Source organism: Paenibacillus sp. JJ-100, assembly GCF_948329825.1.
Taxonomy (GTDB): Bacteria; Bacillota; Bacilli; order Paenibacillales; family Paenibacillaceae; genus Paenibacillus.
Genome location: NZ_CAOJCM010000002.1, coordinates 1167120 through 1224790, shown reverse-complemented (window position 1 = coordinate 1224790; position 57671 = coordinate 1167120). Strand labels below are relative to the sequence as shown.

General features: G+C 45.5%; 52 protein-coding genes (1 of these 52 only partly in view). 42 read left to right on the top strand and 10 right to left on the bottom strand.

Going from position 1 to position 57671, the window contains the following annotated elements; all coding sequences use genetic code 11:
• The 10 genes from PQG66_RS12250 to PQG66_RS12205 all read left to right on the top strand — a co-directional run.
• Nucleotides 1-530, top strand: the 3' portion of a protein-coding gene (locus PQG66_RS12250) for a metallophosphoesterase family protein (protein WP_272037942.1). 343 nt of this gene lie to the left of the window's left edge; the window shows 530 of its 873 coding nt (coding positions 344-873); its start codon lies beyond the left edge, outside the window; it ends in the stop codon at nucleotides 528-530.
• An 85-nt stretch (nucleotides 531-615) separates the two neighbouring features.
• Nucleotides 616-1644, top strand: a complete 1029-nt coding sequence (locus PQG66_RS12245; RefSeq protein WP_272037941.1) for a LacI family DNA-binding transcriptional regulator — start codon at nucleotides 616-618, stop codon at nucleotides 1642-1644.
• A 188-nt stretch (nucleotides 1645-1832) separates the two neighbouring features.
• Nucleotides 1833-4772: a beta-galactosidase gene (locus PQG66_RS12240; RefSeq protein ID WP_272037940.1), complete on the top strand. Its 2940-nt coding sequence runs from the start codon at nucleotides 1833-1835 to the stop codon at nucleotides 4770-4772.
• Nucleotides 4773-5239: 467 nt separating this feature from the next.
• Entirely contained in the window at nucleotides 5240-6577 is a 1338-nt protein-coding gene (locus PQG66_RS12235) for a glycoside hydrolase family 43 protein (protein ID WP_272037939.1), read from the top strand.
• A 49-nt stretch (nucleotides 6578-6626) separates the two neighbouring features.
• On the top strand, nucleotides 6627-8471 hold the full coding sequence (locus PQG66_RS12230) for an RICIN domain-containing protein (protein WP_272037938.1): 1845 nt from the start codon (nucleotides 6627-6629) through the stop codon (nucleotides 8469-8471).
• Nucleotides 8472-8686: 215 nt separating this feature from the next.
• On the top strand, nucleotides 8687-9244 hold the full coding sequence (locus tag PQG66_RS12225; protein WP_272037937.1) for a GNAT family N-acetyltransferase: 558 nt from the start codon (nucleotides 8687-8689) through the stop codon (nucleotides 9242-9244).
• 117 nt (nucleotides 9245-9361) lie between these two features.
• Nucleotides 9362-10117, top strand: coding sequence for an exodeoxyribonuclease III (locus tag PQG66_RS12220; RefSeq protein ID WP_272037936.1), 756 nt, complete (start codon nucleotides 9362-9364; stop codon nucleotides 10115-10117).
• Between the two features lie 263 nt (nucleotides 10118-10380).
• Nucleotides 10381-10530, top strand: coding sequence for a hypothetical protein (locus PQG66_RS12215; RefSeq protein ID WP_272037935.1), 150 nt, complete (start codon nucleotides 10381-10383; stop codon nucleotides 10528-10530).
• Nucleotides 10531-10631: 101 nt separating this feature from the next.
• Entirely contained in the window at nucleotides 10632-11207 is a 576-nt protein-coding gene (locus PQG66_RS12210) for a hypothetical protein (protein WP_272037934.1), read from the top strand.
• 165 nt (nucleotides 11208-11372) lie between these two features.
• The gene (locus PQG66_RS12205; protein WP_442955082.1) at nucleotides 11373-12350 is read left to right on the top strand and encodes a diaminopimelate dehydrogenase; all 978 of its coding nucleotides are present in this window, start codon (nucleotides 11373-11375) and stop codon (nucleotides 12348-12350) included.
• A 78-nt stretch (nucleotides 12351-12428) separates the two neighbouring features.
• Here PQG66_RS12205 and PQG66_RS12200 read toward each other — a convergent pair whose 3' ends face one another.
• Nucleotides 12429-13280 (bottom strand): pentapeptide repeat-containing protein, encoded by an 852-nt coding sequence (locus tag PQG66_RS12200; protein ID WP_272037933.1) that lies wholly within the window; start codon nucleotides 13278-13280, stop codon nucleotides 12429-12431.
• Between the two features lie 235 nt (nucleotides 13281-13515).
• Nucleotides 13516-14904, bottom strand: coding sequence for an NADP-specific glutamate dehydrogenase (gene gdhA, locus PQG66_RS12195; protein ID WP_272037932.1), 1389 nt, complete (start codon nucleotides 14902-14904; stop codon nucleotides 13516-13518).
• Between the two features lie 388 nt (nucleotides 14905-15292).
• Here gdhA and PQG66_RS12190 point away from each other — a divergent pair, with 388 nt between their 5' ends.
• The 5 genes from PQG66_RS12190 (at nucleotide 15293) to PQG66_RS12170 (ending at nucleotide 19478) form a co-directional block, all read left to right on the top strand.
• A complete protein-coding gene (locus PQG66_RS12190; RefSeq protein WP_272037931.1) occupies nucleotides 15293-15802 on the top strand; it encodes a GreA/GreB family elongation factor in 510 nt (169 codons plus the stop codon).
• Nucleotides 15792-16298 carry a cation:proton antiporter regulatory subunit gene (locus PQG66_RS12185; RefSeq protein WP_272037930.1) on the top strand — a complete coding sequence of 169 codons (507 nt, stop codon included), beginning with the start codon at nucleotides 15792-15794 and terminating at the stop codon, nucleotides 16296-16298. Before PQG66_RS12190 ends, PQG66_RS12185 begins: the two co-directional genes overlap by 11 nt.
• 3 nt (nucleotides 16299-16301) lie before the next feature.
• Nucleotides 16302-17507 carry a cation:proton antiporter gene (locus PQG66_RS12180; RefSeq protein ID WP_272037929.1) on the top strand — a complete coding sequence of 402 codons (1206 nt, stop codon included), beginning with the start codon at nucleotides 16302-16304 and terminating at the stop codon, nucleotides 17505-17507.
• Between the two features lie 267 nt (nucleotides 17508-17774).
• The gene (locus tag PQG66_RS12175) at nucleotides 17775-18491 is read left to right on the top strand and encodes an expansin EXLX1 family cellulose-binding protein (protein ID WP_272037928.1); all 717 of its coding nucleotides are present in this window, start codon (nucleotides 17775-17777) and stop codon (nucleotides 18489-18491) included.
• Nucleotides 18492-18740: 249 nt separating this feature from the next.
• Complete coding sequence (locus tag PQG66_RS12170) at nucleotides 18741-19478, top strand: cyclase family protein (protein WP_272037927.1); 738 nt, start codon at nucleotides 18741-18743, stop codon at nucleotides 19476-19478.
• A gap of 90 nt (nucleotides 19479-19568) precedes the next feature.
• Here the strand turns inward: PQG66_RS12170 and PQG66_RS12165 are convergent, their stop codons facing one another.
• Nucleotides 19569-19769 carry a hypothetical protein gene (locus PQG66_RS12165; RefSeq protein WP_272037926.1) on the bottom strand — a complete coding sequence of 67 codons (201 nt, stop codon included), beginning with the start codon at nucleotides 19767-19769 and terminating at the stop codon, nucleotides 19569-19571.
• 269 nt (nucleotides 19770-20038) lie between these two features.
• On the opposite strand from PQG66_RS12165, the gene PQG66_RS12160 reads away from it, so the two are divergent.
• Nucleotides 20039-20842: an HAD-IIB family hydrolase gene (locus PQG66_RS12160; RefSeq protein ID WP_272037925.1), complete on the top strand. Its 804-nt coding sequence runs from the start codon at nucleotides 20039-20041 to the stop codon at nucleotides 20840-20842.
• Nucleotides 20843-20865: 23 nt separating this feature from the next.
• Entirely contained in the window at nucleotides 20866-21504 is a 639-nt protein-coding gene (locus tag PQG66_RS12155) for a sugar O-acetyltransferase (RefSeq protein ID WP_272037924.1), read from the top strand.
• Between the two features lie 83 nt (nucleotides 21505-21587).
• Here the strand turns inward: PQG66_RS12155 and PQG66_RS12150 are convergent, their stop codons facing one another.
• The 3 genes from PQG66_RS12150 to PQG66_RS12140 all read right to left on the bottom strand — a co-directional run bounded on the left by PQG66_RS12150 (nucleotide 21588) and on the right by PQG66_RS12140 (nucleotide 24347).
• Nucleotides 21588-22388, bottom strand: a complete 801-nt coding sequence (locus tag PQG66_RS12150; protein WP_272037923.1) for a hypothetical protein — start codon at nucleotides 22386-22388, stop codon at nucleotides 21588-21590.
• Nucleotides 22389-22492: 104 nt separating this feature from the next.
• Nucleotides 22493-23254 carry a LuxR C-terminal-related transcriptional regulator gene (locus PQG66_RS12145; protein ID WP_272037922.1) on the bottom strand — a complete coding sequence of 254 codons (762 nt, stop codon included), beginning with the start codon at nucleotides 23252-23254 and terminating at the stop codon, nucleotides 22493-22495.
• 28 nt (nucleotides 23255-23282) lie between these two features.
• Complete coding sequence (locus PQG66_RS12140; RefSeq protein ID WP_272037921.1) at nucleotides 23283-24347, bottom strand: suppressor of fused domain protein; 1065 nt, start codon at nucleotides 24345-24347, stop codon at nucleotides 23283-23285.
• A gap of 147 nt (nucleotides 24348-24494) precedes the next feature.
• Between PQG66_RS12140 and PQG66_RS12135 the strand changes: the two genes are divergently transcribed.
• The 6 genes from PQG66_RS12135 (at nucleotide 24495) to PQG66_RS12110 (ending at nucleotide 33013) form a co-directional block, all read left to right on the top strand.
• Entirely contained in the window at nucleotides 24495-24788 is a 294-nt protein-coding gene (locus PQG66_RS12135; RefSeq protein WP_272037920.1) for an antitoxin Xre/MbcA/ParS toxin-binding domain-containing protein, read from the top strand.
• A 303-nt stretch (nucleotides 24789-25091) separates the two neighbouring features.
• Nucleotides 25092-26549, top strand: a complete 1458-nt coding sequence (locus tag PQG66_RS12130; protein ID WP_272038153.1) for a glycoside hydrolase family 1 protein — start codon at nucleotides 25092-25094, stop codon at nucleotides 26547-26549.
• A 233-nt stretch (nucleotides 26550-26782) separates the two neighbouring features.
• Nucleotides 26783-28417 (top strand): S-layer homology domain-containing protein, encoded by a 1635-nt coding sequence (locus tag PQG66_RS12125; RefSeq protein WP_272037919.1) that lies wholly within the window; start codon nucleotides 26783-26785, stop codon nucleotides 28415-28417.
• Between the two features lie 56 nt (nucleotides 28418-28473).
• Nucleotides 28474-29904, top strand: a complete 1431-nt coding sequence (locus PQG66_RS12120) for a glycoside hydrolase family 1 protein (RefSeq protein ID WP_442955081.1) — start codon at nucleotides 28474-28476, stop codon at nucleotides 29902-29904.
• 223 nt (nucleotides 29905-30127) lie between these two features.
• Complete coding sequence (gene licT, locus PQG66_RS12115) at nucleotides 30128-30976, top strand: BglG family transcription antiterminator LicT (RefSeq protein WP_272037918.1); 849 nt, start codon at nucleotides 30128-30130, stop codon at nucleotides 30974-30976.
• Between the two features lie 132 nt (nucleotides 30977-31108).
• Nucleotides 31109-33013, top strand: coding sequence for a beta-glucoside-specific PTS transporter subunit IIABC (locus PQG66_RS12110; RefSeq protein WP_272037917.1), 1905 nt, complete (start codon nucleotides 31109-31111; stop codon nucleotides 33011-33013).
• 194 nt (nucleotides 33014-33207) lie between these two features.
• On the opposite strand, the gene PQG66_RS12105 is transcribed toward PQG66_RS12110, so the two are convergent.
• On the bottom strand, nucleotides 33208-33534 hold the full coding sequence (locus PQG66_RS12105) for a PilZ domain-containing protein (RefSeq protein WP_272037916.1): 327 nt from the start codon (nucleotides 33532-33534) through the stop codon (nucleotides 33208-33210).
• A gap of 199 nt (nucleotides 33535-33733) precedes the next feature.
• On the opposite strand from PQG66_RS12105, the gene PQG66_RS12100 reads away from it, so the two are divergent.
• From PQG66_RS12100 to PQG66_RS12080, 5 genes are all read left to right on the top strand, one after another.
• Nucleotides 33734-34411: a hypothetical protein gene (locus tag PQG66_RS12100; protein WP_272037915.1), complete on the top strand. Its 678-nt coding sequence runs from the start codon at nucleotides 33734-33736 to the stop codon at nucleotides 34409-34411.
• 129 nt (nucleotides 34412-34540) lie between these two features.
• Entirely contained in the window at nucleotides 34541-35584 is a 1044-nt protein-coding gene (locus PQG66_RS12095) for a pectate lyase family protein (RefSeq protein ID WP_442955080.1), read from the top strand.
• Between the two features lie 303 nt (nucleotides 35585-35887).
• The gene (locus PQG66_RS12090) at nucleotides 35888-37312 is read left to right on the top strand and encodes a methyl-accepting chemotaxis protein (RefSeq protein WP_272037914.1); all 1425 of its coding nucleotides are present in this window, start codon (nucleotides 35888-35890) and stop codon (nucleotides 37310-37312) included.
• Nucleotides 37313-37450: 138 nt separating this feature from the next.
• A complete protein-coding gene (locus PQG66_RS12085; RefSeq protein WP_272037913.1) occupies nucleotides 37451-38140 on the top strand; it encodes a DUF4274 domain-containing protein in 690 nt (229 codons plus the stop codon).
• Nucleotides 38141-38190: 50 nt separating this feature from the next.
• Nucleotides 38191-39414: a GNAT family N-acetyltransferase gene (locus PQG66_RS12080; RefSeq protein ID WP_272037912.1), complete on the top strand. Its 1224-nt coding sequence runs from the start codon at nucleotides 38191-38193 to the stop codon at nucleotides 39412-39414.
• Nucleotides 39415-39539: 125 nt separating this feature from the next.
• Here PQG66_RS12080 and PQG66_RS12075 read toward each other — a convergent pair whose 3' ends face one another.
• Nucleotides 39540-39905 (bottom strand): VOC family protein, encoded by a 366-nt coding sequence (locus PQG66_RS12075; RefSeq protein WP_272037911.1) that lies wholly within the window; start codon nucleotides 39903-39905, stop codon nucleotides 39540-39542.
• Nucleotides 39906-40181: 276 nt separating this feature from the next.
• On the opposite strand from PQG66_RS12075, the gene PQG66_RS12070 reads away from it, so the two are divergent.
• Entirely contained in the window at nucleotides 40182-42878 is a 2697-nt protein-coding gene (locus tag PQG66_RS12070; protein ID WP_272037910.1) for an endo-1,4-beta-xylanase, read from the top strand.
• Between the two features lie 153 nt (nucleotides 42879-43031).
• Here PQG66_RS12070 and PQG66_RS12065 read toward each other — a convergent pair whose 3' ends face one another.
• Nucleotides 43032-44651: an alkaline phosphatase gene (locus PQG66_RS12065; RefSeq protein WP_334220776.1), complete on the bottom strand. Its 1620-nt coding sequence runs from the start codon at nucleotides 44649-44651 to the stop codon at nucleotides 43032-43034.
• A gap of 672 nt (nucleotides 44652-45323) precedes the next feature.
• On the opposite strand from PQG66_RS12065, the gene PQG66_RS12060 reads away from it, so the two are divergent.
• Nucleotides 45324-47567: a carboxylesterase/lipase family protein gene (locus PQG66_RS12060; protein ID WP_272037908.1), complete on the top strand. Its 2244-nt coding sequence runs from the start codon at nucleotides 45324-45326 to the stop codon at nucleotides 47565-47567.
• 296 nt (nucleotides 47568-47863) lie between these two features.
• Here the strand turns inward: PQG66_RS12060 and PQG66_RS12055 are convergent, their stop codons facing one another.
• A complete protein-coding gene (locus PQG66_RS12055) occupies nucleotides 47864-48331 on the bottom strand; it encodes a hypothetical protein (protein WP_272037907.1) in 468 nt (155 codons plus the stop codon).
• 362 nt (nucleotides 48332-48693) lie between these two features.
• Here PQG66_RS12055 and PQG66_RS12050 point away from each other — a divergent pair, with 362 nt between their 5' ends.
• The 12 genes from PQG66_RS12050 (at nucleotide 48694) to PQG66_RS11995 (ending at nucleotide 57642) form a co-directional block, all read left to right on the top strand.
• Nucleotides 48694-49725 (top strand): collagen-like protein, encoded by a 1032-nt coding sequence (locus tag PQG66_RS12050; protein WP_272037906.1) that lies wholly within the window; start codon nucleotides 48694-48696, stop codon nucleotides 49723-49725.
• Between the two features lie 916 nt (nucleotides 49726-50641).
• Nucleotides 50642-50833, top strand: coding sequence for a hypothetical protein (locus PQG66_RS12045; RefSeq protein WP_272037905.1), 192 nt, complete (start codon nucleotides 50642-50644; stop codon nucleotides 50831-50833).
• Nucleotides 50830-52125, top strand: a complete 1296-nt coding sequence (locus tag PQG66_RS12040; RefSeq protein WP_272037904.1) for an RNA polymerase sigma factor — start codon at nucleotides 50830-50832, stop codon at nucleotides 52123-52125. Before PQG66_RS12045 ends, PQG66_RS12040 begins: the two co-directional genes overlap by 4 nt.
• A 39-nt stretch (nucleotides 52126-52164) precedes the next feature.
• Nucleotides 52165-52506 (top strand): DUF1801 domain-containing protein, encoded by a 342-nt coding sequence (locus PQG66_RS12035; RefSeq protein WP_272037903.1) that lies wholly within the window; start codon nucleotides 52165-52167, stop codon nucleotides 52504-52506.
• Nucleotides 52507-52690: 184 nt separating this feature from the next.
• On the top strand, nucleotides 52691-53494 hold the full coding sequence (locus tag PQG66_RS12030; protein WP_272037902.1) for an alpha/beta fold hydrolase: 804 nt from the start codon (nucleotides 52691-52693) through the stop codon (nucleotides 53492-53494).
• Nucleotides 53495-53724: 230 nt separating this feature from the next.
• Nucleotides 53725-53919, top strand: a complete 195-nt coding sequence (locus tag PQG66_RS12025; RefSeq protein ID WP_272037901.1) for a hypothetical protein — start codon at nucleotides 53725-53727, stop codon at nucleotides 53917-53919.
• Nucleotides 53920-54064: 145 nt separating this feature from the next.
• Nucleotides 54065-54241, top strand: coding sequence for a hypothetical protein (locus PQG66_RS12020; RefSeq protein WP_272037900.1), 177 nt, complete (start codon nucleotides 54065-54067; stop codon nucleotides 54239-54241).
• A gap of 91 nt (nucleotides 54242-54332) precedes the next feature.
• On the top strand, nucleotides 54333-54785 hold the full coding sequence (locus PQG66_RS12015; protein ID WP_272037899.1) for a hypothetical protein: 453 nt from the start codon (nucleotides 54333-54335) through the stop codon (nucleotides 54783-54785).
• Complete coding sequence (locus tag PQG66_RS12010) at nucleotides 54760-55347, top strand: ABC transporter substrate-binding protein (protein ID WP_272037898.1); 588 nt, start codon at nucleotides 54760-54762, stop codon at nucleotides 55345-55347. The genes PQG66_RS12015 and PQG66_RS12010 overlap by 26 nt, the downstream gene beginning before the upstream one ends.
• Nucleotides 55344-55631, top strand: coding sequence for an FAD-dependent oxidoreductase (locus tag PQG66_RS12005; RefSeq protein ID WP_272037897.1), 288 nt, complete (start codon nucleotides 55344-55346; stop codon nucleotides 55629-55631). The genes PQG66_RS12010 and PQG66_RS12005 overlap by 4 nt, the downstream gene beginning before the upstream one ends.
• Before the next feature lie 445 nt (nucleotides 55632-56076).
• Entirely contained in the window at nucleotides 56077-56790 is a 714-nt protein-coding gene (locus PQG66_RS12000) for a collagen-like protein (RefSeq protein WP_272037896.1), read from the top strand.
• 309 nt (nucleotides 56791-57099) lie between these two features.
• Complete coding sequence (locus PQG66_RS11995) at nucleotides 57100-57642, top strand: CueP family metal-binding protein (protein ID WP_272037895.1); 543 nt, start codon at nucleotides 57100-57102, stop codon at nucleotides 57640-57642.
• Nucleotides 57643-57671 lie beyond the last annotated feature (29 nt).

Here is a 57671-nt window from a genome sequence, read left to right as displayed (position 1 = left end):
AAAGGGGAGCGAGTGGCAATCCGGTTCCCGTCTGGCTTGCCTTCAGGGCAGCCTTCGGCTGGGTTGCCGGCGTTCACGGCAACCATGATGTAACCGATGATGCAGACGCTCATCGGTTACACAACAGCGAGGGCATCCATTGCATGGATGGCCCAGCTGCCATCATTAGCGCTGGCCCCCCAACGGGTGGCCTTGCGCCCCATGCCGCCAAGGCGCGACAGCTGCGCATCGCGGGCCTTGGCGGCATCATCGGCAGGCCGGACAAGCCGAACCGGCTGCCGGCAGAGCCCTATCTGCAATCCGTACGTAAGCTGCTGAAGCAGCAGCCGGATTGCTTGCTTTTGCACCAAAGCCCGGGCATCGCCGAGCTTGGGCTTGTGGGTGAACCGCTCATCCGGCAGGCCTTGGAGGCCGGGCCGGAGAAGCTTGTGTTCAGCGGGCATACCCATTGGGATACGCCCTTGGTTCAACTGAGCAACGGCACACAAGTGGTGAATGCCGACAGCAAGTTGTTTATTTTCACGCGCTAAGCCGCTTGTAGAATGAAATGCATTTCATTCGAGATATCTTATCTGGTATGATAAGCAGGTAAATAGAGAAAAGGAAGGTCCTTCTATGACATCGATCACCATATATGATATTGCGAAAGAAGCAAACGTATCTGTGTCGACCGTCTCCCGGGTGTTGAACGACACGGCGCCTGTTCGTGCCAGCACACGAGAGAAGATTATGTCGATTATCGAGAAACATCAGTTCCAGCTGAATGCGCAGGCGCGCAGTCTGATCAAGAAAGAGACAGGCACCATTGCCATCATTTTACCCGACATCACCAATCCCTTCTTCCCGGAAGTGTTCTGGGGTGCAGAGAATGAAGCTCGCGGGCTTGGCTATACTTTTTTCCTCTGCAACACCGCGGGGGATAATAGCAGGGAATCGGAATATCTGTCCATTTTGCGAGAGAAGCGGGTGGATGGGATCATCTTTCTCGGCGGACGCATTAACTTGCAGGTCTGTCCAGATAACATGGCACAAGAATTGATCGATATGAGTAAGCATATGCCGATTGTGCTAGTCAATGGTAACATTGCAAAGAGTGGACTCCACCGGGTATACACCGATGAGGGAGTTGGAGCTGCTATGGCAGCAGAGCATCTGCTTGAGCTTGGGCATCGGGAGATTGCTTTTATAGGAGGCATGAAGGAATCTTCTACAACCACGGTTAAAGTTAAAGCGGTGCAGAAGAAACTTCGGGAGTATGGGATTGAAATACCGAAAGAACGTCAGTTGTTAGGCGGTTTCTCCATCGACGACGGCAAGCGGGAGATGTCTAAACTGCTGGAAGTGGCCAATCCGCCAACCGCAGTTATTTGTGTGAACGACAATAATGCAATCGGTGCGATCAAATCCACTATAGAGCGTGGATTATCGATCCCGAAAGACATTTCGATTATTGGATTCGATGATACACCCCTTGCAAGTGCCGTTATCCCTGAGTTGACAACGATATCCCAGAATACGTATCAATTGGGCAAACAGGCTGTCGATGTACTGCATGAGTTGATTAACCAAGGCAAACCGAAGAAGCAGAATATATTGCAACCGAGGTTGATTCTCCGCCAGAGTACAGGACCTGCTGTTCGGTAGAGTGGGTCTGTATTTCAAAATTAAAGCGTTGACATTCCCTTGTGGCGTGAAATATAATGAGGGCGTCAATGGGACCCTTTTCATCATCATGGAATGGGTTTTATATTTGTACATAATGAAACCGATTTCATGAAATGGGTTTCAAAAGAACGGTTTCCATCAATTCAAAAAGAAGGAGGGGGATTACGTTGATTGAACAGACGTCCCTTTCGATACATGATCAAGAAAATAATAGCAACAGCGGTGTGAGAAAAAGTCAGCCTGAACTGACGTATGATGCACGAAGCTTCTATTTGAATGGTGAACGTATCTTTTTGAACAGTGCGACTATTCATTATTTCCGTATGCCGAAAGAGGATTGGCGTGACGTTCTAATGAAAGCGAAGCTGGCAGGCATGAACTGCATTGATACCTATTTTGCATGGAACGTACACGAACCTGAGGAGGGACAATGGTCCTTCGAGGGGGATAATGATTGTGGCGCATTCCTTGATCTGTGTGCAGAGCTGGGCATGTGGGTCATTGCACGTCCGGGTCCATTTATTTGCGCAGAGTGGGATTTTGGCGGGTTTCCGTACTGGCTAGGTACGAAGGATGGCGTGAAATTTCGTGAAAATAACGAAACGTACCTCCATTATGTTCATCTATATTTTGACCAGATCATCCCGATTATTCGCAAGCGTCAGTTATCTGCTGGAGGAACAGTGATCTTGGTTCAGGTCGAGAATGAGTACGGATATCTGATGGATGATGAGGCGGCAAGCGCACATATGAACACACTGAGGGATGGGATATTGGAACGAGGGATAGACGTTCCGCTTATCACTTGTGTAGGTGGAGCAGAAGGCACCATCGAGGGAGCGAACTTCTGGTCGGGTGCCGATGAACATTACGCCAAATTGCGGGCGAAACAGCCGGACACACCAAAGATCGTTACTGAATTTTGGACCGGCTGGTTTGAACATTGGGGAGGGCCTTCCGCCATCCAGAAGACCGCATCGCTGCTAGATAGAAGAATTATGGAGATTCTGCGCGCGGGGTATACCGGGATCAGTTATTACATGTTCTATGGCGGAACTAATTTTGGAGGATATGGCGGGAGAACGCTGGGCAGTAGTGATATTTTTATGATTACATCTTACGATTACGATGCCCCGCTCAGTGAATATGGACGGGTTACGCCCAAATATGCAGTGACCAAAAACCTTTCTTATTTTGTGCGTGCATTTGCATCAGTACTGATGGAGTCCGAGAACATTGCTGATGAACAGATTCAGGTTCGGCATCCGATTGGCATCTCCGTGCGTGGAAGGCAGGCAGGGCAGGAGAAGGTCTGGTTCGTGGAGAGTCACAAGGATGAACGTGAGACGGTGAATATTACGCTTGAAGAAGGTCGTACATTACCAGTGTCCATTCATCCAGGTCAGATTGTGCCAGTGCTGGATCGTGTGCTCATTGCGGATCAGGTGTACCTGACTGCAGGAGCTCTAATCACCGGTAATGAAGAGATTAATGGAGAACTGACGTTGTTCGTCACAGCAGATCGAGGACAACGCTCCGTGATTGAACTGGAACTGGGAGCGAAACAGGCATCGGACGCAGGAGATTTAATTCTGAAAGATAGCACGGTGCAAGTTCTGGTTGAGCAGGATGCAACGAGGAATGCTTACCGCTTTGACCTGTTTCATTTTCAGGAACCGGGTATGATGCGTATTGAAGCCAACGGTACCTCCATTCGATTCGTCATTCTGGATCGGGACACGATGAATCGTACATGGCGTGTGGAATCGTCAGATCGCCAGAACTTGCGCTACGCCATCGGTTTTGATGATGTAGATGTCACCGCATCCGGGCAAGTGAAGGGCATGATCGCTGATCCAGATCGTACGATAATGTTGTTAGGCGATTGGCAAGATGGCGAACAGACACGGACAGGTCGTGAGTTTTGCATTCAAGAAGTGGAGACACAGCCTGAATCGATATCTGCTGCGGATAAAGACCGCCCGTCCGTCTTGGCGAATGCTGTTGCTCCGATGGTTCCGGTGGCACCGGTGCTGTCCGGTATTCCTGATTACTCACGTGTTACATTAACGGCACAGCAACGCTCTGCGAGCGGGCAACCGATGGATTTTTCGGAATACGGTCAAGACTTTGGCTATCTATTGTATGAATGTGATTTTGATAGTGCAGAGAATGGAACAACGAACCTCATTCTGCCGAATATCCAGGATACCGCCAGAATTATGGTGAACGGTACTCAGCAAGCGCTAGTGCGTCAGGTTGGTGCAGCAGCGGTTCCGATTCAGGTGTTTCAGGGGCAGAATACATTGCAGATTCTTGTGCAGCACATGGGTAGGCTGAACTTTTCTCCGTATCTTGGGGAACGCAAGGGTGTGGCAGGAGCCGTGTTCCTCGGTGGTCAAACACAAGATATTCGCCGTGATTGGCAGATGGAGACAGGAACTGTGCATCTGAATGAGGTGAACTCGTTACCGGTAGGAATGATGCTCCGTCGAAACTTTGTGCTGGGAGATATGGATGGGGCGGTACTTACAGGTGCTCTGAGCAAAGGCATACGTATTAACGGCACCGAAATTCCGATGCCTGCCTATCGGGACTGGTTTGCGTTTCAGACACTGGACTTGTCCAGCTATGTGAAGCCGGGAGTCGTGAATACATTAGAAATGCCATATAGTCAGTCACCGCTGAATCGACTGGAGCTGATTACTTATCAGAATGAGCATCAGCTTCAGGATTGGCGAATGGCAGGTACGGATGCATTGCTTCCTGTGTCATGGGAATCGTTTGATCCGGCGGAACGTTCCGCTTCATATGGTCAGCCCGTCTGGTACCGCTGGCGTTTTGCGCAGCCTGTCACAGACGAATGCCATAAAGTAAACCTCATGATTCGACTGACAGGCATGAGTAAGGGCACGATTCATGTGAACGGTCACCATCTGGGGCGGTATTGGCAGATTGGACCGCAGGAGGACTACAAAATTCCGGTTGCGTGGCTGAAGGAAGAGAATGAATTGCTTATTTTTGACGAAGAAGGAAGAACACCGGAACGGGTACGGCTGATGCTGGATGAGATGTCACGTTATCCGTGGGTCATGGTTGGGAAATAGAAATATTAAAAATATGATTCGATAATGAATGGCAGTAGTATGTAACGGATAACAAAGAGTATCGCAGAAATATCAGGAATATTACAATGAATATCCCTCATTCTTATATGTGCCACAATTACAGGAGAGCTGGATCTGCATGACGAATCTTGTACTTAAACGGTTCTATATGAGAATGAGGGAATTGTTTTTATGTTGAAAGGAAAGCGACACATGTGAGCTTATATCGTCTTATCAATAGCGGTAAGGAAAATTCCAAACGAAAAATGTAAACGCATACATATGGATGGATATTCATAAAGGAGGTGGTGTTTCATGTAAATGGGACAGATATCATCTGTAAGGTGCTGCTTGGCTAAAGACGAATGTTAGCATCAGTGTTCAATCGCAAATGTTTATCAGGAACGCTGTTCAATCAGTCAGAAGACAGTCCAATATGATCTTATGCAGGATAAGGAGCTGAGTTCATGTTAACGAAAAGGAAAGGTATGAAAGAGCAGTGGGGGAGATATAAAGCTGTACTCCTACTTACGATAGGACTGATGATGATATTCACTGTTGCGTTCCCTAATCCAGTCAGAGCAACAACCAGTGTGTATACGATGACAGCCTTTACGAACATAAGTGAGTCTAACATGTATATCTACGAGTCATATGACGCGACACACTATGGTCTGCTGAAAGGTCCGGCGTATACTCCACCTGCGTCTGATCTGATCCGCGATCCCAGCATCATGAAACACACCGATGGCTTGTATTATGTGGTATATACCACCAACTGGTCAGGGCATACGATTGGTATCGCATCCAGCCCAGACAAGATCAATTGGACGTTTGTCCGCAACATCACACTGTCTACCTCAACCCCCATCGCGCATACCTGGGCACCGGAATGGTTCAAAGACACGAATGGCAGTGTGAACATCATCGTTTCACTCTCCCCAGGCAATTATGAAAACTTCAAACCACATGTCATAACCGCATCAAATGGCAATTTGGCATCCACATCATGGTCAGCACCTGAGGTGCTTACAGGTCTTGCGGCCAATTACATCGATACCTTTGTAGTGAAGACAGGCTCAACCTATCATGCATTTACGAAGAACGAAACGACTAAATACATTGAATATGCCACCTCCAACTCTCTAAAAGGACCATATACATTCAAAGGCACAGGAAACTGGGCTGGCTGGGGTTCATGGGTAGAAGGGCCGGCGCTCATCCAACTGGATAACGGTTCTTGGAGGATGTATTTCGATGGGTATGCAGACCACAAATATTATTACAGCGATTCGTCGGATAACTTCCAGAGCTGGAGTGGTAAAAAGGAAATTACGGGTCTGTCCGGTATGGTTCGCCATATGACCGTACTGAAGGAGACAGGACAACCGGGGGATATTCGAAAGCTTGAATCTTTTAACTTCCCGGGCAGCTTCATTCGCCACTATAACTATCAGGCTCGTATCGATGCCAGCGTGAGTCCGGCAGAGGATGCTCAATTTCGAGTCGTTCCTGGCTTAGCCAATGGTATGGGCATCTCGTTTGAGGCGATGAATTATCCCGGTTATTTCCTGCGCAATAATAATGGCAATATGATGCTGGTGAAAAATGACGGTAGTGCAGCATTCCGCAATGATGCGACATTCAAACGAGTAAATGGACTGGCTAATGCAAGCTGGACTTCTTACTCTCTATTTAACAATCCGAACCTGTATTTGCGGCATTACGATCAAGTGCTGCGGCTAGAACCGGTGGTTACGGCTCTCGATCGATCCGATGCGACCTTTCGAGAGATTGCTCCGTAACATCCACATGCCTGGTGACTTATCTAAAATCAGATAAGGAGTGAAGTGTATGAAATGGTTACAACGAATGAGTGCGGTGCTGCTGAGCGGAACGCTACTGGCTGGAAGCTTGTTTTCAGGGTCCGAAGTGTCGGCTGCGGGAGTTTATACGGCAATCGCTGATCCGTCAAAACAGTATCAGACTGTTGAAGGCTGGGGCACATCGCTGGCTTGGTGGGGAAAGGTCGTTGGTGAATATTCAAATCGGGATGAGTATGTCGAGAAAATGTTTAATCGATCGACAGGAATTGGCATGAATATTCTGAGATATAACATCGGTGGCGGGGATGATCCGTCGTCCAACGTTCTTGAATATCGCAAAGCAGTTCCCGGGTTTCAACCTTCTCCAGGTGTATACGACTGGACTGCCGACGCGAACCAACGTTACATTTTACAAGCTGCCAAGGCGCAGGGAGTCAACATTATTGAAGCTTTTGCTAACTCGGCACCTTACTGGATGACGATCAGTGGCAGCGTCTCGGGTGCAGCGAATGGCGAGAATAACCTCAAACCGGACTACTACGATGATTTTGCCGATTATTTGACCGAGGTTGTGAAGCATTTCCGGGATCACTGGGGCATTACATTTGATACGGTGACACCACTGAATGAACCGATCTCGAATTGGTGGAAGCTAGGTAATGATCAGGAGGGAATGCACTTTGGCAGAGCGGAGCAGAATGCGATATTAAGTCAGGTTCAGGCATCTCTGAATGCCAAAGGGCTGACCACCAAGCTGAGTGCACCGGAAGAAAATAATCTGGATGATACCAACACCTCTTTTAAGAGTTACAGTACTACTGTGCAGGCAGCGATCAGCCAGATTAATACCCATACGTATAACGGCAATAACCGAACGGCATTACGTAATACGGCAGCTTCTGCTGGTAAACCCCTATGGGCATCTGAATACGGAGACGGGGATGCAAGTGGACTTACGATGTCACGAACAATCCTAAAGGACATGCGCAATATGGGGGCTACGGCTTGGGTATACTGGCAGGCTGTAGATAGCGCGGAAGGCTGGGGATTTTTCAAGAACGTACTGAACAATACCAAAACGAGCAGTTACACTGTAAATCAGAAATATTATGTGATGGGCAATTACAGTAAATTTATCCGCCCAGGCTATAAGATCATTGGTATGAGTGATGCAAATACCCTTGCAGCATATGATGCAGCATCTGGTAAAGTTGTACTGGTCACGACAAACTCGGAATCTACGGATACAACCGTAACCTATGATTTGAGCCGCTTCTCGAGTGTAGGCTCTTCTGTTCAGGTCTATCGAACTTCCGGAGCGGAACAATTACAACAACTCACCAACCTACCAATTCAAAACAAAACATTCACAGCGACGGCTAAAGCAAACTCAGTAACCACGTATGTCATCTCTGGCGCGTCCTATCGTGGCAGTACAGGGTATGAAGCAGGGACGATTTACAAGCTTGTGAATCGCAATAGCGGGCTTGTATTGGATGTGAATGGGGCTTCGTCTGCTGGAGGAGCGACCATTATTCAGTGGAATGATAACGGAGCAGCTAATCAACAATGGAAGCTGGAGCCTGTTGGTAACGGATATTACAATATTCGAAATGTAGGCAGCGGACTGCTACTTGATGTCAACTCAGGCTCCACACAGGGCGGTGCAGCACTGATTCAGTGGCAGGCTAACGGAGGGTACAACCAGCAGTGGTTACCTATTGATGTGGGCGGATATGTGGTACTGGCGAATCGCAACAGCGGACTCACCGTCGATATCAATCAAGGATCGATGAGTGCAGGCGCTTCTACGATTCAGTGGGAGGATAACGGCGGAGCGAATCAGCAGTGGAGTCTGGTTAAGGTGAATTAAAATGAATGTTCTCTCCGTAGTTGCATGATATACGGAGAACAGCCTGCTCACAGCAGGCTGTTCTTCATTCAAAGGATATAAGCTAGATTAGCCCTGTATTGTTCCTTTGTGTGCTTGGTATTTAATGGGTGAGCGTAGTAAAATAACACGGGAACCTATTCCGCACTTGTAGATTCAACTTCTATACATATTGATAGAGATAAGGAGAACGACGGATGAGTACATCATTTCAGTTTGACACATTTCCTCAACTACATACGGATCGTTTCATTCTTCGCGCGGCAACAGACAGAGACAGCGGGGATCTGCTGGCCCTGTATTCGGATGCGACAGTTGTAGAATATATACCTTTCACTCCTTTTGAATCCGAACAGGATGCACTGGATGAGATGAGCTGGTATAAGAAGATTTTTAAGGAACAAACGGGTCTACGCTGGATGATCGAAGATAAGGAATCGCATCGAGTAATTGGAACGTGTGGATATCTGGGATATGAAGAACAACATCACCGGGCAGAGATCGGATATGATCTGCTCTCATCATACTGGGGGAAGGGTGTGATGACAGAGGTTGCCCGGGCGGTACTGGAGTTTGGATTCAACCAGATGCAATTGAACAAAATTGAAGCGAAAGTGGACCCGAGTAATGAGGCGTCCATTCGTTTACTACATAAGCTGGGCTTTCAGAAGGAAGGCTTGCTGCGACAGCATGAGTTTGAGAAGGGCAGATACATTGATCTGGCTGTCTTCTCCAAGCTGCAAAGTGATACCTGAGAGAGTTCTTCATTTTCAACCCCATGTTGATGGTACCTATCCCCGTCCCCACATCGCGATGTCTTGTCCCGTGAATTGGGCTCATGGTATATTGGATCGATGTGAGGAGATGAGAATATGAAGCTGGTGTCCTGGAATGTGAACGGACTTCGAGCGTGTGTGAATAAAGGATTTATGGATTACTATCGTCAAAGTGATGCCGATATTTTCTGTCTTCAGGAGACGAAGCTACAGGCGGGGCAGATTGAGATGGATTTGGGGGAAGAAGTCTACCAGTATTGGAATTATGCGATCAAAAAAGGATACTCTGGTACAGCTGTATTCAGCCGCATCCAACCGTTATCGGTTCGTTATGGTATGGAAGAGGACAGTGAACCGGAAGGTCGAATGATCACGCTGGAATATGACGCCTTTTATCTGATCAATGTATATACGCCCAATGCGAAACGAGACTTGACCCGTTTGCCATATCGTCTGGAGTGGGAAGATCGCTTTCGCTCTTATGTTCTACAGTTGGAGCAGATAAAACCTGTCATCATCTGTGGAGATTTGAATGTGGCACACCAGGAGATTGACTTGAAAAATCCTAAGCCGAATATGGGGAACTCCGGATTTACGGATGAGGAGCGGGGCAAGATGACTGACCTGCTCGCATCAGGGTATGTGGACAGCTTCCGTCACCTGCATCCAGATCAAACGGATGTGTACAGTTGGTGGTCGTATATGCCTAAGGTTAGAGAGCGGAACATAGGCTGGCGTATTGATTATTTTCTCGTGTCCAATCAGCTTGCACCACGTGTGACCGATGCCTATATTGACTGTCATGTATTGGGTAGTGATCATTGTCCCATCGGAGTCAAGTTGGATCTTTAAATGTAAGTAACAACGGGATCACCGTCTGTTTACCTCCAAAAGAGGGGAGCAGACGGTTTTTTTACGTATGGTTTGATGTCAGAGGCAAGGGAGGAAACTAGACTATAGTTGGGGAAGGGACTGGACTCTGGATTGTTTCAATCCCTCCCTTTCTTGGGTACCATTGAAACATACATATATCGTTGAATGGGATGAGTCTCTGAATCAGCTCGTATTCCATTCGTAAAGGTCGAACAACATGTACAACGAAGGAGGAGGGGCGAATGAAAAAAATCAGAGTCATTACCCGATTCCTATCCGTATTTGTTGTCAGCTGCCTGTTATCGTTGACCGTGTTATCGGTATCCGTTCTCTGGATTAAACATTCTGTAAGTGCTGTGCCCGTTATCCAACAGACCGTAGAACTCGACTAATCATAAGAGGGATGTTCATGCTTCATTCAGAAGCATAATTCTGATGTGAGAGTGTCGCTTGTGGATAAATCCAACATAAGATAACAATAAGGAGTGATTTGATGGTAAAAAAGCAAAAATATCTACTCGCCTGTGCTGCGCTGGCTATGATGGTAGCACTAAGTGCCTGCAGCAGTTCTGCCGAGCAGCCAAAAGGCGAGTCCGAGAAGGCAAATAGTGAGGCAGCATCCGGAACAGCGGAGCCAGCAGTTACAGAAGGCGAATCTAAACCAGCAACAGATACAGAGGCGGAGGTTGCCTCCACGTCAGCAGAATCAGAGCCTACTGCAAGCAAAGGCGAAACCGATTCGGTGGAAGGGCTACCTGAATTTTTACCAACAGACTTCCCGCTACCAGACGATGCTAAGATTACCACAGAGACTTCTGGAGAGCATGAAGGGAAGAAATCAGCCATGTTAATCTTCACCACCGAACAAGATATGGAGACCGTATCGAAGCTATACAAGGATTATTTCGCAGCGAAGAAACTGACCGACTCAGGACAAGTGATCGACGATAAAAATATCATCATTACGGGGGCTGAACCGGACACGGGGAATCAATGGTCGATTATGGGCGGGATAAAGTCAAGTGAAAAAGGTGTAATTGAACTGACAGTAGCGTGGGTAGAGTCTTAAGACGCTATATAATTTATCCATACCTTGCATTGGTACGGCTTTAACGCTGTACCAATGCAAGGTATTTTCGATTTGCATCTGGAAACCGGACAAGTTACATGTTATTTTTATCTTTGGTGAGACTTATAGACAAGACAAAAAGACTCGGACAGGAGAGGAATAAATATGATTAAAGTTGGCATCGTAGGTTACGGTAATTTGGGTAAGGGGGTAGAAAAAGCCATAGCTCAGAATGATGATATGGAGCTTGTAGCTATATTTACACGTCGTAATCCAGAGCAGATGGTAGCTGAAGGTACTGAAGTTCTGTTTGAGCACATCTCAGCGGCTGAACAGTATATAGGTAAAATTGATGTAATGATTCTGTGTGGGGGTTCTGCGACAGATCTACCAGAACAAACGCCTATGATTGCGAAATTATTTAATACTGTAGATAGCTTTGATACGCATGCGAAGATTCCTGAGTTTTACGAAGTGGTAAACGCAGCTGCGGAGCAAGGCGGACATGTAAGTGTGATTTCAACAGGTTGGGACCCAGGTTTGTTCTCTATGAATCGTCTGCTCTCACAATCGATCCTGCCGGAAGGAAAAGAGTATACATTCTGGGGCAAAGGGGTTAGTCAGGGGCATTCGGATGCGATTCGCCGTGTACCTGGTGTTAAAGCTGGGGTACAGTACACTGTACCAGTAGAAGAAGTTATTGAAAGCATTCGTGCAGGAGAAACACCGGAATTGTCTACACGTGAGAAACATCTTCGTCAATGCTATGTGGTTGCAGAAGAAGGTGCGAATCAGGAAGAGATCCGTGAAACCATTGTATCCATGCCGAACTATTTTGCAGATTATGATACAACAGTGACGTTTATTACGGAGGAAGAGCTCAAATCCCAACACGGTGGCATGCCACACGGTGGTTTCGTTATTCGAAGTGGAGTCACAGGGAATGGTCACAAACAAATTATTGAATTCGGTCTGAAACTGGAGAGTAATCCAGAATTCACTGCGAGTGTGCTTGTGGCCTATGCCCGGGCAGCGCAGCGTCTGAGCAACGAAGGACATAAAGGAGCGAAGACGGTATTTGATATCCCGCTGGGCCACTTGTCTCCAAGATCAGCTGCAGACCTTCGCCGTGACTTGCTGTAATTTTAGAATATAAATAGTCTACGTAAAATAGCTCGCCCTTCAACTGGAAGGACGAGCTATTTGCGCATGGTGCATATTTTAACGCCAATGAGAGGGGTGGTTCAAATGATCAGGCAGCAGGGTGCTAGCATCACCTATGGCAGCGTTCAGCTGGGCTTGCGTCAAGAAAATACCGCCTCGCAGATCCGCTCCACCGAGCTGTGTATCCCGTAAATCTGCACCAATCCAATCGGCGTGTCGTATATCGGCATTGCGCAGATTAGCTGCAATCAGAAGCGCTCCCCGGAAGCTTGTACCGCGTAGATCTGCTCCTTGAAGATTAGCCCCTAGAAAATCCATGCCACTGCGTTTCTTCCCTTTAGCCTTACCTTGTGCCTTTGTTTTCGCTGGAGCGCTGCTGCGTATCAACTCACTGGCTTGAAGCAGCAAGACGTTAACGTCCGCACGATGGCTTGTGAGATCCAGTTGCAGCATTTCAGCTGGCTCTAGTTCACTCAGGCGTGCGACATCAGGATAGAGCTTCTCCAGATCCGCATGCAGTGAAGACGTTTCAGACCTCATCATAGCCTCTCTCATGTAACTGATCAGCTCGTGAATTTGCCGTAGTACAGGTAAGCAATCAAACATGTCACGTGCAGATTCGGGATGAGTGCGCCAGTGTTTGCCTTCAAACGTACCTTGGGATAATTTCTGTCCTGCGCCAAAACAGTCATATACGGTGCAACCCTTGAAGCCTTGTTGCCGAAGTTGGGTATGTATACTGCAACGATCATCCTCACGCAAGTTAGGACAAGGGGTGCCACTAGACTTGTCAAAAGCAAAATCTGAGGATTGGCCATAAGGCAGGGCCACACAGCACAGTCCGAAACATTGCTCACAATCAGCACTAAGATGAGGGGGTAATTCGCTGATGAATAACGGGTTAGACAAAATAGACACTTCCTTAGCATCAATAAGAACACATGGATTCCAAATGTACAGATACAAGTACGTATAAATGATGTGATTATTTTACCAGCTTGAGGAAAAAACTTCAATTGTAAAGATGGAATCTATCTTTCCGTGTTTAGACTAAAAAGCCTTTCCTCAAAATGATAGCTTGAAAGAGCTGATCAGCGAAGGAAAGGCTTTTTGAATTACCTATTTTATAAGAACGTACAACAAATTACACGACACCTTGAGCAATCATAGAGTCAGCAACCTTGAGGAAACCAGCAATGTTTGCTCCAGCAAGCAGGTTGCCTTCGCAACCATATTTTTCAGCGGCATCTACACAGCTCTTATAAATATTTTTCATAATGTCATGCAATTTGGCATCAACTTCTTCAAATGTCCAGGACAACCGCATGCTGTTCTGTGACATTTCAAGAGCGGACACGGCCACACCGCCAGCGTTCGCAGCTTTTGCAGGGCCAAATAGCACATTCGCACCCAAGAACACATCAATGGCAGCGAGAGTAGACGGCATGTTGGCACCCTCACCAATCGCCTTGACACCACCTTGAACCAGAAGATTCGCAGCTTGCTCATCAATCTCGTTCTGTGTCGCACACGGAAGAGCGATATCACACGGAATCGACCAGATGCCTTCGCATCCTGGAGTATACGTGGCGTGCGGGTGTTCTTTGACGTATTCGCTAATCCGCAGACGCTCAACCTCTTTCAGACGTTTTACCGTATCGAGATTGATGCCTTGCGGATCGTGGATATATCCACCGGAGTCACTACATGCTACAACACGAGCACCAAACTCTTGTGCTTTCTCGATCGCATAGATGGATACATTACCGGAGCCAGAGACAACAACAGTGCTATCCTTGAAGCTGAGTCCTTTGGAAGCAAGCATTTCGTTGACAAAGTATACGCAGCCATAACCAGTTGCTTCTTTCCTTGCGAGACTTCCGCCGTATTGCAGACCTTTACCTGTTAATACGCCTGCTTCATGTCCCCCGCGAATACGTTTGTACTGACCGAACATGTAGCCTATTTCCCGTGCGCCTACACCAATATCACCCGCAGGTACGTCAGCGTCTGGACCGATGTATTTGTACAGTTCTGTCATGAAGCTTTGCGTGAAACGCATGACTTCCTGATCTGACTTCCCTTTTGGATCAAAGTCAGAACCGCCCTTACCGCCGCCAATTGGCAGACCAGTCAGTGCATTTTTAAAGATTTGCTCAAATCCCAAAAATTTGATGATGCCAGAATACACCGAAGGGTGGAAACGAAGCCCACCTTTGTAAGGGCCGAGGGCGCTGTTAAACTGTACGCGGAATCCGCGGTTCACTTGAACTTTGCCCTGATCATCAACCCATGGTACACGGAAAGTGATGACCCGTTCTGGCTCAACCAGCTGTTCTAACAGACTGTGGTTTCTGTATTTAGGGTGTGCTTCAATGACAGGGATAAGTGAATCCAAAATTTCTTTGACAGCCTGATGAAATTCGTTTTCGTTCGGGTTTCTAGCGATAACCGATTCATAGACGGAATGGACATAGTCTGCGGCAGTAGTAGCTTGAGATGACGTTGAACCTTTTTTTGTAATGATGGACACTTTTCCAATGCACTCCTTTATCGTGTTAAAGTCTGTAAATACCTATTTTACGATTGCTTAAAAGTTTGTAGTTAAATATACAGGAAAGAAAATAAAAATACGAGATGAAAATCCATAAAATATTTTAATGAGGGTATTAAAATGTTCTATGGAATTATATTTGAACAAAATGAATACTGCGAGTTGAACCATATTATATGCAGAAAATTAGAATTAAACTCCAACTGGGCGGAATAGATTGGATTAATAATTTCTATTTGGTAAGATGATAAGAAGGGCTCACCAGTGGGGCTCTTTTATTATAAAAAGGAGGACAACAGGATGATGAAAATGAACAACAAGTACATCAACGTGGAGAACAAGGCATACATAGGAGGTGAAATCTACTATGAACCGTAGAACTCCACTTAACAATAACAGAGAAATGCTGGTAAGTCAGCTATTGACTTTGAGCGAAGAGAAAAGAACTTTTCTTGACGCTTATTTTGACGTACGTAATCCCGATCGTGTTGAGTTGGAAAAACAATTGAAGGATTACACGGAACGAGTAGAACAATTGCTTGCCGGACCGGATGAGCTTCTAAGTTCGGTAGTGCTGATTGGAAGTCAGATTCAGCTGGAGTATGTAGATTTCCATACGTCGGATATGTTAGCCATTGTTATGCCAGAGGAAGCTAACCCGGATGAGGGGCACATCTCTTTCTTATCTCCTGTGGGGCGTCAGCTGTTGCTTGCTGATAAAGGGGAGACGCGATCCATCTATACCCCTTCAGGATCTATGAGAATACGTGTAGTAGACATTCAATGGGCATCGGAACAGAACTCAGAGCAGGTGTATGAGACCCATTCAGAATCCCTGCAGAATTCATCTCAGGGAGGTAGGAAACATGCACTTTAAAGAAACTGATCTGCCCGGTATCGGGCGTAAATACTGGTTGCATACCCGCAGCGGAGAACATCTTGTTATTGTGGTCCATAATGATGAAAGGCGCGATCTATTTCATATGGAATCCGGAGATCAACCGGATGAGCTCGGAGATATGGTCTCTCTGGTGACTCTTGACGATGATGAGGCACGGGCTGTAGCAGCTATTGTTGGCGGCATGACCTATAAGCCTCAATTCCAAAACGAGCGTGAAGTTATGCTGGAGGGTCTGCTCATCGAGTGGTTGCGCATTGAACCTCACGCTGATTGCATCGGGAAGACGATCGGAGAGTTGAACATCCGGCAGGTTACAGGTGTGGCCATTCTAGCGGCGATTGACAAGAAGAAAGAAAAGCAATTTAATCCGGGGCCAGAGTATGTATTCACTAGTGGCGCAACGATCGTGGTTGCCGGTGAACGAGATCAGCTGAAACAGCTCAAACAATGGCTTACCGATGGACGGATGTAGCGTATGGATATGCTTATATTTGAAGTGGGGGTTGCCGTTGCACTAGTTACAATTACAGGATTAATATCTGCACGACTTCGCTTTTCAGTTATTCCATTTTACATTCTGATCGGCATGGCTGTTGGACCGCATGCACCACAATTCGGTATTGTGGATTTACGATTTATCGAAAGCTCATCATTTATTGAATTTATGGGCAGGCTGGGAATTTTATTTTTGTTGTTTTATCTAGGACTGGAATTTTCAGTATCCCGGTTATTAAAATCGGGCAAAGCCATCCTCACCGGTGGTATATTTTATGTAGCTCTCAATTTTGTTTCAGGTCTGTTGCTTGGCTGGTTTATGGATCTTCCGCTTCAGGAAACGATGGTTGTATGCGGGATCATGACCAGTTCTTCTACAGCTATTGTTGCCAAAGTACTCGTTGATTTGAAACGTACAGCGAATCCCGAGACAGAAATTATTATGGGCATGATTATGTTTGACGACTTGTTCATTGCCATTCATATTTCGATTCTAACGGGACTTGTACTTAGCGGCGCGACTTCATTCGGAAGTGTACTACTTGTATCCCTCTCCGCATTGCTGTTTATTGTACTGTTCCTGATTATTGGGAGGAAGAGTATTAAAGTAATTGATAAAGCGCTGAACATCAAGTCATCGGAATTATTTTTGCTTATGATCATGACACTGCTCTTCCTGGTTGCAGGATTCTCTGAAACTTTGCATGTAGCCGAGGCAATCGGGGCATTGATGATCGGACTGGTACTTGGTGAATCCAGACACGTCAGCCGAATTGAGCAGCAAATTATGCCGTTTAAGGACTTCTTTGGTGCAATCTTCTTCTTCAGTTTTGGACTCACGATTGAGCCTTCCACCCTCGGTGGGGCTGTAGGTATGACGTTAATCGCAGTCATACTGACGATCCTGAGCAACTATGGGGCAGGTATGATTGCAGGAAAGTTGGCCGGCATGTCTACAAAAGCTTCCTTAAACGTTGGCTTTACATTGGTATCCCGAGGTGAGTTTTCTATTATCATGGCTAACATCGGCAAGGCCGGAGGCTTGATGGCTTCCATTCAATCCTTTGCCGTATTATACGTGCTAATTCTGGCTGTGCTCGGGCCTATTCTGACGAAAGAGTCTCCTCGTCTCTATGGGCGCTATGAACGATTCAGGAATCGGGCGAAACGCAAAGAGACAGGTTAGATAAAATAGATAGATATTATAGATATGGTAGATAATGCTGGGCTGATACCAGGATGAGAAAGGCGTCACACTTTTCTGGGGAACTAACCTTCTTCCAAGTGTGGCGCTTTTTTGAATGGATCAGGAAATAGGACTTTTGATGCGATTTTATTGGAAGTATTTAAATTATGTTTTATTTATGTAAAATAATGCTATAAGTTATTTACCGCAATGAAGAACTAAGCTTGAGGATTGTAGACTATATAATAAGGAAGAGGGAATGGCACAATGAGCAAGAAAAGTAAATTTCAGCGTTTCAGATGGTCTGCCACAGGTCTGCTGTTGGGTCTTGTTTTATTTGCTTTGCCTGCTTCTGCTGCTTGGAATGATACATATGAAGGGTACGCTACTTACACGGGCTCTGGCTATTCAGGTGGTGCTGTATTACTTGATCCTATTCCAGCAGATATGAAGATTACAGCACTTAATCCACATCAGCTCCATTATAAAGGTGTCAAAGCTGCTTTAGCTGGAGCGTATCTTGAGGTGCAGGGACCAAAAGGGAAGACGGTCGTGTATGTAACAGATTTATATCCGGAAGGAGCCAGCGGGGCACTGGATCTCTCTCCGAATGCATTCAACCAGATCGGAGATCCCAAAGCAGGTAAGATCAATATTCGCTGGAAGGTAGTGAAAGCTCCGATTCAAGGCAACGTATCGTATCGCATTAAGGAAGGCAGTAGTCAGTGGTGGGCAGCTATACAAGTTCGTCATCATAAATATCCGGTCCTGAAGTTTGAAGTGAAGCAGAAGGACGGCTCGTGGCTTAATCTTGAAAAGCAAGATTACAACCATTTCCTTGGCATTGGATTGGGTAAGGAGAAACTAAGTATTCGGATCACTGACATTCGTGGTAAAGTGTTGTATGATACCATTCCGGCTCTGCCGAACGATGGATCAGGCGGGGCATACATTGTACCGGGTAATGTGCAGTTCCCGGATTAGATAATCTAAGAATAACGGGCATATTAACTGCATCGATACAGGTTTGAATGAGAAGTCGTACATGGTTACGGCTTTTTTTTATGATGAAAGTGCCAAAAGGATGGAGTGCATTTATTCATGTCCTCCTGACAAGAGACAATCAGCAGGAGTCAGCACCTTCTTGCCAATTAACAATCTGCATGTTCACCCGAGCGCAACATTGAGATATAATAGGAGAAATTTATTCCAATTGAATATGAGGTGAACCGAATGACCAATGAACTCATCCAAGCCATTCAGTTATTAAAAGAAAAGAAGTGGGTAGATCTGACGCATACTTTCGGTCCTGAGTCTCCGCATTTCTCTGCTTTTAACGCTGCGAAGTTCGATACCTTGTTTAGTCATGATCAAGGATTCTTTGCCCAGAGCTTTACATTCCCCGGACAGTATGGAACCCATCTCGATGCACCGATTCATTTCGTGCGTGATACACGTTACCTGGATGAACTGGGGCTCAAAGAGCTAGTACTACCGCTTGTGGTAATCGATCAGTCCTCTGAAGTGCACAAAAATGCTGATTTTACCCTGGAAGTGGAACACATTATTGAATTCGAAAAAACACATGGCAAGATTGAGCCGGGTAGCTTTGTAGCTCTGCGGACCGATTGGAGCAAACGCTGGCCAAGTCATGAACAATTTGAGAATAAGGATGCTAATGGGAACAGCCATGCACCAGGATGGTCTGTTGCCGCTCTGAAGTATTTGTTTGAAGAACGTCATATTAAAGCCATTGGACATGAAACGTTTGATACGGATGCTGCTGTGGATTATCAGAAGAATGGGGCACTTCTGGCCGAGTATTATGTGCTTGCTCAGGATACATACCAGGTAGAACTGTTAACCAATTTGGATCAGATTCCTGCCAAGGGTGCAGTTATTTTTAACATCGTACCAAAAGCGGAAAAAGCGTCAGGATTCCCTGTACGTTCATTCGCTATACTTCCTTAATGGTCTATAGCTTCACAAACTACTAAACATATATAGTGAATTAAAGGAGGCTTGATACGCCTCCTTTTTTGGGTTGGATTCAATTTGTATTTACTTATTATTCGAAGAGGAGTTGGAGTTGAATCGTTCAGTAATGCTCTTATGAATCTTGCGTTGCCTAATCCAGCGCTTGATTAAACCTTCCTCTTTGCGTTCCTGCAATGTTTCCTTCAACCCCTGAATCATAAATTCAGACCGGCGTCTGTCATTGCGGCTAATTTTGCGTAGTTCATTAATAAATTTGTCGTCCATCGCATTATGCCTCACTCATTCAGTGTATAAATGTATTATACAGAACGTATGTTCTTTTATCAAGTTTGTTCATAACGATGGTTTGTATAGTTTAATCCGTCATTAGAAAAACAATGTTGACATGGAACCAGTTACACGGAGTACGATCATGACATGGCAAAGATGTACTACTCGATAAACGCAATTAATGAAGAATGATTATATAAGGTGAAAAAGAAGTGTCGGAATCCTTTGCCATCCGAATGAATTCAAAATTGGAGGTACACATCATGATTAAGCTGGTTGTAACCGATTTGGACGGAACTTTTCTGAACAGTCAAGGGACATTTGATATTCAGTTGTTCAATGAAGTTCATGAAGAGATGCAACGTAAAGGGATTACATTTGTAGCCTGCACCGGGAAACAGTGTGAGCGTGTAGAGAAGTTATTTGGCGATCACGGCAAAGGAGTGTGGATTCTCGGAGACAGCGCAGCCAGAATCAAGAAAGATGGACAGGTAGTACGGGAGTTTGGATTGGACCGAACGCTGGCGCTGCAAGCCATAGAGAGCATTCAGGCGTTTGATCCCCAGATGACAATCATAGTCTGTGCAAGCGATGCAGCATATGTGCATACTTCCATCCCGGATGATATGTATGAAGTGGTTAAAGGTTCATATGAACAGGTCATCAAAACGGACTCTTTTACGAATGTGGAGAGCCGATTTATTAAAATTACAGTGTTTGATACCCAGGGTCGCAGTACAGCACTACGAGAACATGTGGAGCAGACGATGATCGAACAAATCTATATTGTCGATTCTGAACCGAGATGGCTGGATATTACAGCATTGCATACACATAAGGGTGAGACGGTCAAAAAATTGCAGGAGATGCTAGGGGTAACAGCGAGTGAAACCATGTCCATCGGCGATGGAGAAAATGATGTGGAATTAATGGCTGTTGCCAAATATAGCTTTGCTGTGAGCAATGCATGCGAGAATACAAAACGTGCAGCGCGCTTCATTACCAAATCCAATGATGAAAACGCTGTATTGTCGACTATTCAAGCGATCATGGAGTTGCAGGAGTAATATTTCAATGAGGGGGAGTCGTATTGCGTGAAGAAGAGAGGATCATGAAGGGGATGTTATTCAGTCCGGCTGATCCGGAATTGAAGGAAATGAAAAGGCGAGCCCATCATCTCAGTCAGCGTTATAGCCAAACCTTTGAGGAACAGACAGAGGAAAGACAGCAGATATTACAAGAGTTACTTGGTGAAATGGGACATAGCGGGTTTATGCAAGGCCCCATCTTCTTTCATTATGGTGTGCATACCCGGATTGGTCACCATTTTTTCGCGAATTACAACCTGACCATACAAGACGATGCACAAGTGACGATTGGAGACTACACGAGCTTTGGCCCCAATGTCACCATTGTTACACCTGTTCATCCTTTGATCGCGAGTGAACGGAGACAGATGGTGAATCAGCATGGTGAACTAAAATCACTCTGTTATGCCAAACCCGTTACCATCGGTAACGATGTATGGTTGTCTGCGAACGTTACGGTGTGCGGAGGCGTCACCATTGGAGATGGATGTGTTATTGGAGCAGGGAGCGTGGTTACGCGCGACATTCCGCCGCATTCGCTAGCAGCAGGTGTGCCATGCAGAGTCATCCGCCGCATTACAGAAGAGGACAGCATGCGGCATAACCCAGACGTACTGGCCGATTGCCAAGTGATGGAATAGTGCTGGGTTCATGATCAGATCTGTATTCAGTGTATTCAAAGAACCCCGGCGTGATCGGTCAGATCACTACCGGGGTTTTAGTGTTATTTGAATTGAATCGACTTTTTAATCTTTTCGATCTCTGATTTTGATGCATCATCCACATATGTGAAAATGAAGTTAAAAGCATAACCATTAATGATAGTGCTCATGTATTCTTGAGTAATCGTGCTTCCATCCCCTGCATCGATCTTAACTTCCATTAGATCCATCTCTTTACCACCGATGGTTTCCTTTGTGAAATCTTGATAATCATAAGGGAAGTTGCTGTCTTCCATAAACTTCTTGGTAGCTTTCAAATAATCTTTCCCTGTACGAACGCCTTGCAACAAACTAACCTTCTCGGCAATGGCCATTGCGGAAGGGCCTAACTGGCCACCATCCAGTGGATATTGGGATGCCATGAGCAGGTTCAGTGTTTTAGTTTGGGAAAGCTCCAGTTGCTTTTTCTTCGTTTCATCGTCACCAGCAATGGCTTCAGAGGAAGCATTAGTCAGTTCATTCATGCCCTCGGCATCCTGATACTCCCATGTTTCCGGGAATTTCAGTGATACGCCAAAATAGTCATTGGTGTAAGAACCTTTTTCTGTTGTTCCCAGTTCCACGTTTTCTGTTTTACTACTTTCTTTATTGTCTTCTTTGGATGTTGCTGTGTTGTCTTCATTAGGTGCTTCTGTTTTGTCCGTATCGTCGGTTTTAGTTTCTCCTGCACCTGTAGTCGTTTCTGTTGCAGCAGGTTCGTTTGAATTTTTTTCGTTGTTATCTGCTTTTTGTCCACAAGCAGCAACCACAAGCATAACCATAATGAGCATAGCAAATAAAGATGTTTTTTTCGTGATAGACATAATACCCTCCTGAGATGTGTGTTATTCTCTCTCTCTTTGATGTACGCACTAAATTGTAGCACATGCGTTCCCTTTCGCAACCTATAGGATACTATAGGTGTCCACTATAAATAAGACAATCGACTAGCAACTGAAACAGCCTCTGTACTAGATTGCACACCTAATTTATTGAAAATGACTTTTTTATGGTGATTGACCGTACATTCCTTGATCTTCAGTTGCAATGCAATGGCCTTCACCGTATATCCACGGGATATCATTTCTAGAATCGTTAACTGCCGATTCGTGAATTCGACTTGCGGTTGTTCCTCTAGCTTAGCTGCCTGTTGGACCTGACAACTGTTCTGCATATAAGCGGGAATTAGCTTGGCAATTGCAATCAGTTCACGCTGCATATCCGCGTTAATTGTAGATACATCAAGATAACCAAAATGTTGCGAGCCCATATACAGGGGAACGGCATAACAGTGCCAACTTTGGAAAAAAGGACTTTCATGCTGTTCAGGAAGCAAAAAGACAGGCTTATGCTCCTCCATCGTTCTGGAGATTGCATTCACACCACAGCTTTGAACTGTAAAACTTAGCCCAGGACGAATGGGGGATTCCTTCACTATTGATTCCAGATCAAGACTGTAATCCATAGACATCAGTACTCCATTAACATCTGTTAGCATGAACATATAGCTGCCTGTCAGGTTGTCCTTGATATCTGAAATACTGCGACGGAATGCCTGTATTAGAAAATGGTTAATTTTGAATAAGCGATCTATTCCGGTCTGAGCTACATAGTGAAAGGGAGCGGGGGAGCTAGCGAGAACTCCCGCACCGTATTCATACTGCCGTGAGACGGATGGATGTGCAGACATGTCATTCCTCCTTGCTATACCACATGGTTTATCCAATCGTTTTGATAACGTTACCTTCTTGATCTGTAATCTGTGTGGGTACAATCTCGATACGAAGCTTGTCCAGAGAAGCAACCTCAAAGGAACCGGCCTGAGGACGAAGTTGTCCAGTTATTTCGTCAACGGTTTCTTGATTCACAATTAATCTGACTTCCTGGTCCGTTTCTACGAGTGAAGGCAGTTCACCTGCTTCAAAGACGATATTGATGTCCGGCCCAATCAGAGACAAGGTGGCGTTTTTGGCAATACGACTTCGGAGAATGCTGCTCAGAAGTGTTACTTGCTTTGCCCCGATCTGTAGCTTCGCAGGAATGTTCTTCATTAGCATTTTTTTACGTGGGGACTCCCAGCTCAGTTGTTGTATGAATAAGAAGGCCGTGCTTGAACCATCGACCTCAATGCCGCGCTCCGTTGCCTGGATGACAGCAGGGATATCTGCATATGAATTTCTCATGAGATCCGTTACATATTTGGGCATGTAGCTTTCACAGGTGGCCAGAAAACTGCGAGTATTCCAGCTCTGAATCATTTCCAATTCTCTGTAGGTTATGCCGACCATTTGAATGAACTGGACCGAACCGTTAGGCGTGTCGAGCTGTGGGAGATCTGGATCTTTGATGAAAGCGAGCGCTGTCAGCAGTGTATCCGAGTTCAGACATATTGGACCGTTCGCATCCAGATAGTCTCCAGGCTGAAACAGATTGCCGCTGTTGAAAACATATCGACCCATGTTTTGCAACAGATTGAGAGCCCATGCTGGGGGTTCTGATTCATTTTCGCAGCGTGTAAGGCGAAATGTAAGCTCAAAACCATACCCACTTCTGGATGCATCATCCGATTCTTTGTCGTAGAGCTCTGAGAAACCGTACGTAACGAAATGCCAGTGGGGCGTCGGCTCATTCACAGCGTAGGCGCTGATGCCGTTCAATGGGTCTGGTCCACCAAGAATATATGGAATTGCTGTACCGTAGTGTTTATGTTCTTGTTCGCCGTATAATTGATGCATGGCTTGGTCGATGGCATCCCAGCCGGACGTATTTTCTTCTTGATTCATGTGGTGTTCCTCCTTGGTTGTTCATATCCCAGAAAATCATTTAAAATTAAGTCTACTAGTTACAACATCGGCTGCAAGCGGCTTAAGGCTGAATTATGCGAGATAGAACTCAGGAGTTACAGGACTTATTAGGGAGGAGAATATTACATGAGTATGAAAGGTACTTATTCATCGGCATTTCATCAAGAGAGTTGGGATTCTTTCGTGCAACTGTTTGACGAGTGGTATACTCAGGTGCCAGATGAATGGAAGAAACGCGCACGATTAAAAGGAATTCCAGACGATATAAGCCGCGTGTTATTATGTGAAATGCAAGAATATGCGCTAAAGTGGGTGGATATGAAAGTTCCAGCTCTGGGGGACCAAAGTCCTGCAAGTTACCTGAACACGGAGGAAGGAACCAATGGGTTAAGGGCAGCCATTATGCAAATGCCACGTTAGTTAATCCTTAGTTGTTAGACGAGGTTTGAATGGATGTGAAGCCGAGCGACTTTAATAGATTTGATTTTACAAAACAAATGTGTTACGCTTACATCACAAGAGCAGAACAACAGAATACGTTATGACATCTTTTGATGGATTGTAACTGTGCAGACAGGCAAAACCTAAACTGATGGTGAAATGAAGGCCCTTTTTTCTGGTGCCATTTTACCCTGAGTTTAGGTTTTTCTTGTTTTCTGCTATGTTTTGGAGCTGCTCTTGCGAATGGAAAACCAAAAATAATTTCGAAAAGAGGTTGTTATGATGACCACGGCAAAAAAAGGATTCCCTGAAAACTTTTTGTGGGGCGGCGCTACCGCTGCGAACCAACTGGAAGGCGCATTCGATGCAGACGGCAAAGGTCTTTCTACGGCGGACATGATCGCTCATGTGCCAAAAGAGAAGCGTACAGGCGGACATGCCATGGAAATTTCCTCTTCCCGAATTGAAGAGATTCTCTCTGGCAAAATTGAAGAACGTTTCCCGAAACGATTCGGTATTGATTTCTACCATCGCTTCAGAGAAGATATTGCACTGTTCGCTGAAATGGGCTTCAAGGTATTTCGTTTGTCCATTCACTGGGCGCGAATTTTCCCGAATGGTTATGATCAAGAGCCGAACGAAGCAGGTCTGAAATTTTATGATGAAGTATTTGATGAATTGCATAAATACGGCATTGAACCGCTCGTTACGCTGTCTCACTATGAGACGCCGCTTGGTTTGACGCAAAAATACAATGGCTGGGCCAGCCGTGAAGTGGTTGGACATTTTGTACGTTACGCAGAAACCGTATTTAATCGTTACAAAAACAAAGTGAAATACTGGCTGACGTTCAATGAAATTAACGTGATGCTGTTCAGTCCGTACACCGGCGGTGGCATTCTGATTGACAAAGTAGATAACAAGCTACAAACGACTTATCAAGCATTGCATCATCAATTTGTAGCAAGTGCTCTGGTGACTAAGCTTGCACATGAGATTATTCCAGGTTCCCAAGTGGGCTGTATGCTTGCTCGTATGGAGACATATCCGGCAACATGTAACCCGGTTGATGTTCGCTTGGCTCAACATGAGAATCAGATCAACTTGTTCTTCACCGACATGCATGCTCGTGGTAAATACCCGAACTACATGGCTCGCTATTTTGATGAGAATAACATCGTCATTCAAAAAGAAGCAGGCGATGATGAAATTTTGCTGAACAATACGGTTGATTTTATCTCGTTCAGTTACTACATGTCCGTGACCAAATCGGCTTCTGCGGATACAGCGGAGACAGCAGGGAACTTGACTGGCGGCGTGAAAAACCCGTATCTGGAAGCATCTGACTGGGGCTGGGAGATCGACCCGATTGGTCTGCGCGTCACTTTGAACAACTTCTGGGATCGCTATCAGAAGCCACTCTTCATCGTAGAGAATGGTCTTGGGGCATATGACAAAGTCGAAGAGGATGGTTCGATTCATGACTCTTACCGCGTGGACTACCTCAAGAAACACATTGAGCAGATGAAAGAGGCCATCAAGGATGGTGTTGAGCTGATCGGCTTCACCGCATGGGGACCAATTGACCTTGTGAGCATGTCTACATCGGAGATGTCTAAACGTTATGGCTTTATCTACGTCGATCTCGATGATGAAGGCAACGGTACGCTTGCACGCTCCAAAAAAGATTCATTTGAATGGTACAAAAATGTGATTGCCAGCAATGGAGAGCAACTCTAATGAAATAAAAGTGATGAATTCATACACAAGCAGTAGAGCAATGATGAATCTTTAGGATTGTTACCGTATATAAGCGGGCAAAACCTGACTTGAAAGAGTGATATGAGCTTCCGCTTCATACAGTCCTTTTGGTTGGTGCTTGTCCGCTTTTTAATTAGGTGTCACATAATCCAATGCTGGGGAGGGGTTCATTCGTGAAAAGGTGGAGCAAGTCTATCAAAAACGTTTCCTGCATGTTGGCATTAACGATGAGTCTAAGTGTAATTTGGCCAGGGATATCAAGGGCGGAAGAAGCACAAGTGACACAAATTCAGGCAAACACGTTTGTTGGTGATCCGGGAGAGATGGTTGAGTCCTTCGATATTACGGTTACAGACGTGGAAAAATACAAAAACTTGAAGGCAAGCGACTTCGAAATTACAGGTAATTATGATGGCTATCCCTTGAATGCCGCTGGAGAAATCGTACAGAACAATTACGAAGATGACGGTATTACTTTGACCATTAAGGATCGCACCATTCACATGGCTGTAAAACCTTTTAAATACCCTGGAGGACTCAAGTCAGAGTTTGCTGTAACAAACAAAACGTATCCTGAGCTCTCCTTTGATCAAAATAATATCGACCAGGTGAAGACACGAACCGTGGATGAATTTGAGCACGCGAGCTTCACAGCCAGCAACGGAGTGACGTTGTCCTATAACCTGAAACGCAGTCCGTCAAAAGAAGCGAAGCCGCTCATGGTCTGGCTTCACGGAGGTGGTGAGGTTGGAACTGACGGACGCAATCATCTGACCGCCAATCGTGGTGCGGTTGTATGGACTGAATCGGGATATGATACTTCTGTACTGGCGGTTCAGTATCCTGAGAATTACAGCTTCAAAATATATGATAACGCAGAGCAATTGCCTATTATGGAAGCTTATTTTAAAGCTCAGTATGAATTGATCCAAAAGCTTGTTGCCGAAGGGGAAGTAGATCCTGACCGGATCTATCTGTCGGGTGTATCCAGCGGTGGCGGCGGGGCGTTCCGTTTTCTAACACAGTATCCTGACCTGTTCGCAGGAGCTATCATCGTAGCTGCCAAGGATACCATCGCGGATTATACAGGTTCGGTTGATGCATTCAAACAAGAGCTGAAGGGCATTGTAGATGTGCCCATCTGGATTATGCATGCCGAGAATGATCCAACTACAGACAGTCGTACTAGCTCACTTGCGTACCAGGCCTTGACTGAAATGGGAGCTAAACAGGTGCATTTGGAGTTATATGATGATGCATTTATGGATAGCCACCGTTTCTACGGAGGGTTAAAACATTGGTCGTGGGTACCTGCTTTTAACAATAAAGAGGTTATCGCAAGTCTCTTCAATCTTCACAAAGGAAAGACTGGAGATCAGGATCAAGGTTCATCAGATGATGGTGTACAGCCCTCTGAACCGGTAACCCGCGCCCAGATCGCAGTGGTTCTGGCTGATGCTCTGCAACTTCCGGAAGGAACGGAAGATTATCCTTATGCAGATGATGCTCCCGAATGGGCTGTTAAAGCCATTACGAAAGTCACTAAGGCCGGACTGATGAAAGGGATCGGTAACGAAACGTTCGCTCCAGAGAACGAAGTAACACGTGCGCAGATGGCAGTCATTGTAGACCATATCCTATCTAGTAAAGCTTGGGTGCCTGATGATGACTCAGCAGCCATTGTGTTTGACGATATCAACAGCAAACACTGGGCATATACTGCGGTTCAGAACAGCGTTCGTGCAGGTGTACTAACGGGTGTAATTAAAGGACAATTTAATCCGAATCATTCGGTGACGGGTGCACAACTTGAACAGATCATAGACCAGTTGAAGCAACTAAAGTAGAACGTTAGTTAAACTTGTGAAAATTAAAATGAAGAATGATGAGAGGATGGATCGATATGACAACACCATTTCCAAAAGATTTTCTGTGGGGCGGCGCAGTAGCAGCTAACCAGCTAGAGGGAGCTTATAATGTAGATGGCAAAGGATTGTCTGTGCAGGACGTAATGCCGAACGGTATAACAACACCAAGAACAGAAGGACCAACCGAAGATAACCTGAAATTGATCGGTATTGATTTTTACAACCGGTACAAAGAAGATGTCAAGCTGTTTGCTGAGATGGGATTTAAAGTGTTCCGTACATCCATAGCCTGGTCTCGTATTTTCCCAAAAGGAGATGAATTGGAGCCGAACGAGAAAGGTCTGCAGTTTTATGATGATCTTTTCGATGAATGCCTTAAATACGGTATTGAGCCGCTTGTAACGATCTCTCACTATGAGACACCGCTTCATCTGTCCAAGACTTATAATGGCTGGGTTAATCGTAAAATGATTGAGTTCTACGAGCGTTATGTTACAGTTCTGTTCAACCGTTTCAAAGGAAAAGTGAAGTACTGGCTGACGTTTAATGAAATCAACTCCATTTTGGAACAGCCTTTCATGAGCGGGGGCATTTATACGCCAAAAGAAGAGCTCTCCAAGCAGGATCTGTATCAAGCGATCCATCATGAATTGGTAGCAAGTGCGCTTGCGGTAAAACTCGGTCATGAGATTATGCCTGGAGCCCAAATTGGATGCATGGTTCTGAGTATGCCGACATATCCGCTTACTCCGAATCCGGACGATGTGGTTGCGGCTATGCATGCGGAACAGCGCAATGATCTATTTGCAGATATTCATGCACGCGGCTACTATCCGAAATATATGGATCGTTATTTCAAGGCCAATAATATCAACATCAAGTTTGAAGATGGAGATGAAGAAATTCTTAAACACACCGTGGATTTCATCTCGTTCAGCTATTATGTGAGTCTCTGTGAGACGGCTGATCCAGCGAAACGTAAAGAAGGCAAAGGAAACCTGTTTGCAGGAGTACCAAATCCGTACTTGAAAGCAAGCGAATGGGGTTGGCAGATTGATCCACAGGGATTGCGTGTAACCCTCAACAAATACTGGGACCGTTATCAGAAACCGTTGTTTATTGTCGAAAATGGTCTGGGTGCGGTTGATGAATTAATTACAGACGAAAACGGCAATAAAACAGTCAACGACGATTACCGTATTCAGTATTTAAACGACCACCTGGTACAAGTTGGAGAAGCTCTTGAGGACGGTGTCGAAGTCATGGGTTATACGTCTTGGGGTTGTATTGATCTGGTAAGTGCTTCTACAGCGGAGATGAAAAAGCGTTATGGTTTTATCTATGTAGACCGCAATAACGATGGGTCGGGTACACTGGAGCGGTATAAAAAGAAATCGTTCCACTGGTACAAAGAGGTAATTAGTACAAATGGCGGAAGTCTCGTAGATAATAACGCAAAATCCTAATTCTAAAGTCCTTTGTAGTATGGTGGCCTGTATATCACCTTTATGCACATAAACCGCTTTCAGATAAACGTTGTAACATGTGATCTAATATGGTAAGATAGGCCCAAGGCTATGAATACTGGATTGTTACTGTTCAATCAGGCAAAACCAGACGCAGGCATGTTATTTGACCTGTTTTGGTTTTGCCTTTTACTACTTTGACGGTGCAAGGTGATGTGAAGAAATGAAAATTGAGAAGGTACTGAACAACAATGTAGTCACTGTAATTGATCCGGGAGGTAACGAACTGGTCGTTATGGGGCGTGGAATTGCCTTCAAAAAACATACAGGTGAAACCATCGACGAGAGTCTCGTCGAAAAAATATTTTCGCTCGAAAGCAAGGAAGTATCCCAGAAGTTAAAGACACTTCTGTCGGATATTCCGGTTGAATATGTCGAGTGTTCGGATGAAATTATCCGTTACGCCGAAACGGTATTGGGTGAGAGGCTTCATGAGAGCATCTACATTTCACTGACCGATCATATTCATTTTGCCATTGACCGGCATCGTCAAGGATTACAGATTCGTAATGCACTGTTTTGGGAGATCAAACGCATGTACCGGAAGGAATATGCGATCGGAGTCAAGGCACTGCAGATTATCGAAGAAACACTGGGTGTTTTGCTTCCTGAGGACGAATGCGCATTCATCGCTATGCATCTGGTTAACGCCCAGATGAATGGTGAGATGAGAGAGACAGTTAGTATTACGAATATCGTAAAGGATATTCTAAACATTGTTCGACGCAGCTTTGTGATTGAGCTCGATGAAGATTCACTAAGCTATTATCGATTTTTAACCCATCTGAAGTTCTTTGCACAGCGTGTCTTGCAAGGCACGGCGATTGAGGACAAAGAAGAGGATAACCCGCTTCATGATCTGGTGAGCAAACAATATCCGGAAGCACATGCGTGTGCTGTCAAGATCAACGAGTATACACGTAAAATATATAATCGGGTCTTGTCCAAGGAAGAGGTTTTGTATCTCACCATTCATATTGAGCGTGTCGTTCGAAATGAACAACCGAATTGAATAGTTAAGGGATTGTTACTGCATTACAAAGGCAAAACCTAAACGTTGAAGAATGATAAGCTCTTATGCGAGGTCATTACTCAGTGTTTAGGTTTTTTTTATCTTCAATACACATAAAAGGAGAAAAACATAATGGATAAACAGCAATTGTCCAAAGATATTCTGAAGTTAGTCGGCGGTGAAGAGAATATTGATCAAGTCACCCACTGTATGACACGACTACGATTTAATTTGAATGACAACAAGAAAGCAGACAAAACCACACTGAAAAATACACCGGGTGTTATGGGGGTCATGGAAAATGGTGGGCAGTTCCAAGTGATCATCGGTAACGACGTGCCTGTGGTATACAATGCACTTGTGGGTAACATGTCCAAATCGCCCAATGCCGATCAATCATCAACAGGTGCTTCAACGGGAGAAAAGAAAAAGAGAAATCCAATAAGTGCGTTATTTGACTTTATATCCGGAATATTTACGCCGATTCTGCCAGCCATTACGGGTGCAGGTATGATCAAAGGGATCGTGGCGATCCTTGTGGCACTTGGCTGGTTGTCTGAAAGTAACTCAACGTATATTATTTTGTCGGCTATTGGTGATGGTGCATTCTACTTCCTGCCGATTATTCTGGCAATCAGTGCATCGCGTAAACTGGGCAGTAATACGTTTATCGCTGCAGCACTTGCAGCTGGGATTATGCACCCGGATATTACAGCTCTACTGGAACTGGGCAACACCTCATTTGCTGGTATTCCGGTAATTGCAGCTAAGTATGCTTCTAGCGTTATTCCGATCATTCTAGCCATCTGGATTGCTTCCTATGTTGAGAAAGCGATTGATCGTGTCACACATGCTTCACTTAAACTCTTAGTCGTGCCAACGGTCACGCTGTTAATTATGGTTCCTCTGACTTTGATGACGGTTGGACCTCTGGGTTCAATTATTGGTAATGGAATGGCTGACGGTATTGCATGGTTGTTTGACAATGTATCTATTTTAGCAAGTATTTTGATTGGTGGTACAATGTCACTGTTGATCATTACAGGTATGCATTATGCACTCATACCTATCATTTTTGGTTCAATTGCAGTGCTGGGTTATGACTATATTATTCCTTTGATGTTTGCAGCGAACTGGGCACAAGCAGGTAGTGCTCTGGGTGTCGCACTGAAATCAAAACATGCTCAAACGAAGTCTCTTGGTTATTCAACAAGTCTTACCGCCTTTATGGGGATCACTGAACCAGCTATGTATGGTATCAACATGAAATTCAAAAAGCCGTTTGTTGCAGCTCTGATCGGTGGAGCGGCGGGCGGCGCATTTATGGGTATTTTTCAAGCAAAAGCTTTTGTTCCTGTAGGTCTCGTAGGTTTACCGAGCGTTGCTGCCTACATCAGCCCACAGGTGAGCACACTTATCTATGCCATTGTCGGCGCTTTAGTCGCACTAGTGGCAGCCGCAGGAATTACGTACATCCTTGGGTTCAAAGAGGAAAATGAATCTCAGCCTGCTGCAACGGCATCTGAGTCTGCGGCACCGGCAGCAACAACTGCCTCTCCTGTAGTCGAAGAAACACAATTACAAGATGAGCAAATATTTAGCCCGATCACGGGTGAAGTTAGACCGCTTAGCGAAGTACCTGACCCGGCGTTCTCTGAAGAGATTATGGGGAAAGGCTTTGCCATCCAACCGACGGAAGGTCGTGTTGTATCTCCGATCAACGGTACGGTATTCTCCCTCTCCAAGAGCGGACATGCCATTGGTCTAGTCAGTGATACCGGAGCTGAGATGCTGATTCACATCGGGATTGATACGGTGAAGCTGAAAGGTCAGTTCTTTTCGCCAAAAGTTCAGGCCGGAGCCAAAGTTAATGTAGGTGATATCTTGATGGAATTTGATCGCGAAGAGATTGAAAAAGCCGGATATACAACCATCACACCGGTGATTATCACGAATATACATCAATATGAATCCATTGCATCAGCTGGCCGTACAACGGTGAAAGAACAAGAACTGTTATTTACTGCCAAAGTATAATAGAATACAAAAGGCAGCGGTATCTCTGGAGATCTCCAGGGAAACCGCTGCTTTTTCATTAGCATATATAAGTTTTCTATTGTGCTGTTCTTATTCTAAGAAATGAAACTCAAGTGTTACTATTTTGACTCAGGTATGATCCAATCCAGATATTGCTTTAAAGTTCGGTAATATTATTTGTGTTGTTGCTCCGTTTATTGGGCCACAATTTTACCTTGTCCTGCAAGCATGCGCATCTCACGGGATAGGCGATCCTGATGTTCTTTTTCGACTACAAGTTGGACGCCGTAATGCCACAGCGTGTCTTGCTCCATACCCCAACGAAGTGTACCTTCAATATATAAAAAGTCTTCAAACAGTTTCAAGTTGAGACCAATGCGTATATCATTATTAGCGATAGGCAGGGACAGCGGAAAAGCTAGCTTACAGCCCGACCGGCTGATATCAAGCAGTTCAGCTTGAATAGGCTTGGGCGACCCCTGCACTCCATTTATACTTAGAATGTAGATCTCAAATGGCATAGGTTCCTTAAGAGTATAACGAAAAGGTTCTTTCCTTTTATTGACTACCATAGCTTCCTCCATCAAATTCATAAAACTCCGTTATCGTTATATCGTCAATTGTAAATCAGAAATGAAGAGTGATAAGGCAGAGATGGTTCGGGAGTTACATTTTAGGTGTAGCAGAGACTTGGTATAATCATGTTCAGGAGGGATTAAGATGCAATATTGGAGCGGGACGCCGATCATGGAAGCACCCAGATTGCACCAGTGGATGCGAGTGATGGCGGTATTAGATATTATTCTGTGTGATGAAGAGTGGCTTCGGGTACATCGTTACCACAAGCTCCAGCCGGATACAGCATGGGGAAGTGTGGATAATGGGGCGGGGGATCACCTACATGTACTGTTTACGAAAACAGGCACATTAATGAAAGGGTTTGATCATGAATCCCCACTCAGTCCATACGCTCGTGAGGACGGTGATATTTATCCTGGTATGTACGAGGGGATCCCTGAGGAACTCCATAGCATTCTATGTCAACATGAGGACACATTGAATCGGGAGGATGTTACCTTCTGCATATGGCAAGAAGCGAATGACTTGAAGTGGAAGACAGGTAGTTGGATGAAGTATGCACTAGCTGAGGAAGATGAAACAGATGCCGAGGGCGGGCTCGATTTTCTGCTTGGCTATATAGAGGAAACACCGGAGGCATATATAGATTGGGCTGAGGGGTACTTCGATGTGCAGGAGATGTCGTTGGCTGCTGTGACCGAAATATATAATCATGCACCCGTGGATGCTGATCTGATTCGGAGATTGAACCCGAACCGAAATGTGTCAGTTGCGATGGATGAGCTCAAGGAATGCGGTTGGGCTGTGCAAGGATTTTAAAGATATCTGAACTGTTGTTGCGAAAAAATAGATATTATTGTCTTTTTGCAATGAAATCATTGTCACAGTAATGGTTACAAGCTATAATCGAGTTGTTTAAAGGGTTAAATTACAAAGGATGGTGATTATTTGAAGAAACGTTCAATGCTTTTGCTCTCATTCGTGTTAATGCTTATAACGATCTCTGCGGCGCCTGTTACATCCGGTGCGGCCAGCTTTCCTAATACGGGTACGAACGGGCTGACCGGTTTTGCAGGCAATGCCAAGAATGAGAATGGTGTATCCAAGTCAGCCACGACAGGTGGCAAGAATGGTCAGGTTGTCTACGTCAGTAATCTGAATGATCTGAGAACACATATGGCGGGCTCTACAGCCAAGATCATTGTGGTTGAACAGAATATCTCATCCTCCAGCTTGCAAAAAGTTGAATTCGGTTCCAATAAAACATTGGTTGGTTCTTTTGACAGACATACCTTAACGAATATTCACTTCAGATCGACTTCGGGATCAAGCAATGTGATCTTTCAGAATCTGACGTTCAATCATTCAGCGAATATTAACGCCAACGATGATATCCAGATATACATTACTTCTGGCTCTAACTACTGGATTGATCATGTAACATTCTCCGGTCACAACTACAGCTCTAGCGGCAGTGATTTGGATAAGCTCTTGTATATTGGTGACCGTGCAGACTATATCACCATCAGCAACTCCAAATTTGCGAATCACAAATATGGCATTATTCTGGGACACCCGAATGATGGTAATAGCAGTTATAACGGTGTGCCTCATGTGACGATGTCTAACAATTATTTTGAAAACTTGTATGTGCGTGGTCCTGGGCTTATGCGCTACGGTTTCTTCCACATCAAAAACAATTACGCTAATAACTTCAACCAAGCGATCACCATTGGTGAGAAGGCACGAATTTATTCTGAAAATAACTACTTTGGGGCAGGGGCTGAAAAAGGCGGCATCCTGGATGACAAAGGAAAAGGTGAATTTACCGACAACGGCAGTACTCCTGCACTGAATAGTCCGGTTTCTCCTAAAACGAACTGGAGACCAAGCTCGAATTATAGCTATCAAGTTGAAAGTGCAAGCTATGCACGTGAGTTCGTGACCAAGTATGCAGGTTCATCCAATACAACACTGGTATTTGGAAAGTAAGGGATTGTAATTCACTCTGCATAATGACCCAAAAAGCCTGTCTATATGCGCTGTTGCGCATCAGACAGGTTTTTTGTATTCAAAATAATATGCTTGCATATTATTTTTTAAACCATATAAATTTATATAATCTCAATTCCGATATACATTAGACAGCGCTGTTTCCTTATTTATGAAATTGATGTGTACTATTCTAGCTACAGAAAGGGTCTGCAATTCAAATCTAAACAATATAAAGGACGGGAACATATGGATCGGTATGATGAAATTATTTTGAAAAGGAACAAGTTGATTAGTAATATTATGTGGGTAATAGTTGCCATTGGTATGGGACTGTCCTTTATTACTCCGAAGTTAATTTTTTCCACTGGGGTATCTATGATTTTAGTAGCTTGGATTACATATGCTAATGTGAAAATGAAGTATATTCATGTTATCCCATGGGTAATTACTGCGTTAGTTACATCATGTGGAGTCTATGTTGGTTGGGGAACGGTTAATCTCACGTTAAGTTTGGTTATAGCTGCAATTCTCCTATTATTTCCTAATAAAAAGTTTTTTGTGGTTGGTTTTTCAGTATTACTACTCCACAGTGTTCTTCAGTTATTTGTGGTCAACACCCTGGATTCCGATGCGGTCGTAAGCAATATTGTCAATGTGGGTTTATTTGCTCTCACGGGAGTTATTTTGATGATGGTCTCCCAACTGAATCAAAAGCTTTTCCAAGAAAGTGAAGTACGCCACCAAGAGGTCGAGCACTCTAAACAAAGAGTGGAAACCATGCTGGAACGTGTTAAGGAATCAGTTACGGGTTTGTCTCGTTATACAGATCAATTGAAGCAAAAAGTGGATGCGACTGGCTCCATCACCAATGAGGTGACGCTCGGATTCAGTGAAGTTGCTAGAGGTGTTGAGTTCCAGGCGACCAGTGTGGCTGAGATATCGGAGTCCTTGTCGATGTCGAATCAGCATATCAAGGATGTAGCGTTGTATTCCCAGCAGATGAAAGAATTATCCGTAAGTATGGCAACGAGTACGGAAACGGGAAGCACACAGATGGACCAACTGAACGTACAAATGCAAGAACTATATGTGACCATAGATACAACTTCAAGTGACATGCAGAAGTTTAACGAGGAAAGTGAATCCATGACGCTTATGCTTAACAGCATATCGGATATTGCGAGTCAGACGAACTTGCTCGCGCTCAATGCAGCCATTGAAGCGGCTCGTGCAGGTGAACATGGACGCGGATTCGCCGTTGTATCGGAGGAAGTGCGCAAGCTAGCCGAGAACTCGGGTCAGTCAGCCAGCGATATTTCAACCATCTTGTCCAGATTGAAAGGACAGACACAGGCATTGACGGATCGATTTGAGCGAATTCGCGTGGCGCTACAACAAGGAAGGGATCGTGTGAATACGGCGGAGGAAGTGTTTCGTACGATCAGTAGCAACTCTCAGCACGTGCTGAATCAGGCAACAGATATCGAGAGCAGCTCGGCTACGATGAAGGAATCTTCCACAAGAGTTGTGAACGAAGTATCTGAGATTTCGAGTGTGACACAACAATCCAGTGCAGCTACAGAAGAGATTCTGGCTAGCATGGAGGAGCAACGTAACCTGACACAGCAGATGGTAGAGAGCTTTGGCGAACTGGAGCAACTGATTGTAGACCTGAGTGATTTGGTCTCAGATCATCAGACTTCCTCCATTGAGAATAAACTTTAGTAGTAAGCAGTTGGAAGTCCGTCTGTACGTGTTCATCGTGCTGGACGGGCTTTTTTGCCGTCCGGGGTGCAACTTGAAACAGGCATTTGTTTCCTATACAGTGTTGTTTAGAGGTTGAAGGATGGAGGAGAATGATACATGAACTGGGTGGAGATTAGCAAGTCCAAAGATGTGGAACAGGTGAGTGCAGCAATTGGTGTACTGGATATTAACGAACAGGATGATCGTGGTCGTACACCGCTTATGCTCTTTTTGACAAATCGTATGCCTATTGAAGCTATCCGGTGTCTACTGGAATCCGAGCCGGACCTGGAACTGAAGGACAAGCTTGGAGATACCGCACTGAAAAAAGCCGTGAAGTTCAAGCAGGTTGAAGCTATTCAACTGTTGATTGAACACGGAGTCAAACTAGACGATCCTCTTGGAATTCAAGCCAGTGCATGGAACCTTGCGAGACGTAATCCCGAGATAGCTGATATGCTGTTGGACACCAAAGGTGCTGTCAGACTCAAGCTGACTCAGGCGGAGCAAACCGTTGTAGATGGGATAATATACGAGGAATCATCAGACAAGGCAGCTGCCAAAATACGTGAACTGGACTCAGCTGTACTCCTGCATGCCATCGTGAACGAATACAACTGGGACGACAGTCCGGAGCCCATGATCGCTGTATGTGAACATACCAAATGTGCAGAGATTACGCGGCTGGACATGGCAGAACTGTTAGATGCGGAATACTGGCTGGAGATGGATGAAGATGAAATCACCGAGAGAGAAGACGGACCTGCTTATCGGCAGCTTGCAGAGCAATTATCGAAGAGAAGGTAGTTTCGACTTGGTAGTTAAAGAGATTATGTTACCTCATGGGGAGACACAAGGTGAAGAACATTGTAAGGGAAGACAGAACTGACTGCCGCAACCTGACAGTTGAGGAACGGAGTCGTAATCGTGCTGGACGCGTTCATCTATATGATCAGAATTCGATCAACGAAATGGATTGGCCCGATACGGAGGACGGCAGATATGCAAGATTGTATTTGGAACCTATGATGCTGAATGGGACTCAGAGCTATATATCCAATGTGGAAACTACTTTGCTGCTCGCTCGGCTGGACGATCTCGTTATCCCGCTGACAGTAAATGAAGCAGAGTATGACAATGCTTACGTATGTTCACCGTATACGCATTATGTGAGTTATGCCAAGCAGGAATTGAACATGTTACAGAAGCCGGTGTTGGAAAAAGGCCTTTCTGTGCTCCTTAGTCTGTTAGGTTGGGGAATGAGACAATCCCGGATCAATAAGGTTGTGAATGTGAATAACTGGATGTTGTCCACGAATCTCTATCCTGCCATGTCCGGCGAGCAGGCGGTTAAGCTGCTTATAGCGGTACAAGAGAGATACCCTAAGCATGCCATCGTCTTTCGCTCCTTGTGTCCCGGACTTCATCTCGACCTGACCGACAAGCTGAGGGATGCAGGGTGCCGACTGATCCCAAGTCGGCAGATCTATCTATATCATGCGAGTGATCCGAATTTTGGCAATGCGAAGTCGCGCTGGTTGCTGAAGCGGGATTATCAATTACTCGCCAAGCACGGTTATGATTTCGTATCCGAAGCGGATATGACGATGGCCGACATCCCGCGGATTGCAGAACTCTACAGATTGCTATATCTCGAGAAATACTCCTATCATAATCCGCAATTCAGCGAGCGCATGATTACCACTGCGATGGCCACGGGAACACTCCGGCTGTATGGGCTGCGGAAGGAGGGGCAGTTGGACGCGATCATGGGTTATTTCTGTAGGAATGGAGTCATGACAACGCCTTTATTCGGTTATGATACAGCAGTGCCCCAGTCTGTCGGACTATACCGCATGCTGTCAGCTTGTCTGATCGGACAGGCGCGTGATAAAGGCCATCTGTTGCATGAGAGTGCCGGCGCTGCGCAGTTCAAGCGCAATCGCGGTGCTGTGGCGGATTTCGAGTATTCCGCTGTGTATGTGCGCCATCTTCCCCGAGGCAGACGCTGGTGTTGGTCTCTGCTCGATCGGTTGTTGAATCGCGTTGGCGTGCCGCTGATGCGCCGAATGAAACTGTAAAAAGAATTAAAGCTTACTGGGCCTCACTGAACCTCACTATGTGAGGTTGTGCGCTCAGGTGTATGCTGCGTCACATGCACACTTAACTTAATCGTAATGCGTGCACCTTATGTACACTTGCCTAATTATGCATGTTCTGCGAGTTGCACCTCGAATCCATCCGGGTCGGCGATATAAATGAAACGCAGATGAGGATTAGGCTGGATGGGCCCGCGAACAATCGGAATATTCAATGCTGACAACCTATCCATTGCCTCCTCGAGTGAGTTCACCTCATAGCCGATTGATACGCCAGCCTCGCGTTTAAGAATAGATTCACTACCCTCAATCAACTCCAGCTGCGTTTCATTTTCCATGCCCAACATAGCGATCTGCCGTCCACGACTTTCGAATCTGCGCTGAATTGGAAGTCCAAGCCTATTGTGGTAGAAATCCAGCGAGGCTTCCAGATTGCTGACCCTCAACGTGATCCAGTTTAGTTTGACTAACATAGATGAATCTCTCCTTTGTTGTGTCCTGTGAACTAAGATTATGTTCATTATACGATAAGCATAAAGTTGAATGAACATAGACACACCATAAAATGTAGAAGGGAATGCGAGAAAGAATACACTGGATAATGAGTTGGGTCTATTACAGAGTTTACTAAGTCGTAGGCGTGTCAGTTAAAAACGGTTCTTCTGTTTAAATTGAAAAATTTAACATAAATATATATGTAAGCGTTATTTTAAAGTGTATAATACAAGTACTATGAGAGGAGGCATGAAATGAAGACGTTCAAAAAATGGAGTTCAACGGTGCTGGCAGCCACGCTTGTGATAGGTATGCTGCCTGTCCAGCAGCCTGTATTTGCACAAGAACAGCTAACGGAGCAGACAAGCAACCCGGGTTCGGGATCGATCGCAACCGTCAAACAGAATGGGAATCCACTGAACGCTGACTTTGAGGATGGCACCCTTCAAGGCTGGTTGCCTCGTATAGGCAGCGAGAAGCTGACGGTATCACAGCAGGCAGCGCATCAAGGTACATACAGCATGCTGGTCACCAATCGGGAACGCTCTTTTCATGGACCGATGCTGCCGATGAAGGGCCTATTGAAGCAGAACACAACGTATAACATCTCGGTGTACGTCAAACTTACGGAGAAGCCTGCGACAGATCAGACGATTCAGCTAACAGCTTACAAGAAAAATGGGGCTGAGAGCTGGAACATGCTGGACAAGGTTACGATTCCCAAAGATGATTGGCAGCAATGGCATAAGATCACCGCGACATTCCAATACAGCGATAATCCAGAAGCGTTGAATTTGTTTATTGAAACGCCTTATGTCTCCGACGATACGGTGGATACCTTATCATTTTACGTGGATGATGTGACGATTGAGGAGGCAGGGGAGCTGGCTATCGAGACGGATATTCCTTCCTTGCAGGATTTGTATCAGAGCGAATTCCCCATTGGAGCCGCTGTATATCGCTGGCAACTTGAAGGGGCCTATGGCCAATTGTTAACCAAACATTTTAACAGCCTGACGGCAACGTATGAGATGAAACCGAAGTTTGTATCCCCTGCTAACGGTGTGTATGATTTCAAAGCTTCGGATGAATATGTGGAATTTGCACAGAAACATCAGATGGGTCTACGTGGACATGCCTTGCTCTGGCATATTGATGCAGCGGAGTGGATGTTCAAGGACGACCAAGGTAATCCTGCCAGCAGGGAACTCCTGCTTAGCCGAATTCAGAACTACGTTGATACCGTCATGAAACGATATAAGGGCAAAATCTATGCCTGGGACGTTGTGAATGAAGCGATTGCAGATAGTAACGGAGATGCGAACGGATTGCGCAAAAGCCCATTCTATGAACTGATCGGTCCGGATTATATCGAGAAAACCTATGAGTTTGCCCGGGCAGCTGATCCGGATGCAAAGTTATATTACAACGAGTATTTCACCGAAATCCCTGAGAAAAGGGAGCATATGTATCAACTGGTGAAAAGGTTGAAGGACAAAGGGTTAATTGATGGTGTGGGGCTGCAATCCCACTATAATCTCGAATCTCCGCCTATTGATGAGATTGAGAATACCATCAATCTGTTTGCTGGCCTTGGACTGGATATCCAGATTACCGAACTGGATGTAGACAGCGGCATTCCTTTTGGGGAGAAATTGCCTCAGGATGTTGCCGTGAAGCAGGCCTATCGTTATAAAGAGCTATTTGATCTGTACCAGAAATATAGTGACGTTATTTCATCGGTGACCTTATGGGGTCTGCAGGATGAGAAGTCGTATAACAATCAGGCGTTTTTGTTCGATGCTTCACTGCAATCCAAACCGGCCTATTGGGGGTTAGCAGATGAATCCAAGCTGCCTGTTATGACGAATCGGGCAGTTACGCTGTCTGGTACACCAAATACAAAGGCAGCCAAACAAGATCCTCTCTGGAACAAGGCTGTTTCGACAGCGTTAAAAGGAAGCTCAGACACAGCGGCGTTCCGCACGTTGTGGGATACCAACAATCTATATGTTCTGGTTGATGTAAAGGATACGACTAAACATTCGAGTGACAAGGTGGAACTGTTCGTTGATGCGAACAATGGGAAGACCCCCGTCTACGAGGCGGATGACCGACATATCACGATAAGCCGTGACGGCAAAGGAACAGGAGCTAAACCAAATACGTATCGCGTTCGTGAAGCCCCGGACGGATATCAGGTAGAATTATCTATACCGTTGTCAGATGCACCAGGCATTCTTGCACGAGAAATCGGCTTAGATGTTCGGGTGACGGATGATGGAAATAGTGGTGCAGAAGGGAAGCAGATCTTGTATTGGAATGACCGCACATTAACCCAAGATCAGGACACGAGCAAATATGGTGTCATTCAACTTGCAAGTATGCCTAAATCCGCCACAGCAATCCAAGGAATCGTTGCGATTGATGGAGAGAAAGACGCGAAGTGGAGTAAGGCTGCTCCATTCCAGATTACACCGCTGAATCAGAGCGGTGGAGCAACCGCCGAAGCTCGTGCGATGTGGTCTGGTCAGGATCTATATTTATTCGTTGATGTCACAGACCCGCAGATTATAACCGATGCCACCGATCCATGGGATCAGGACTCGATTGAGATCTTCCTGGATGAGAATCATCAGCGTACGCCTTTCTATCAATATGATGATGCCCAGTTCCGGATCAGTGCAGATAACGTGGGCACGTTCGCAGGCAGTGCCTCACCCGGACGGCTGGAAAGTGCTGTGAAGAAAACGTCTAAGGGATATCAGCTGGAGGCTAAGATCAGTCTACAGTCTCTCATGCCGAAAGAAGGCCGAGTCATGGGCTTGGAGCTGCAAATTAATGATAATCAAGGGAATAACAACAAGAGCACGGCGAAATGGAATGACTTAACGAATGATAGCTGGAAGAATACTTCCCAATATGGCATATTGACGTTCGCTAGCAAGTAGAGGAAAACGATGCCTCAAGAGAATATAGTTCATCCTATTACGGGTATCCCGGATGGTGTCGATCAAAGATAAGCATATTCATATACTCAAAAAAGCTGCGAGATTGCCTCGGCAGCTTTTTTGAGTATATTCATTTTTCTTAGAAGGTTCCTCTTATTGAATCAAATCTACAGCCCCTTGAGGTACAAAAGTATCCACGCCGTTGTATACAATGACGCCTTCAAGTGTAGTTTTTTTGCCATTTACAAGTGCTGTATTTTTATAAATTTGCAGTTCAAGTTTGGTACTGTCCTTGGTAACGAGAATCTTTGGATTTTTAGCATCGGTCAGATCCAGTTTGTATGTTGCACCTTTGGCTGTAAAGGCCTTCTTGGCAGGTACAAACAGCTGCTTGCTTACGCTGTCCAGATCCAGATCGAGTACACGAGCCATGTATTTGGCTACATCTGTGTTGTCAATGACACCGAATGGACGATCATTGTTTGGTGCATAGGTGTACAATACAACATCTCCACCGGTGTGTCCGCCGGTCGTCCAACCGATGCCTGCGCGTTTGCTAATCATTGGGCCAACCACATAGTTCAAGCTGCCTGGCTCAGCCGCTTTGATCGCAGCGACTTCTTCAGAAGTCAGATCAGAAATACCATAGTACTGTTTCATTACAGCTTTGATGTTGGTGCGTTTAGCATTCAATTTCGCTTCCACGCCTTCACCTGTCAGCTTGGCCTTTTTCAAAGGACCGATAAACGTAGACAAAGGCTCTTTATCATAAGTTCCTGTAGTTGCTGCATTACCGATGGTAAGACCGCCGTTCTGATGATCAGATACGGCAACAACCACTGTCTGTCCATCGGCTTTGGCGAAATCCATTGCTACTTTTACGGCATCATCAAAAGCCAGCACGTCACTAATAATACCAATTGGATCATTGGCATGAGCAGCCCAGTCCACTTTGCTGCCTTCCACCATCAGGAAGAAGCCATCCTCATCTTTGGAGAGAACTTCGATTGCTTTGGATGTCATCTGAGCAATACTTGGTTGCTTGGCTGGATCACGATCCATATGATAGGACAGGCTAGTAGGAGCAAACATGCCCCACAGCTTGTTCGAAGTCGATGCTTTCATCGCAGCAGGAGTGGTTACGTAATCGTAGCCGAGCGCTTTGATCGAGGCTACGAGATTGTCACCATCTTTGCGTCCTGCCGGTTCCAGATATTTACTACCGCCGCCGAGTACTACATCCATACCATTGAAGACTTGTTGTTTACTGAGTGCGTCGTAGTTTTTACGGTCAGGATAATGTGCTGAGAAATCAGCAGGTGTTGCATGCATAATTTCGGATGTAGCCACAATACCTGTTGCTTTGCCAGCAAGCTTGGAAGCTTCTAATACCGAAGCGACAGGTTTTCTTTTATCTTCAGGGGCAATGGCTTTTTGTCCAGGCATGGTGGCCTTGTCCGGCAATACGCCGACAAACCCGGTATGAGACTTATGACCTGTCGCAAAGGCTGTACCTGCAGGAGCCGAGTCCGCAATCGGAGCATCCGCAGAGTGTGTACGAACCATACCGCTTGCCATAGAATCAATGGTCAGGGATGAGCCCTTGTACCATCTAGCCAGTGCGGTAGCATCGTTAGCCATACCGTCAGGAATGAGAATGATCACATTTTTGATAGGTGAACCAGAAGTTGTTGAGGTACCGTCTTCTACAGCCAGAGCTGCACTGCTACCTCCAAGTGTAGCGGTAACAATGGTGGTAACCGCGAGCATCATTTTGGCTGCACGGATATTGAAGCGATTTAACATGAACATCCTCCTAATTGATATGTATATTTAGTATTCAAAACTAAGTGTATACATCAATTGCTAAAAGAAGGTTCGAATTGGGTTAACTAAGTGTAAAAATTACGATTGAAATGAGTGCCGTAACATAACACAAGTCCAATCTACGAATTGACAAAGCTGAAGCAGGGGTGAAATAGAATAACAAAAGGTATTGCTAGCGCTTACATTCTATGCTAATATCACGGTAATAACAGGATTGTAACCTTAATCAGGGCAAGACCTGTGCCAGTTCATTCGTTGGATGGTTGATCAGACGATTGATTGCGTCTTTACTAGAGTGTAACCATAATATAATACTACACCTCATGATCTCAGGGTTGTTACGTAGTTGCAGGCAAAACCTGAATTGAGGGCGACAGACCATGCTATTTAGCCGAGTCTGTTTGCCTTTGATTCAGGTTTTTTTATATAGAAAAATCCGCCTGAATGTCATTATCAAGGGTTGGAGCAGTTTACGTCAGCAGAAAGGAGGGCAGCTCTTCTATTCATCCATGATCAAGAAATATAATGATCCCAACATTGAAGTACCTGGCTTATCGTTGCGATCTGATTAATCTGTATTCCCATCATACACGACTAGACAGCGAGGAGATGTAACCAATGAAAAAAATGAAACGTTCTATTGCAGTAGCAGCGATTCTGAGCATGTGTGTATCGGGTTTGCCGGCCTATGCAGCAGGAAATACATCATCATCTTTGTCCCCGGCTATGGAAAAACTGGTCAAAGCAGAGCTTATTCGCGGGAATGGACAAGGTGTAAATGCGGCTTATTTGAACAAGCATGCAACACGCATTCAAGCCGCAGTGCTTTACTTGCGTTTATCGGGTCTGGAAAAAGAAGCACTTGCCTATCAGGGAACCGAAACGTATGCCGATGCCGCTCAGGCAGGTAAAGTATTGCAGCCTGTCGTTGGATATTTAAAACAGCATCCTTATTTGGCTGGCGTGATCACGGAAACAGAACATTTTGAGTCTAACGCTCCACTGACGGCAGGGGAATATGCTGCGCTGCTGCTCAAAGTTCTTGGTTATGAAGCAGGCACGGATTACAAAGCAGGAGAAGCTTCCGCATATGCTGCAAGCCAAGGGATCAAAGCCCTTGAAGATAAAGGAACAGCACAATTGACCAACCGTCTGATGGCTGAAGCCACGGCACAGGCTTTGCAAGTTCAGCTCAAAAATGGTACGGGTACGTTGGAACAAATCTGGTCAAAACATAAGAAAGACGGAGCGTTTAAACCTCAAACATTACAGCAAACGAAATATGGTGCCATCGATGGCAAAGTCTATGATGAATATGGCACGCTTGGCTGGCTTGGTGTTCCATATGCAGCACCGCCAGTAGGTGAACTGCGCTGGAAGGCGCCGCAAGAACCGAAAGCCTGGACAGGCACAAGAGAAGCTAAAGAGTTCGCGGCAAACAGCCTGCAAATTTCCGGTAAGACTACTGTGGGCAGTGAGGATTCTTTATATCTGAACATCTGGCGTCCAAATACAACAAGCACGAAACTACCAGTGATGGTGTTTTTACACGGTGGCGGCAATATGACCGGATCCGGTAAGGACTTCCAAGGGGAACAGCTCGCACGGAATACGAACAGTATCATTATCTCCGTGAACTATCGTCTGGGAGCACTTGGTTTCTTCCAGAATGATGCGCTGAAAACAGGCAATGCGCTTGATGATTCTGGCAACTACGGCCTGCTGGACGCGTTCCGTGCATTAGAGTGGGTGCAGGATAACATCGAAGGTTTTGGTGGAGATACGGGTAATGTTACGTTGGCAGGACAATCTGCTGGTGCACGTGATGTGCTGGCAGCTCTTATCTCTCCCCTTAGCAAAGGGCTGTATCAAAAGGCAATCGCTTTCAGCGGAGGATTGACGACAGCATCACCAGAAGAAGGTGAGCAAAAATCCGGGGATGTGCTCATGAACCTGATCGTGCAAGAAGGGAAAGCAGCTAACAAGGAAGAAGCGAGAACATGGATTAGTAAGCAATCTCAGGCACAGCTGGAGAGCTACTTGCGTGCACTGCCTGCAGACAAGCTGGTCACAGCGTTTGGTGCAACTGCCATTCGTATGCAACCATTCCCGCATCTGTTTCGGGATGGCACAGTGATTCCAAAAGAAGGTTTTGACGCCATCGACAACGGGAATTACTTGAAAGTCCCAGTATTGCTCGGTAGCCTGGACACTGAATTCTCTGCATTTGCCTTCAGCGATCCTAACTTCGCTCCTTCCATTAATGATGGAACCCTGTTTACCGATCAGAAGAAGGCTGAGCAATATGCTGCTGCTCTGAAATACGGTAGCGAAGCATATGCGGGCTTTAATGTAGAGCGCGTCGCGGAGCGATTAACGAGTGTAGCCGGTCAGCCACCGGTATATGCCTATCGTTTTGCATGGGGGGTACAACCTGGGGTTATCTCGGAGCGATTGTTCACACTAATCGGTGCTCCGCATGGCGCTGATATGGACTTCTATACAGGGCACGCAGACGGAATTGCTACCTATTTCCCTGAAGGCTACTTTACCGATGCGAACAAACCTGGGCGTGATCAGTTGTCTGCCGCAATGGCAGCATATCTTAAGCAATTCCTGTACACAGGCAACCCGAGTACGGGGGGGGCCTCTGATCTAGCGGCATGGACAGCTTGGGCAAAAGAGGCTGAAACACCAATCATGCGCCTGGATGCAAGCGACAGAGCGGCAGAGATTGGCATGTCCACACAATATAATCAGGGCAAAGAAGCCGTGAAGGCGAAGATGAAAAAGGAATTGCCTGAAGAAACGTACCAACTGTTGACAGAAAAAGTGTTTGCAGGTCGGTTCTTCTGGGAATGATGAACTTACAGAATGATTTCATAAAGAATGTTTTCGTATAAATTGAAGATAAAGAGGACAGGAGAGGCACTCTCCCGTCCTTTTTTGTGGTTTATCATTAATACTCGAACAAATAGCCCCCTGAGGAGCAATGCGATCGGTATCATTTTGATGGGACTTAATAGTTCGCTAGTACTTGGGGTTCCTATAGGACCATTTGTAGTGCCTCGTAATCCGGACATTGCCCTTAGCGTGATTACGTCGTTCATCCAATATGGTTTTGCGCTGTATGTGCAGCTTTATTTCTTGCTATCATCCTAAGACAGAAGGAACCTCAATACCTCCGCTAAAGCTTTCAACTGCGCCCAGCAGATCAGGGCTGAGACGGCAAAAACGATTGCAAAGAACAGAAACAAAATGATCTTCAACAGGAGCAACCGTTTTCCGTTCGGGTGTTGATAGTCACCGCTGGAAGAGTGGCCTGTTGACTTCATCATAGCTCGTATACCGACTACGCAGGCGGTAGCCAACATTACAAAAAGCATGAAGGTAGCCATTCGTTCAGCAGTGTAAGCAATGAGGCTTGTACCTCCCGGACCAGAGCCCGTGCGCAAAAACCAGTGGCAGAAGGCAACGACAGCAAGAGATAAAAAGAACAAGACATATATCGTCTTCCATCCCCAGTCAAACAGCTTGGAGAAAGGTCCGGGTGGGTTCCTTTTCTGTTCCCGGCGAGTCCGACGCTCGGCGTTTCTTCGATCGATCATCGCTCGTTTGGATTTCATCGATATCTTGCCTCCTCTAGTTTCGCTACACTATCTAGTCCTATCCAGAATAGCACATTAGTGACGATCAAATCCCACCCAAGTGAATGGTTAACTTAAGTGTTCACAGTTGAAGCGAAATGTTCGATCATTAAAGAAGCCAACGGGCTATTAAGGGACTCATTTGGCTGTAAAAGAAGTTCCAGAGAAAACTTTATGGGCTCTGATTTTCCTTATGGTGATTCATTCTTAAACAAGTTGGCTGTTAACATCATGCTTCAAGTGATGAAGTCGTGCGGTGGATTGTGGTATAACATCACCCTACCAAACACCCAATATTCTAAAAATGGTTTTTAGTCTAGCGAATAACCGGCTATTCGTCCATGCCTAAAATATACAACTCACGTACACTGAACCATCTATATAGGGAGGTGTCGTTGTTGAGTTGTCCAGATAAAAAAAAATCGTGCAAAAAGAAAACCACAATTGTTTGCCATCCAAAAGGGAAAAAAAAGAAACGACGTCCTATAGTTATTAAAAAAATAGTGCGGGTACCATGTCCCCCACCTACAGGTCAGCAATTACTTCAAGGGCTTGCGGGAGCAATTGCAGAAGCTGGACCTCAAGGACTTGCAGGCGCACTTGGACCCCGAGGACTTGCCGGGATTGCAGGAGCGATAGGCGCACTTGGTCCCGAAGGACTTGCAGGCGCACTTGGACCCCAAGGACTTGCCGGGATTGCAGGAGCGATAGGCGCACTTGGTCCCGAAGGGCTTGCAGGAGCACTTGGACCCCAAGGACTTGCTGGGATTGCAGGAGCGATAGGTGCACTTGGTCCCGAAGGACTTGCAGGAGCACTTGGACCCCAGGGACTTGCGGGGATTGCTGGAGCAATTGGCGCAGCTGGATTGGCGGGACCAGCAGGACCAGCAGGACTAACAGGACCAGCAGGAGCAACAGGACCAGCGGGCCCCGCAGGGCCGGCAGGTGGAGTATTGGGCTTTGCAGATTTTTTTGCCTTAATGCCTCCTGATAATGCAGCAACTGTCGCTCCCGACACGGACGTAAGCTTTCCACAAGATGGTCCAATCAGTGGGACTGCAATTACCCGTATAAATGCGAGTTCTTTTAACTTGGCTACAATTGGCACTTATCAGGTTTTGTTTCAGGTAGGTGTAAACGAACCGGGTCAACTCATTTTAACACTCAACGGCGCTGACCTGGCTTATACGGTGGTCGGGCGTGCAACAGGTACTTCTCAAATAGTAGGAATGGCTCTTGTGCAAACAACGGTCATTAATTCAGTACTCACAGTGCGAAATCCTGCTGGCAATGCCGCGGCACTGACGATCACTCCATTAGCTGGAGGAACTAGACCAGTTTCCGCGCACCTTGTTATTACGAAGATTGCATAGAGGGAAAGAAACGCAGTGTTTTTCAATAAATACTGCCAATATCAAATAGAGGCCGCGCTCGATATTTCTGCGGTACAATTATTTGTTACGGGGACATTGTACTCACCGCCGACAGGCGAACAGGGCCGAAAATTGTGGAATGAGCAAGGAAAAGGAATCAGGCACTATCCGTCCGGCGGCCGTATGCGCCAGACGGATAGGCAAGAGATAGGGGGACATCTCTTCTTTGATAACTGTTTTAAACTAATCCCAATAATCAACTGCTTATCTCAGTGAACTGCAACATTAATTTCGTCCAGCAGGGAGCAGTCTGCTTTTAAAAAGCAAGGGACTTCCCCCTTTGATGTAACGCTGTTATTTTCATTCTTACGTCAGCAACGGTTTTGTTACGCTTAGAAAAAAATCGACATTACTTTGGTGAACTAACTGCTGCGTAACCGACCTGCAATGGGTCGCATAGAGGTTACCTGCAGACAATTATCTTTTGGTAGTGCTGAAGGTTAGGTACAGATATTTACTATTACTGAATACACGACAATAAGGAATACCAACGAAAGGCGCTATTATAGCAGCTTTTCTTTATTTTAAGAAACCAAGTTCTTATCCCAAGCTGAGGACAAGAACTTTTTGTCATTTCCGATTAGACGTTGATCTATACTTACGAGCGCTCAATCGTAAAGGGGTCGATTTGATATTAGCCCTAGCAATGTGACTACAAAGCATAGAGGTGAAAAGGACTTGTTTGAAGAATTATTCAAGTAAATCCTGGTGTCTAATGCTTGTCCTGGAGCAGGCTATCAATTTTTTTTGAAATATTCAATTTTGTTTGTCGATTTTGATGTTTGGCATTCGTCGTCATGTTGAGAGGCTGAGAAAATGAATCATACCGCATCTATAAAGAGGAGGAGATGAACCTATGAAGTTTATGATGATTGTCAAAGCAACAGAGGATTCTGAGGCTGGGAACCCACCCAGCCCCGAACGTTGGGGAGAGGGACAGATTGAGTTAAGGCAGGTATTCGAAGGAACTGAACTGACGGATGATGTCAAGATGCTAGCTGCCCACAAAGCACTGAGTGAAGAATTGAAACAACGAAATCAACCATGATGGATAGTCATGTCTATCGCAAAGTCGATGCAATCTGGCGAATGGAATCACCGATGATCATTGCGGTATTAACCCGAATGGTGCGAGATATCGGGCTCGCTGAAGATCTTGCCCAAGACGTGATGCTCACTGCGCTTCAAAAGTGGCCAGAAATAGGCATTCCCGATAATCCCGGTGCTTGGCTGATGGCATCAGCCAAAAGACGTGCCATCGACATGATGCGAAGAACCAAGGTACAACAGCAAAAATATGAGGAGGTTGGCCGCAGCTTCGATATGTTTGATGAACAACCAGAGTGGAGTGGTGCATCGGACGGAGCAGTAGGGGATGATCTTCTCCGGTTGATCTTCATGACGTGTCATCCGATATTATCTCGAGAAGCTCGCCTCTCGTTAACGCTTCGTTTACTCTGCGGATTGACGACAGATGAGATTGCTCGCGCCTTGTTGGCTGCCGAACCGACCATCGCCCAACGGATTGTGCGTGCAAAACGGACATTGCGCGATGCCAGAGCAGAGTTTCAGATCCCGGAAGGAAGCGAACTCAAGGAACGCCTCGAAACCGTAATGGAAGTGATCTATCTTTTATTCAATGAAGGATATACCGCAACTACGGGTACTTCCTGGATACGTCCGCTATTATGTCAAGAAGCGCTGAGGATGGGGCGAATCTTGGAAGAGCTTACAAAGGAGGAACCGGAGATACATGGATTGGTCGCATTAATGGAACTCCAATCATCCCGTTTTAGAACCCGAGTTCATTCCTCAGGTGAGCCGATCCTTTTGCAGGACCAAAATCGTGGATTATGGGACCATCTATTAATTCGTCGAGGGATGACAGCGCTTGAACGTGCGAAATCTTTCGGTCTCCCATTTGGTCCTTATACGTTGCAGGCTTCCATTTCTGCATGCCATGCAGAGGCCCGCACTGCTGAGGACACCGACTGGATTAAGATTGCCCCGTTGTATGAAGCGTTGTCTAGGGTTCTTCCCTCGCCGGTCGTTGAGTTAAACAGGGCGGTAGCTATCGCTATGGCGTTCGGTGTGGAATATGGCCTCCAGATTGTAGAGCAATTGGAAACGATAAAGGCGATGCAAGAGTATCACTTGTTGCCCAGCGTGAAAGGGGATTTCCTTGAAAAGCTCGGACGAAACAACGAGGCTTATCAGGCATATCAATACGCAGCCTCAATTACACAAAATGATCAGGAACGGGTGTTGTTGCTTAAACGGGCTGCAAGATGCAAACGGACATTTCACGGACCCGAGTTGAAAAATCAATTGGGCCTGTAATTGAACAACATTAACGTGTCTACAAAGGAGAATATCACGATGAACCATGAAGTTACAGAATACATCGAATCATTGAAAGAACCGTGGCAAAGCCAGGTATGTAACGAACTACGGGAACTTGTACATTCCGTCATTCCTGATGCGCAGGAGCGGATACAATATAAGAAGCCCCATTTTCTGAAAAACGGGAAATATGCTGCCGACATATCCACTTCGAAGGATGCAGTGAGTTTCACCATTTTTAATGCCACAGCACTGACATACCCTGAAGGTTTCGATGGACCAGCGGAACGAAAAACAATGAAATTGCGTCAGGAACAAGAATGGAGCAAGGAATTATTAACTTCCTTGTTGAGTCAGGCTGCTTCGACGTTGAAATAAAACATTTACAGAGCTGCCAACTGGATTGGCGGCTTTTTCATTGTTGTGGATAGCAACGGAACAGGGGAGATAAAAAAGTTTTTAATGATGTCGATTTCGATAAATCTTGTTCGTCGTGTAAGTATTGACGCCAAAAATTGCATGTTGGCATAACCTCAAATTTTAATGTTAAAGGAGATTTAACATGAATATGATCATTTCCAGAGATGGGACCAAAATTGCATATGACAAAATGGGGCAAGGACCAGCGCTGATTCTCGTGGCAGGAGCTTTCAGCTACCGCAAATTCCCTGGTCAGATTCAGTTGGCCAAGGAATTGTCCGATCAGTTCACGGTATATAATTACGATCGGCGTGGCAGAGGGGACAGCGGAGACGGAGAACAGTACTCCATAGAGAGAGAAATTCAGGATCTAGAGGCCCTTATTGAAGAAGCCGGAGGGAAAGCGTACGTATGGGGGCTATCATCCGGGGCGGTTCTGGCCATGAAAGCTGCGGAGAATGGTGCTAATATCACCAAATTAGCTCTGCATGAGCCTCCTTTCATCGTAAAAGCGTCTGATCGTATACCACCTGCGGATTTTCTGGATCAGGTGACTCGATTAATCGCAGAAGGAAAACGGGCAGAAGCCATCAAATACTTTATGACGCAAGGCATGGGTGCTCCTGCCTTCATCGTATCCATGATGCGTCTTATGCCTGGCGTGTGGGCTAATCTTATGTCTGTTGCCCATACGCTTCCGTACGATGCTCGACTGATGCAAGGTTATATGTCTGGCAGGGCTTTACCCGCTCATCTGGGAAAAGGGGTTTCCCAACCATCTCTCGTTTTGGAGGGCGTCGAAAGTCCTTCTGCACTACGCAACGGGGCACAGGCACTTGCAAGAATACTCCCAAATGCAGAGCTACGAAGTAAGAAAGGGCTCGGGCATACGAAAAAACTAAATGCCAAACTTATAGGATCTGAGTTGAAAGCCTTTTTTTGTTGAGAATCGTAGTTTAGTTATTCTGCTGTGGTTACATCTCTACTAACAACATCGCTGTATCAGAATCCTTTCATTCGGCATGAGATTAGAAAAAGTAAGAAAGTCAAATAAGGTCAAAATAAAGGAAAAAAAGGATCTATTTTAAAATGCTGAAGGAACTGACCCCGAAACGTGAGACAAATCAAAACATCTTCAAGAGAAAGACTCCTTGTCGTAAGATAAGGAGGACAACTTTGGCAGCCTGGTTCCTCAAAGAAGAAGAGGCCCATAGACTGCATCAGCTGATGAAACAAGAGGTCAGCGTAGCACAGCAACAGTTGCAACACCTCATACAATCCGCTTCCACAGTCATGCTGCTGAGGGTAGAAGCATTTGGTTATCGTTACCTGGGGGAGGCATTCAGACGGAGTATCTCGACTAATATATGAACAGCTTGGATTAGCACTCCCGCAAGTGCTGCAATCATGCACAGCCTGGTTTAATCCATGTTCACTTGACCTGCTGGCACAGGCCAATCCAGATTAACTTTTTTTGGAGAAACGGATCATGCAGCACTTCAGTGCTGAAGAGAATATGAGAAAGCTATTGGAGAATCCACAATGGAACGATCTGAAGGCTGTAAAAAACAATCGGGTGTATTACGTTGATACCCATCTCTGGGTGGACGGTCATGGAATGACGGGACATACTCTGATTCTCAATCAGATCATTCGTAATCTTACGGAACTTGTTCATAGTAGAGCACAATAATCCAATTGAATGCGCACGATATGCTATGGAAGCGACACTTCTTATTTGATAATAATTATCATTATCAACAAATACAAGGGCGAAGTATATCATGTCACGAAGATTTAAAGGTTTGGGCATCATGCTATTAGCAATTAGTATCTTGCTGGCGGCATGTTCAGGCGGAACCAAGGAAGAAAGTGTTAGAGCAGGAACAGCAGGGGCTCAGACGGAGGGAACAACGGATACAACGGAAGAAACAGCGAATGCCAGTGTGACTAAAGTGGTAAAGGATCAGTTTGGAGAGGTGACGGTTCCTACCCATCCTCAAAACCTTGTTGTGTTCGATTCGATCTATGCCGAGTATTTGATTGAGATCGGTGTAACACCAGACATTGTTTTGTTAACTCCGGAAGTCGAGGCGGAATACCATCCTGAATATTTGAAAGAACACGTAGTCCAGATTATAGAAGTAGAGCAATATCAATATAACTATGAGCAGTTGCTTGCATTGTCACCGGATATGATCCTTACAGCAGGTGAGGGTATGGAGCAGGGTATATGACGAGTTATCCAAAATTGCGCCAACGGTGGCACCGGATGCCAACAGTGAAATGAAGCGTGCTATGCCGAAGCTGGGTGTTATATTCGACAAGACCGGGGAAACTGCCGAAGTACTGGCTGAATTCGACGAGAAAGCCACACAAGCGAAAGAGAAAATTGCAGCAGCTCTTGAAGACATAACCGTATTGATCCTCTGGGTAGAGCACAATCGTTACCGTTTCATGGGTCCAAAAGGAGGAAGCAGCAGTGTCTTTTTCTATGATACGCTGGGTCTGAATAGTCCGGAAGCCATCAAAGATTCTACAGATTGGTTCAGCCAGTTCTCCCTGGAATTCTTGCCGGAGATGAATCCAGACTATATTTTCCTGGAAGACAGAACCCTGGTAGGTTATGACACGAAGAAATCTATGAAAGATCTGAAAGCAAGCCAGGTGTGGGAGAATCTGGAGGCTGTGAAGAATAATCATGTCTTCCCGCTGAAGACAAGTGAATTTGTATCCGGTGTTGGTCCGATAGGATCCGTCATGAATTTACCGGACACGAGTCGCCTGTTGCACAGATGAGAGCTCAAGCCAACATCATGACACCATACAGCATTTCTCGATTATGCGGTACAGGTGACAAAGTGGAACTCTCCCACATAGAGACTGGAGAGATCACACAAGTTGAAGTAGATAAAGTCGTCGTCAGTCATGGCTATGATCGTGATTTTGGCAATCTTGTTCAGTGGGGGCTGGAGGGGGAAGATTACGGAGTTTCCGTTGATCAGCGAGTGCGTACCAACATTCCAGGCATATTCGGAGCTGGAACCTGCTGCTTCCGATATGGCGGGTGTATCTTCTCATAATGCCCGCTTCTATGAGAAGAGCAAAGCCCTATTGTTAATGAAGAAGAAGAACCTTGTGCGAGGGAAAAGTATAACAAAAGCCTGTCTAACCTCGAGTTATCTCGTGTGTTCGAACGGCTTTTTTTAGTGGTGAAGTAACCATGTCTACACTGTTATGCTTGTCCCGTTATAAAGAATGTGAACCTACTTTTTTGATTATTTTATCTGCATTTTATATTGAAAATTGGTCTATGCATTCATGTTATAGACTGGATGCATAGACCGTTTTTGTCATATTGGGCACTATAATTTTCTGATTTATAGTTAATAGTCTATGCCCCTCGTGATTAATACACATAGTATGTGGAGAAATATCACGGAGGTGAGTTCATTGTTAAATCATCATGGAAAACGCATTTGTAGACGTAAATTTAAAAAAGGCTTGCATTGTGCTGTTAAGGTTAAGGTGGTAAAGGTTAAACCTAAAGTTGTTGTTAATGCACCGCAAGGCGTTCAAGGGATACCTGGACCAGTAGGACCGATAGGTCCAAAAGGGGCGACAGGTGCTCAAGGGATTCCAGGGCCAGTAGGACCGGTAGGTCCAAAAGGGGAGACCGGCGCTCAAGGGATTCCAGGTCCACAAGGACCAGTGGGTCCAGCGGGCGCGGTCGGAGCAGTGGGTCCTGCAGGACCAATAGGCCCGGTAGGCCCAGCAGGCCCTGTTGGCCCAGCGGGTGCACCAGGAGCAACAGGACCAGCCGGTCCAGCTGGGGCTGGAATCTCCGATTTTCTGAGTGTTTTCCGAGCAGATCCTGGCACAGGCACAGACACAGTACCTGGCAACTCAGCAATAACTTTAACCGGGGTTCTGGCTAATGTTGGAGGTGCATTCACTTTCGTACCGCCATCCTCGACGATAACAATCAATGAAACAGGAAGTTACTTGATCACTTTTACCATTCATAATCAGGGCAATGCAGATTTCAACCTCACGGTAAATGGGACGCCCATAACACCTGTGCCTTTCACTGGTGATGGAGGAGGACCGATATCTGCTGAAGTTATTATTACAGTCACAACGGTTCCGACGACGATCCAGTTGGTTAATGCGAATGCAACTCCTGCACAGTTGCATAACAATCTGAATACCACTGTGACCATTCTAAAACTGACTCCTTAATTGCGATTCTCAATATAGTCTATGTCAGCATAAAAATAAAAGTTTATGTCTTTTATCCAGTCAATAAGTCTATTTATCAAGTAATATAGTCTGAACTAGCAGGAACTAGAGAGTGGCGGGACGATGAAGTTCATAGACTTCACCGCTGCTCTCTGCGTTTCCAAACCCGGCTTATCATTTGAACCAATCCATTATGAAGCAAAAGATTGTACCAATAATGTGATAATCTGGTGAATTGTTTGCTATATAAGTCCATATTAGTTCGTTCTTCATTATACTTAATGAAAACGGAAGAGGAGATGGGCTCAGATGAGAAAACAAATGTGGATCATTGCAAGTTTTGTCGTTGTGATTGTAATAGGAACCTATCTGTTGGTAAGTAATACGGGAAGGGAAGAAGCGGATCCAATCAATGCACCCAACATCAGAAATTTGGTAGAGGAGATCAGCACAGGTAAAGAGAAACCGGAATCTGCTTCCATTAATGCCACACACTTAATAGTCACAGGACAGGATAAACATACGACAACATATAATTTACCTGAAAATGAGTTTTTTCTTTCTATTGCACCTTACGTGGAACAGACCCATCCCTGTGCAATTCATAGCTTGACCGGTTGCCAGGGGGAAATGAGAAACGAGGAGTTCGATGTAACGATTCATGATTCCGAGGGTAATACCTTAATGAAAGAAGAAGCGATAAAGTCTGGTGAAAACGGATTTATGGATCTGTGGTTGCCCAGGGACAGAACTTATCTGATTCGTGTAGTGCATGATGGAAGAGTTGCCGAGACCCAATTATCTACATATGAGAACAATGATACGTGCATTACAACGATGAAGTTAGGCTAAAACAAGTGAAATCTATCCAAGGGAAGAGG

Coding starts and splice junctions, on each gene's coding strand:
- PQG66_RS12150 (WP_272037923.1), bottom strand. CDS start 22,388: ATGTCTATCACGAAAAAAACATCTTTATTTGCTATGCTCATTATGGTT.
- PQG66_RS12140 (WP_272037921.1), bottom strand. CDS start 24,347: ATGAATCAAGAAGAAAATACGTCCGGCTGGGATGCCATCGACCAAGCC.
- PQG66_RS12075 (WP_272037911.1), bottom strand. CDS start 39,905: ATGTTAGTCAAACTAAACTGGATCACGTTGAGGGTCAGCAATCTGGAA.
- PQG66_RS12210 (WP_272037934.1), top strand. CDS start 10,632: ATGGTAAAAAAGCAAAAATATCTACTCGCCTGTGCTGCGCTGGCTATG.
- PQG66_RS12060 (WP_272037908.1), top strand. CDS start 45,324: ATGAAAAAAATGAAACGTTCTATTGCAGTAGCAGCGATTCTGAGCATG.
- PQG66_RS12110 (WP_272037917.1), top strand. CDS start 31,109: ATGGATAAACAGCAATTGTCCAAAGATATTCTGAAGTTAGTCGGCGGT.
- PQG66_RS12180 (WP_272037929.1), top strand. CDS start 16,302: ATGGATATGCTTATATTTGAAGTGGGGGTTGCCGTTGCACTAGTTACA.
- PQG66_RS12045 (WP_272037905.1), top strand. CDS start 50,642: ATGAAGTTTATGATGATTGTCAAAGCAACAGAGGATTCTGAGGCTGGG.
- PQG66_RS12175 (WP_272037928.1), top strand. CDS start 17,775: ATGAGCAAGAAAAGTAAATTTCAGCGTTTCAGATGGTCTGCCACAGGT.
- PQG66_RS12050 (WP_272037906.1), top strand. CDS start 48,694: ATGCCTAAAATATACAACTCACGTACACTGAACCATCTATATAGGGAG.
- PQG66_RS12160 (WP_272037925.1), top strand. CDS start 20,039: ATGATTAAGCTGGTTGTAACCGATTTGGACGGAACTTTTCTGAACAGT.
- PQG66_RS12090 (WP_272037914.1), top strand. CDS start 35,888: ATGTGGGTAATAGTTGCCATTGGTATGGGACTGTCCTTTATTACTCCG.
- PQG66_RS12100 (WP_272037915.1), top strand. CDS start 33,734: ATGCAATATTGGAGCGGGACGCCGATCATGGAAGCACCCAGATTGCAC.
- PQG66_RS12145 (WP_272037922.1), bottom strand. CDS start 23,254: ATGTCTGCACATCCATCCGTCTCACGGCAGTATGAATACGGTGCGGGA.
- PQG66_RS12185 (WP_272037930.1), top strand. CDS start 15,792: ATGCACTTTAAAGAAACTGATCTGCCCGGTATCGGGCGTAAATACTGG.
- PQG66_RS12205 (WP_442955082.1), top strand. CDS start 11,373: ATGATTAAAGTTGGCATCGTAGGTTACGGTAATTTGGGTAAGGGGGTA.
- PQG66_RS12055 (WP_272037907.1), bottom strand. CDS start 48,331: ATGAAATCCAAACGAGCGATGATCGATCGAAGAAACGCCGAGCGTCGG.
- PQG66_RS12170 (WP_272037927.1), top strand. CDS start 18,741: ATGACCAATGAACTCATCCAAGCCATTCAGTTATTAAAAGAAAAGAAG.
- PQG66_RS12190 (WP_272037931.1), top strand. CDS start 15,293: ATGAACCGTAGAACTCCACTTAACAATAACAGAGAAATGCTGGTAAGT.
- PQG66_RS12020 (WP_272037900.1), top strand. CDS start 54,065: ATGAGAAAGCTATTGGAGAATCCACAATGGAACGATCTGAAGGCTGTA.
- PQG66_RS12070 (WP_272037910.1), top strand. CDS start 40,182: ATGAAGACGTTCAAAAAATGGAGTTCAACGGTGCTGGCAGCCACGCTT.
- PQG66_RS12230 (WP_272037938.1), top strand. CDS start 6,627: ATGAAATGGTTACAACGAATGAGTGCGGTGCTGCTGAGCGGAACGCTA.
- PQG66_RS12065 (WP_334220776.1), bottom strand. CDS start 44,651: ATGATGCTCGCGGTTACCACCATTGTTACCGCTACACTTGGAGGTAGC.
- PQG66_RS12135 (WP_272037920.1), top strand. CDS start 24,495: ATGAGTATGAAAGGTACTTATTCATCGGCATTTCATCAAGAGAGTTGG.
- PQG66_RS12245 (WP_272037941.1), top strand. CDS start 616: ATGACATCGATCACCATATATGATATTGCGAAAGAAGCAAACGTATCT.
- PQG66_RS12040 (WP_272037904.1), top strand. CDS start 50,830: ATGATGGATAGTCATGTCTATCGCAAAGTCGATGCAATCTGGCGAATG.
- PQG66_RS12015 (WP_272037899.1), top strand. CDS start 54,333: ATGTCACGAAGATTTAAAGGTTTGGGCATCATGCTATTAGCAATTAGT.
- PQG66_RS12030 (WP_272037902.1), top strand. CDS start 52,691: ATGAATATGATCATTTCCAGAGATGGGACCAAAATTGCATATGACAAA.
- PQG66_RS12225 (WP_272037937.1), top strand. CDS start 8,687: ATGAGTACATCATTTCAGTTTGACACATTTCCTCAACTACATACGGAT.
- licT (WP_272037918.1), top strand. CDS start 30,128: ATGAAAATTGAGAAGGTACTGAACAACAATGTAGTCACTGTAATTGAT.
- PQG66_RS12130 (WP_272038153.1), top strand. CDS start 25,092: ATGACCACGGCAAAAAAAGGATTCCCTGAAAACTTTTTGTGGGGCGGC.
- PQG66_RS12125 (WP_272037919.1), top strand. CDS start 26,783: ATGTTGGCATTAACGATGAGTCTAAGTGTAATTTGGCCAGGGATATCA.
- PQG66_RS12235 (WP_272037939.1), top strand. CDS start 5,240: ATGTTAACGAAAAGGAAAGGTATGAAAGAGCAGTGGGGGAGATATAAA.
- PQG66_RS12215 (WP_272037935.1), top strand. CDS start 10,381: ATGAAAAAAATCAGAGTCATTACCCGATTCCTATCCGTATTTGTTGTC.
- PQG66_RS11995 (WP_272037895.1), top strand. CDS start 57,100: ATGAGAAAACAAATGTGGATCATTGCAAGTTTTGTCGTTGTGATTGTA.
- PQG66_RS12005 (WP_272037897.1), top strand. CDS start 55,344: ATGAGAGCTCAAGCCAACATCATGACACCATACAGCATTTCTCGATTA.
- PQG66_RS12120 (WP_442955081.1), top strand. CDS start 28,474: ATGACAACACCATTTCCAAAAGATTTTCTGTGGGGCGGCGCAGTAGCA.
- PQG66_RS12105 (WP_272037916.1), bottom strand. CDS start 33,534: ATGCCATTTGAGATCTACATTCTAAGTATAAATGGAGTGCAGGGGTCG.
- PQG66_RS12220 (WP_272037936.1), top strand. CDS start 9,362: ATGAAGCTGGTGTCCTGGAATGTGAACGGACTTCGAGCGTGTGTGAAT.
- PQG66_RS12035 (WP_272037903.1), top strand. CDS start 52,165: ATGAACCATGAAGTTACAGAATACATCGAATCATTGAAAGAACCGTGG.
- PQG66_RS12165 (WP_272037926.1), bottom strand. CDS start 19,769: ATGGACGACAAATTTATTAATGAACTACGCAAAATTAGCCGCAATGAC.
- PQG66_RS12085 (WP_272037913.1), top strand. CDS start 37,451: ATGAACTGGGTGGAGATTAGCAAGTCCAAAGATGTGGAACAGGTGAGT.